Origin of the sequence: Rummeliibacillus suwonensis (assembly GCF_007896435.1) — a bacterium.
Classification (GTDB): Bacteria; Bacillota; Bacilli; order Bacillales_A; family Planococcaceae; genus Rummeliibacillus; species Rummeliibacillus suwonensis.
In genome coordinates, this window is the sequence record NZ_VCBL01000001.1 from 518351 (window position 1) to 576021 (window position 57671).

The 57671-nt window shown below is 36.2% G+C and carries 56 protein-coding genes (2 of these 56 running past the window's edge); 38 read left to right on the plus strand and 18 right to left on the minus strand.

Going from position 1 to position 57671, the window contains the following annotated elements; translation table 11 throughout:
* The 6 genes from FEU33_RS02410 to glpK form a co-directional block, all read left to right on the plus strand.
* Positions 1 to 750, plus strand: the 3' portion of a protein-coding gene (locus tag FEU33_RS02410; protein ID WP_146547857.1) for an MFS transporter. 462 nt of this gene lie to the left of the window's left edge; the window shows 750 of its 1212 coding nt (coding positions 463–1212); its start codon lies beyond the left edge, outside the window; its stop codon occupies positions 748 to 750.
* A gap of 555 nt (positions 751 to 1305) precedes the next feature.
* Positions 1306 to 2043, plus strand: coding sequence for a gluconate 2-dehydrogenase subunit 3 family protein (locus FEU33_RS02415; RefSeq protein WP_146547858.1), 738 nt, complete (start codon positions 1306 to 1308; stop codon positions 2041 to 2043).
* A 17-nt stretch (positions 2044 to 2060) separates the two neighbouring features.
* Positions 2061 to 3770 carry a GMC family oxidoreductase gene (locus tag FEU33_RS02420; protein WP_146547859.1) on the plus strand — a complete coding sequence of 570 codons (1710 nt, stop codon included), beginning with the start codon at positions 2061 to 2063 and terminating at the stop codon, positions 3768 to 3770.
* Between the two features lie 45 nt (positions 3771 to 3815).
* Positions 3816 to 4019: a twin-arginine translocase TatA/TatE family subunit gene (tatA, locus tag FEU33_RS02425; protein ID WP_146547860.1), complete on the plus strand. Its 204-nt coding sequence runs from the start codon at positions 3816 to 3818 to the stop codon at positions 4017 to 4019.
* A 15-nt stretch (positions 4020 to 4034) separates the two neighbouring features.
* Entirely contained in the window at positions 4035 to 4949 is a 915-nt protein-coding gene (gene tatC, locus FEU33_RS02430) for a twin-arginine translocase subunit TatC (protein WP_146547861.1), read from the plus strand.
* Positions 4950 to 5399: 450 nt separating this feature from the next.
* Positions 5400 to 6896: a glycerol kinase GlpK gene (gene glpK / locus FEU33_RS02435; protein ID WP_146547862.1), complete on the plus strand. Its 1497-nt coding sequence runs from the start codon at positions 5400 to 5402 to the stop codon at positions 6894 to 6896.
* Between the two features lie 106 nt (positions 6897 to 7002).
* Here glpK and FEU33_RS02440 read toward each other — a convergent pair whose 3' ends face one another.
* Positions 7003 to 7311, minus strand: coding sequence for a nucleotide pyrophosphohydrolase (locus FEU33_RS02440; RefSeq protein WP_146547863.1), 309 nt, complete (start codon positions 7309 to 7311; stop codon positions 7003 to 7005).
* A gap of 98 nt (positions 7312 to 7409) precedes the next feature.
* Between FEU33_RS02440 and FEU33_RS02445 the strand changes: the two genes are divergently transcribed.
* Positions 7410 to 8585, plus strand: a complete 1176-nt coding sequence (locus tag FEU33_RS02445; RefSeq protein ID WP_146547864.1) for a M20 peptidase aminoacylase family protein — start codon at positions 7410 to 7412, stop codon at positions 8583 to 8585.
* A gap of 223 nt (positions 8586 to 8808) precedes the next feature.
* On the opposite strand, the gene FEU33_RS02450 is transcribed toward FEU33_RS02445, so the two are convergent.
* Positions 8809 to 9615 (minus strand): GNAT family N-acetyltransferase, encoded by an 807-nt coding sequence (locus FEU33_RS02450; RefSeq protein WP_146547865.1) that lies wholly within the window; start codon positions 9613 to 9615, stop codon positions 8809 to 8811.
* Between the two features lie 230 nt (positions 9616 to 9845).
* Between FEU33_RS02450 and FEU33_RS02455 the strand changes: the two genes are divergently transcribed.
* Positions 9846 to 10772, plus strand: coding sequence for a manganese-dependent inorganic pyrophosphatase (locus FEU33_RS02455; protein WP_146547866.1), 927 nt, complete (start codon positions 9846 to 9848; stop codon positions 10770 to 10772).
* Between the two features lie 184 nt (positions 10773 to 10956).
* Here FEU33_RS02455 and FEU33_RS19070 read toward each other — a convergent pair whose 3' ends face one another.
* Positions 10957 to 12339 carry an FAD-dependent oxidoreductase gene (locus FEU33_RS19070; RefSeq protein ID WP_244950961.1) on the minus strand — a complete coding sequence of 461 codons (1383 nt, stop codon included), beginning with the start codon at positions 12337 to 12339 and terminating at the stop codon, positions 10957 to 10959.
* Positions 12340 to 12456: 117 nt separating this feature from the next.
* Between FEU33_RS19070 and FEU33_RS02465 the strand changes: the two genes are divergently transcribed.
* Together FEU33_RS02465 and FEU33_RS02470 are read left to right on the plus strand one after the other, a co-directional pair.
* A complete protein-coding gene (locus tag FEU33_RS02465; protein ID WP_146547867.1) occupies positions 12457 to 13164 on the plus strand; it encodes a DsbA family oxidoreductase in 708 nt (235 codons plus the stop codon).
* 118 nt (positions 13165 to 13282) lie between these two features.
* Positions 13283 to 13930 carry an FMN-dependent NADH-azoreductase gene (locus tag FEU33_RS02470; protein WP_280524822.1) on the plus strand — a complete coding sequence of 216 codons (648 nt, stop codon included), beginning with the start codon at positions 13283 to 13285 and terminating at the stop codon, positions 13928 to 13930.
* A gap of 664 nt (positions 13931 to 14594) precedes the next feature.
* Here the strand turns inward: FEU33_RS02470 and FEU33_RS02475 are convergent.
* Positions 14595 to 15122: a YceI family protein gene (locus tag FEU33_RS02475; RefSeq protein ID WP_146547868.1), complete on the minus strand. Its 528-nt coding sequence runs from the start codon at positions 15120 to 15122 to the stop codon at positions 14595 to 14597.
* Between the two features lie 102 nt (positions 15123 to 15224).
* Positions 15225 to 16091 carry a VOC family protein gene (locus FEU33_RS02480; RefSeq protein WP_244950962.1) on the minus strand — a complete coding sequence of 289 codons (867 nt, stop codon included), beginning with the start codon at positions 16089 to 16091 and terminating at the stop codon, positions 15225 to 15227.
* Between the two features lie 146 nt (positions 16092 to 16237).
* Here FEU33_RS02480 and FEU33_RS02485 point away from each other — a divergent pair, with 146 nt between their 5' ends.
* The 5 genes from FEU33_RS02485 to FEU33_RS02500 all read left to right on the plus strand — a co-directional run bounded on the left by FEU33_RS02485 (position 16238) and on the right by FEU33_RS02500 (position 21619).
* Positions 16238 to 16543: a winged helix-turn-helix transcriptional regulator gene (locus FEU33_RS02485; protein ID WP_146547869.1), complete on the plus strand. Its 306-nt coding sequence runs from the start codon at positions 16238 to 16240 to the stop codon at positions 16541 to 16543.
* Positions 16544 to 16622: 79 nt separating this feature from the next.
* Positions 16623 to 17552, plus strand: coding sequence for a UDP-N-acetylmuramate dehydrogenase (murB, locus tag FEU33_RS02490; protein ID WP_146547870.1), 930 nt, complete (start codon positions 16623 to 16625; stop codon positions 17550 to 17552).
* A gap of 373 nt (positions 17553 to 17925) precedes the next feature.
* Positions 17926 to 18678: an exodeoxyribonuclease III gene (locus tag FEU33_RS02495; RefSeq protein ID WP_146547871.1), complete on the plus strand. Its 753-nt coding sequence runs from the start codon at positions 17926 to 17928 to the stop codon at positions 18676 to 18678.
* A 379-nt stretch (positions 18679 to 19057) separates the two neighbouring features.
* Positions 19058 to 19216 (plus strand): hypothetical protein, encoded by a 159-nt coding sequence (locus FEU33_RS18620; protein ID WP_186731292.1) that lies wholly within the window; start codon positions 19058 to 19060, stop codon positions 19214 to 19216.
* A 42-nt stretch (positions 19217 to 19258) separates the two neighbouring features.
* Positions 19259 to 21619: a penicillin acylase family protein gene (locus tag FEU33_RS02500; protein WP_146547872.1), complete on the plus strand. Its 2361-nt coding sequence runs from the start codon at positions 19259 to 19261 to the stop codon at positions 21617 to 21619.
* A gap of 148 nt (positions 21620 to 21767) precedes the next feature.
* On the opposite strand, the gene FEU33_RS02505 is transcribed toward FEU33_RS02500, so the two are convergent.
* Entirely contained in the window at positions 21768 to 21947 is a 180-nt protein-coding gene (locus tag FEU33_RS02505; RefSeq protein ID WP_146547873.1) for a hypothetical protein, read from the minus strand.
* A gap of 32 nt (positions 21948 to 21979) precedes the next feature.
* Between FEU33_RS02505 and FEU33_RS02510 the strand changes: the two genes are divergently transcribed.
* Positions 21980 to 22357 (plus strand): fluoride efflux transporter FluC, encoded by a 378-nt coding sequence (locus tag FEU33_RS02510; protein WP_244950963.1) that lies wholly within the window; start codon positions 21980 to 21982, stop codon positions 22355 to 22357.
* Positions 22354 to 22701, plus strand: coding sequence for a fluoride efflux transporter CrcB (crcB, locus tag FEU33_RS02515; RefSeq protein WP_146547874.1), 348 nt, complete (start codon positions 22354 to 22356; stop codon positions 22699 to 22701). Before FEU33_RS02510 ends, crcB begins: the two co-directional genes overlap by 4 nt.
* A gap of 130 nt (positions 22702 to 22831) precedes the next feature.
* On the opposite strand, the gene FEU33_RS02520 is transcribed toward crcB, so the two are convergent.
* Positions 22832 to 23821 carry a P1 family peptidase gene (locus FEU33_RS02520; RefSeq protein WP_146547875.1) on the minus strand — a complete coding sequence of 330 codons (990 nt, stop codon included), beginning with the start codon at positions 23819 to 23821 and terminating at the stop codon, positions 22832 to 22834.
* A gap of 543 nt (positions 23822 to 24364) precedes the next feature.
* Between FEU33_RS02520 and FEU33_RS02525 the strand changes: the two genes are divergently transcribed.
* The 6 genes from FEU33_RS02525 to FEU33_RS02550 all read left to right on the plus strand — a co-directional run bounded on the left by FEU33_RS02525 (position 24365) and on the right by FEU33_RS02550 (position 29647).
* Positions 24365 to 25474 carry a GNAT family N-acetyltransferase gene (locus tag FEU33_RS02525; RefSeq protein ID WP_146547876.1) on the plus strand — a complete coding sequence of 370 codons (1110 nt, stop codon included), beginning with the start codon at positions 24365 to 24367 and terminating at the stop codon, positions 25472 to 25474.
* Positions 25475 to 25822: 348 nt separating this feature from the next.
* The gene (gene mntR, locus FEU33_RS02530) at positions 25823 to 26245 is read left to right on the plus strand and encodes a transcriptional regulator MntR (RefSeq protein WP_146547877.1); all 423 of its coding nucleotides are present in this window, start codon (positions 25823 to 25825) and stop codon (positions 26243 to 26245) included.
* 27 nt (positions 26246 to 26272) lie between these two features.
* Entirely contained in the window at positions 26273 to 27130 is an 858-nt protein-coding gene (locus FEU33_RS02535; protein ID WP_146547878.1) for a CvfB family protein, read from the plus strand.
* Positions 27131 to 27295: 165 nt separating this feature from the next.
* The gene (locus FEU33_RS02540) at positions 27296 to 28231 is read left to right on the plus strand and encodes a DUF1002 domain-containing protein (protein ID WP_146547879.1); all 936 of its coding nucleotides are present in this window, start codon (positions 27296 to 27298) and stop codon (positions 28229 to 28231) included.
* A 170-nt stretch (positions 28232 to 28401) separates the two neighbouring features.
* Positions 28402 to 28683 carry a GNAT family N-acetyltransferase gene (locus tag FEU33_RS02545; protein WP_146547880.1) on the plus strand — a complete coding sequence of 94 codons (282 nt, stop codon included), beginning with the start codon at positions 28402 to 28404 and terminating at the stop codon, positions 28681 to 28683.
* Positions 28684 to 29161: 478 nt separating this feature from the next.
* Positions 29162 to 29647 (plus strand): DUF4064 domain-containing protein, encoded by a 486-nt coding sequence (locus tag FEU33_RS02550; protein ID WP_186731293.1) that lies wholly within the window; start codon positions 29162 to 29164, stop codon positions 29645 to 29647.
* A gap of 201 nt (positions 29648 to 29848) precedes the next feature.
* On the opposite strand, the gene FEU33_RS02555 is transcribed toward FEU33_RS02550, so the two are convergent.
* Positions 29849 to 30451 carry a TetR/AcrR family transcriptional regulator gene (locus FEU33_RS02555; protein WP_146547882.1) on the minus strand — a complete coding sequence of 201 codons (603 nt, stop codon included), beginning with the start codon at positions 30449 to 30451 and terminating at the stop codon, positions 29849 to 29851.
* Between the two features lie 208 nt (positions 30452 to 30659).
* Between FEU33_RS02555 and FEU33_RS02560 the strand changes: the two genes are divergently transcribed.
* Both FEU33_RS02560 and FEU33_RS02565 read left to right on the plus strand, forming a co-directional pair.
* Positions 30660 to 31115 carry a GNAT family N-acetyltransferase gene (locus FEU33_RS02560; protein ID WP_146547883.1) on the plus strand — a complete coding sequence of 152 codons (456 nt, stop codon included), beginning with the start codon at positions 30660 to 30662 and terminating at the stop codon, positions 31113 to 31115.
* 84 nt (positions 31116 to 31199) lie between these two features.
* Positions 31200 to 31535, plus strand: a complete 336-nt coding sequence (locus FEU33_RS02565) for a hypothetical protein (protein ID WP_146547884.1) — start codon at positions 31200 to 31202, stop codon at positions 31533 to 31535.
* A gap of 350 nt (positions 31536 to 31885) precedes the next feature.
* On the opposite strand, the gene FEU33_RS02570 is transcribed toward FEU33_RS02565, so the two are convergent.
* Together FEU33_RS02570 and FEU33_RS02575 are read right to left on the minus strand one after the other, a co-directional pair.
* A complete protein-coding gene (locus FEU33_RS02570) occupies positions 31886 to 33397 on the minus strand; it encodes a succinyl-CoA:acetate CoA-transferase ScpC (RefSeq protein WP_280524823.1) in 1512 nt (503 codons plus the stop codon).
* A gap of 312 nt (positions 33398 to 33709) precedes the next feature.
* Entirely contained in the window at positions 33710 to 34360 is a 651-nt protein-coding gene (locus FEU33_RS02575) for a LytTR family DNA-binding domain-containing protein (protein ID WP_146547886.1), read from the minus strand.
* Between the two features lie 392 nt (positions 34361 to 34752).
* Between FEU33_RS02575 and FEU33_RS02580 the strand changes: the two genes are divergently transcribed.
* From FEU33_RS02580 to FEU33_RS02595, 4 genes are all read left to right on the plus strand, one after another.
* Entirely contained in the window at positions 34753 to 35541 is a 789-nt protein-coding gene (locus FEU33_RS02580; RefSeq protein ID WP_146547887.1) for a helix-turn-helix transcriptional regulator, read from the plus strand.
* 296 nt (positions 35542 to 35837) lie between these two features.
* Complete coding sequence (yidC, locus tag FEU33_RS02585; RefSeq protein ID WP_243881348.1) at positions 35838 to 36689, plus strand: membrane protein insertase YidC; 852 nt, start codon at positions 35838 to 35840, stop codon at positions 36687 to 36689.
* 71 nt (positions 36690 to 36760) lie between these two features.
* Complete coding sequence (locus FEU33_RS02590) at positions 36761 to 37006, plus strand: hypothetical protein (RefSeq protein WP_146547888.1); 246 nt, start codon at positions 36761 to 36763, stop codon at positions 37004 to 37006.
* Between the two features lie 102 nt (positions 37007 to 37108).
* A complete protein-coding gene (locus tag FEU33_RS02595) occupies positions 37109 to 37864 on the plus strand; it encodes a M15 family metallopeptidase (RefSeq protein ID WP_244950964.1) in 756 nt (251 codons plus the stop codon).
* Between the two features lie 363 nt (positions 37865 to 38227).
* On the opposite strand, the gene cls is transcribed toward FEU33_RS02595, so the two are convergent.
* Positions 38228 to 39703, minus strand: coding sequence for a cardiolipin synthase (cls, locus tag FEU33_RS02600; RefSeq protein ID WP_376752477.1), 1476 nt, complete (start codon positions 39701 to 39703; stop codon positions 38228 to 38230).
* Between the two features lie 241 nt (positions 39704 to 39944).
* Positions 39945 to 41186 carry a helix-turn-helix domain-containing protein gene (locus FEU33_RS02605; RefSeq protein ID WP_146547889.1) on the minus strand — a complete coding sequence of 414 codons (1242 nt, stop codon included), beginning with the start codon at positions 41184 to 41186 and terminating at the stop codon, positions 39945 to 39947.
* Between the two features lie 126 nt (positions 41187 to 41312).
* On the opposite strand from FEU33_RS02605, the gene FEU33_RS02610 reads away from it, so the two are divergent.
* Positions 41313 to 42608 carry an MFS transporter gene (locus tag FEU33_RS02610; protein WP_146547890.1) on the plus strand — a complete coding sequence of 432 codons (1296 nt, stop codon included), beginning with the start codon at positions 41313 to 41315 and terminating at the stop codon, positions 42606 to 42608.
* Between the two features lie 34 nt (positions 42609 to 42642).
* Here the strand turns inward: FEU33_RS02610 and FEU33_RS02615 are convergent, their stop codons facing one another.
* Positions 42643 to 43812, minus strand: coding sequence for an MFS transporter (locus FEU33_RS02615; protein WP_146547891.1), 1170 nt, complete (start codon positions 43810 to 43812; stop codon positions 42643 to 42645).
* A 311-nt stretch (positions 43813 to 44123) separates the two neighbouring features.
* Here FEU33_RS02615 and FEU33_RS02620 point away from each other — a divergent pair, with 311 nt between their 5' ends.
* Entirely contained in the window at positions 44124 to 44417 is a 294-nt protein-coding gene (locus FEU33_RS02620) for a hypothetical protein (RefSeq protein WP_146547892.1), read from the plus strand.
* 330 nt (positions 44418 to 44747) lie between these two features.
* Here FEU33_RS02620 and FEU33_RS02625 read toward each other — a convergent pair whose 3' ends face one another.
* From FEU33_RS02625 to FEU33_RS02635, 3 genes are all read right to left on the minus strand, one after another.
* A complete protein-coding gene (locus FEU33_RS02625; protein ID WP_280524824.1) occupies positions 44748 to 46952 on the minus strand; it encodes a heavy metal translocating P-type ATPase in 2205 nt (734 codons plus the stop codon).
* Positions 46953 to 47250: 298 nt separating this feature from the next.
* Positions 47251 to 47460 carry a copper chaperone CopZ gene (gene copZ / locus FEU33_RS02630; RefSeq protein ID WP_243881347.1) on the minus strand — a complete coding sequence of 70 codons (210 nt, stop codon included), beginning with the start codon at positions 47458 to 47460 and terminating at the stop codon, positions 47251 to 47253.
* A gap of 13 nt (positions 47461 to 47473) precedes the next feature.
* Complete coding sequence (locus tag FEU33_RS02635; protein ID WP_244950965.1) at positions 47474 to 47782, minus strand: metal-sensitive transcriptional regulator; 309 nt, start codon at positions 47780 to 47782, stop codon at positions 47474 to 47476.
* Positions 47783 to 48075: 293 nt separating this feature from the next.
* Here FEU33_RS02635 and FEU33_RS18625 point away from each other — a divergent pair, with 293 nt between their 5' ends.
* Positions 48076 to 48213 carry an Lmo0850 family protein gene (locus FEU33_RS18625; protein WP_164489537.1) on the plus strand — a complete coding sequence of 46 codons (138 nt, stop codon included), beginning with the start codon at positions 48076 to 48078 and terminating at the stop codon, positions 48211 to 48213.
* A gap of 160 nt (positions 48214 to 48373) precedes the next feature.
* Here FEU33_RS18625 and FEU33_RS02640 read toward each other — a convergent pair whose 3' ends face one another.
* Positions 48374 to 49561 (minus strand): FtsW/RodA/SpoVE family cell cycle protein, encoded by a 1188-nt coding sequence (locus FEU33_RS02640; RefSeq protein ID WP_146547895.1) that lies wholly within the window; start codon positions 49559 to 49561, stop codon positions 48374 to 48376.
* 259 nt (positions 49562 to 49820) lie between these two features.
* Between FEU33_RS02640 and FEU33_RS02645 the strand changes: the two genes are divergently transcribed.
* Positions 49821 to 50582, plus strand: coding sequence for a hypothetical protein (locus FEU33_RS02645; protein ID WP_312754959.1), 762 nt, complete (start codon positions 49821 to 49823; stop codon positions 50580 to 50582).
* 398 nt (positions 50583 to 50980) lie between these two features.
* Here the strand turns inward: FEU33_RS02645 and FEU33_RS02650 are convergent, their stop codons facing one another.
* Entirely contained in the window at positions 50981 to 51250 is a 270-nt protein-coding gene (locus FEU33_RS02650) for a hypothetical protein (RefSeq protein WP_146547896.1), read from the minus strand.
* 322 nt (positions 51251 to 51572) lie between these two features.
* On the opposite strand from FEU33_RS02650, the gene FEU33_RS02655 reads away from it, so the two are divergent.
* The 5 genes from FEU33_RS02655 to FEU33_RS02675 form a co-directional block, all read left to right on the plus strand.
* On the plus strand, positions 51573 to 52643 hold the full coding sequence (locus tag FEU33_RS02655) for a D-alanine--D-alanine ligase (protein WP_146547897.1): 1071 nt from the start codon (positions 51573 to 51575) through the stop codon (positions 52641 to 52643).
* A 22-nt stretch (positions 52644 to 52665) separates the two neighbouring features.
* Positions 52666 to 54036, plus strand: a complete 1371-nt coding sequence (locus FEU33_RS02660) for a UDP-N-acetylmuramoyl-tripeptide--D-alanyl-D-alanine ligase (protein WP_146547898.1) — start codon at positions 52666 to 52668, stop codon at positions 54034 to 54036.
* A gap of 461 nt (positions 54037 to 54497) precedes the next feature.
* Positions 54498 to 55196 (plus strand): alpha/beta hydrolase, encoded by a 699-nt coding sequence (locus tag FEU33_RS02665; RefSeq protein ID WP_146547899.1) that lies wholly within the window; start codon positions 54498 to 54500, stop codon positions 55194 to 55196.
* A gap of 336 nt (positions 55197 to 55532) precedes the next feature.
* A complete protein-coding gene (gene cshA / locus FEU33_RS02670; RefSeq protein WP_146547900.1) occupies positions 55533 to 57041 on the plus strand; it encodes a degradosome RNA helicase CshA in 1509 nt (502 codons plus the stop codon).
* Positions 57042 to 57346: 305 nt separating this feature from the next.
* On the plus strand, positions 57347 to 57671 hold the 5' portion of the coding sequence (locus FEU33_RS02675; protein WP_146547901.1) for a PH domain-containing protein. The gene runs 155 nt beyond the window's last position; only the first 325 of its 480 coding nucleotides appear in the window; it begins with the start codon at positions 57347 to 57349; its stop codon lies beyond the right edge, outside the window.

The window sequence follows — 57671 nt, forward strand, 5'->3', positions numbered from 1 at the left end:
GCGCTTATTTCTTACTTTGTGATTCCACAATTTGGTTGGCGAGTGGCATTAATTTTAACAGCTATTCCTGCCCTTTATGCTGTCTATTTACGTTTACATCTACCAGATTCACCACAATTTACTGCAAAGAAAAACTCTTCAAGAGGTATTTGGCAAAATTTAAAAAGTGTTTGGTCAAAACCATATGTAAAGCCTACGTTGATGCTATGGATTGTATGGTTTACTGTCGTATTTTCCTATTATGGTATGTTCTTATGGTTGCCAAGTGTTATGGTTTTAAAAGGATTTAGTTTGATCAAAAGTTTTGAATACGTATTAATCATGACATTAGCTCAGTTACCGGGGTATTTTACGGCAGCCTGGTTGATTGAAAAAATAGGCCGCAAATTTGTATTAGCTACCTATTTATTAGGTACAGCACTTAGTGCACTTGTCTTTGGAGTTGCAGATGCGACATGGATTTTGATCGTATCTGGTATGTTGTTATCATTTTTCAATTTAGGGGCATGGGGAGCACTCTATGCATATACGCCTGAACAATATCCTACGGTTATCCGAGGCACTGGTGTAGGGATGGCAGCTTCAGTTGGCCGACTTGGAGGGATTTTTGGTCCATTATTAGTGGGCACGTTAATGGCACAAGGATATACAATAGGCTGGATCTTTACAATCTTTTGTGGCTCTATTTTAGTAGGTATTTTAGCTATTTTATTCTTAGGTAAGGAAACCAAACAAACCATTTTAGAATGATGTAGAGAAAGTAAGCCGATGTAGATGATTGACCGTAATTTGTATTATGATAGCACATTCATAGTATAGTTTGTAAAAAAATGAAAAATACTCGTTCATACACAAATTACAAGGAATAATTCTCAATTTATTCTCATTTATATCGGTTAGTCATCCCATAAAAGTTTTTATGATATAGTAATAAGAAATAAGCATTTAATTTAGTAAAGTGTGAATATTTAGATATTATAACCTTTAAAACCAAATAATATGATAATATGTAAAATAATAGATGAAAATAGAGCTGACAAGCAATAATTGTTGGCTCTATTTTTTTACATTTATTGAAATAAAATAAAATTATGTATCATATATTAAACTTTATGATTACTATGACTTATTGTCCTTATAAATCTACATTACTAGAATAGATAAATGTGAAGTTTTTTAGAACTTTTATGTAATGATGAGACTAGAATAATGTTTCAACGGGAAATACTGAGAATTGAGAGTAAGTATTTTTTATTCAATTGGAGTAGAAAAACGATTTCTATTATTTAAAAGGAGGGTACTATTATGAGTAACAAAGATATTTCAAGACGTGACTTCCTGAAAACAACTGGTATTGCTACGGGAACGTTAATTGGTGGAGGATTAATCGGTGGATTAATTGGTTTTAATTCCAAAAAGACTACTGCACCAACAAAATCTTCAAATACAAATACAAACAAAACAGCTGAAACTAGTGAAGGTAAAATGTTCTTCACAACAGATAAAGACTTTAATATATTAGCTGCAGCTACTGAACGCATTTTTCCAAAAGATGATCTAGGCCCAGGTGCAATGGAATTAGGAGTGCCTTACTTTATCGATCGTCAATTAGCAGGTCAATATGGTAGTAATTCAAAAGAATATATGCAAGGACCATTTGGCAAAGGTGAACCTACACAAGGCTATCAATCCCGTTTAACCCGTGCAGAAATTTTTATACAAGGTGTTCAAACATTAGAATCTGAAGCTCAAAAACGTTACAAAAAAAGCTTTACAGATATTACAGATAAAGAACGTGATGTCATTCTAACGGCTTTACAAAAAGATGAAGTTAAGATGAAAGGTGTCACTGCAGGTTTCTTCTTCTCTTTGCTTCGCTCAGCTACAATTGAGGGCGCCTATTCTGATCCATTATATGGTGGGAATAGAAATATGGAAGGCTGGAGAATGAAAGGCTTCCCTGGTCACCAAATGTCATATATAAACGTAATTGAAAAAGAAGGATTCCAAAAAATTGAACCTAGATCACTAGGTATGCACTAATTTAGGGGGGAATAACAATGGTTAAAACTATGCCAAAAGTTGATGTTGTAACTGTCGGTGTTGGTTGGACAGGCGGGATCGTTGCTGCCGAATGTACGAAAGCCGGCTTAAAAGTTGTAGGACTTGAAAGAGGTAAAGATCGTGGTACAGCAAATTTTGCCAATGTACATGATGAGTACCGTTATGCAATTCGCTATGAGTTAATGCAAGATTTATCGAAAGAAACAGTTACTTTCCGTAATAATCGTAAACAGCAGGCTCTACCAATGCGTCAATTGGGATCGTTCTTACTGGGTGAAGGACTTGGTGGTGCTGGTACTCACTGGAATGGACAAACATACCGTTTCTTGCCATATGACTTTGAATTAAAGACAATGACCGAAAAAAAATATGGTAAAAACTTTTTGGGCAAAGATTATCAAATCCTTGACTGGGGTCTAACTTATGATGAAGTGGAACCATATTTTGATAAATTTGAGAAAACAGCTGGTATCAGTGGTGAAGAAAACCCACTAGGTCCTAAACGTTCGGACAACTATCCAAACAAACCGATGAAGAAGACACCTTTACTGAAAAAATTCGAAACGGCTTCTAAAAAATTGGGCTATCATCCATATATGATACCTTCAGCAAACTTGTCTGCACCATATAAAAATCCTTATGGTCAAACCATTAATGCGTGCCAATACTGTGGCTTCTGTGAACGTTTTGGTTGTGAGTATGGAGCAAAAGCGACTCCCGAAGTGGCTGTTATTCCAACAGCATTGAAATCGGGCAAATATGAAATTCGCTTTAATTCCAATGTTGTAAAAGTTTTAACAAAAGGTGATAAAGCAACTGGGGTCAAATATATCGATACCGTCACTGGTGAAGAATATATCCAACCAGCAGATATTGTGGTATTAACATCATACATGATGAACAACGCTAAATTATTAATGGTATCCAATATTGGCACTATGTATAACCCTGAAACAGGTAAGGGCACACTTGGAAGAAACTATTGTTATCAAATTATGCCAGGGGCAACAGGGTTCTTCGATGAACAATTTAATACATTTATGGGTGCAGGCGCACTCGGTAATTGCTTTGATGATTTCAATGGCGATAACTTTGATCACTCGAAGCTTGGTTTCATCCATGGCGCTAATATTGCATTGACCCAATTGGGTAATCGACCAATCGGAAATAACCCAACACATTCTGATACACCATTATGGGGAGCAGAATGGAAAAAAGATTCTATCATGAACTACACACGTTCGTTAAGTGTTGGCGGTCAAGGTGCTTCTATTCCTTATAAGGAAAACTTCTTGACATTAGATCCGAAATATAAAGATGCTTATGGTGTCCCATTATTGCAAGTAAACTATGATTTCACTGATCAAGATAAAAAATTGCACAAATTCATTTCTGCTAAATGTGGAGAAGTCCTAAAAGAAATGGGTGCTAAAAAAGTAGAGGTACGTGCTGAACTGACAAATTACAATATCGTACCATATCAATCAACTCACAATACTGGTGGTACAGTCATGAGTAAAACACCAGAAGAGGGTGTAGTAAATAACTACTTACAACACTGGGATTGTGAAAATCTATTTGCTGTAGGTGCGGGTGCATTTGCAAACAATTCTGGTTATAATCCAACTGATACAGTAGGTGCTCTAGCGTTCCGTTGTACGGAAGGTATTATTAAATACTCTAAAAAAGGCGGTTCATTAGTTTAATAGCATCTGCTATTAAGCTAATCGCTGTTAAAGGAGGAATGAGATATGGGTTTAAGTTCAATTGGTGTCCCTGGATTAATCGTTATTTTGATTATCGTTTTAATCGTTTTTGGTCCCAAAAAATTACCTGAGATCGGATCTGCTATAGGTAAAACTTTTACAGAATTCAAAAAGTCTACAAAAGGTTTAATGGAAGACGAAAATGAATCAAAAAAAGAAAAATCAACTGATGATAAAAAAGAAATTTAACTAGAGGGTGTTCGTATGGATCCATATGAAGAAAATGCAAAAAAAGTACTTAGCCCTTTGGATAAAATGAGCGAAAATGGTGTAGAAGAGACAGAGAAAGAGACTTTGGATGAGGCTTCTCATAAAGAGGAGATCTCAAAAATTGGCTCTACTGATCTTGAAAATGTTGATGAGAGGGAAGAAGAGTTAGACGATGATAACCCTTTAACAGATGCAAGTGAAGCTTTTGTAGAACATTTAGCTGATCTAAGAAAACAACTAATCAAAGGTGTTGCCGTTTTTGTTGTTTTTTTTATCATTGTATTTTCAACAGTGAACAAATGGCTTCCATACGTGACAAGGGGACATGAATTAGTCATTCTCGGCCCATTTGAAGTGGTTAAATTCTATATGTCTATCTCTACGACACTAGCCTTAGGTCTTTCATTGCCATTTTTAATGCATTTTATATGGATATTTATTAAACCAGGGCTTAAAGAAAATGAAAAAGGATTCTTAGGATTGTATTCTCCTGTTATGCTTCTCCTATTTTTGATTGGTGTGGCGTTTGGATATTTTGTTCTAAACCCATTAAGCTATGATTTTCTTATTGGTATAGGAGAGGCAAACTTTAATGTAATGATTTCGGCTAGTCAATATATGAGTTATCTTATTATGACAACTATTCCCGTTGGTTTAATGTTTGAATTGCCCATTATTGCCATGTTTTTATCGACAATAGGTGTTTTAACTTCTACTACGATCAAGAAAATTAGAAAATGGGCATATGTTATTATGGCTGTCATTTCTGCGCTCATTACGCCGTCTCCAGATTTTTTCAGTCAAATAATCGTGCTTATTCCAATGATCCTTTTATATGAAATCAGTATCTTATTAGTAAAGAGGATTGAACGCAAACAAACCTTAAAAGAGCAAAGTTCTAATGTATAAAGGGAGACTTAGATTTTAACTCCTTCATCGGATTTGCTGAACTGCTGATGATCAGTTAAAGTATTTGGATGTTGTCCTAAAAGTAGGAAGAGTACCATTCAATTTACTGACCTAAATAATAATCAAATTCATATTCTGTAGTTCCATTGAGAAATCCATATTTAAAGAGTCTGCTAATAGCAGTCCTTTAGATGTGGATTTTTTAATAGTTACAAGATACAGTTATATATACAACCACATTAATAAATGAAATGTAGGCTATCAGGTATGTTGATTAGGAATTAGGAAAAAATCAGGATAAGTATTGAGCGTGATCATGAAGAAATCCATGTTTTACCCTATTAGAAGTATTAGAGATTTTTTCTTAGAGCACTGTCTCTATGATATAGTAGTCATAAATAATGGAAGCTTTTATCGGTGGAATAAAATCACAAAAATAGGGGGCCGAATATGATGAAGGCAAAATACATTATGGCTTTAGATCAAGGCACAACTAGTTCTCGTGCCATTTTATTTGATCAATCTGGCAGCATTTTTCATACAGCGCAACAAGAGTTTCCACAATATTTTCCACAGTCAGGTTGGGTAGAACACAATGCAGAAGAAATCTGGGCTTCTATATTGTCCGTTATTGCAAGTGTGCTTTCCGAAAAAAATGTAAGCGCTGACCAAGTAGTGGGTATAGGTATTACAAATCAACGAGAAACAACAGTTGTATGGGACAAAAACACAGGTGTACCGATATACAATGCAATCGTGTGGCAATCACGTCAAACTGCAAAGATTTGTGAGGAGCTAAAAGCAAAAGGATATGATGCTTTAGTCAAAGAAAAAACAGGCCTACTAATCGATGCTTACTTTTCTGGAACGAAAGTGAAATGGATTTTGGATAATGTAGAGGGAGCTCGTGAAAAAGCCGACAAGGGTGATCTTCTATTCGGTACAATTGATACTTGGCTAATATGGAAGTTAACAAGTGGTCGAGTACATGTGACGGATTATACAAACGCTTCACGTACATTAATGTACAATATTCATGGGTTAAGATGGGATGAAGAATTACTTAAAATTCTTGATATTCCACTTTCAATGCTTCCAACAGTACGTCCTTCCTCGGAGATTTATGGTAAAACAGATGCTATTCAGTTCTTCGGTCAAGAGATACCAATTGCCGGTGTTGCAGGTGATCAACAAGCGGCATTGTTTGGCCAAGCATGTTTTGAAAAAGGAATGGTGAAAAATACTTACGGTACAGGGTGTTTCATGCTGATGAACACAGGGGAAAAAGCCGTTAAATCCGAAAAAGGTTTATTGACGACCATTGCTTGGGGAGTCGATGGCAAAGTAAGTTATGCACTTGAAGGTAGTATCTTCGTAGCGGGTTCAGCCATTCAATGGCTACGCGATGGTTTGCGTATGTTCCGTACGGCTGAAGAAAGCGAACATTATGCAAAAAAAGTAGATTCTACAGAGGGTGTTTATGTAGTCCCTGCATTTGTTGGATTAGGTACACCCTATTGGGATAGTGATGTACGAGGTGCAGTATTTGGCTTAACGCGTGGTACGCAGAAGGAACATTTCATTCGTGCAACTTTAGAATCCCTAGCCTATCAAACAAAAGATGTATTAGACGCAATGGAAGCGGATTCAGGTATTTCTTTAAAAACGTTGCGGGTAGACGGTGGGGCCGTAGCAAATAATTTCTTAATGCAATTTCAGTCTGACTTGCTCGGTGTTCCTGTAGAACGTCCATCTATCAACGAAACAACAGCATTAGGAGCAGCTTATCTTGCAGGTCTTGCAGTAGGTTTTTGGAGAGATACAGATACCATTGCAAAACAATGGCATTTGGAAAAACAATTTAATTCCGCAATGACTGAAGAGAAACGTAAAAAGCTATATGCAGGATGGCAAAAAGCTGTCCACGCAGCGCAAGCGTTTAAATAATTTAGCGAATAATAAATAGATAAATTGCTGAATTTTATATACAAGTTTTCAAACGATGAAACAGACAAAAGAAATGCCCAAATATAGTAATTGGACATTTCCTTTGTTATTTTGTTAACTTTTCAGGCAGTGGATATTTAATCGCATTTTTTATAAGCTTGTCTTTCACAGCTTTTTCTAAATCAACGTTCATGCAATCTGCCATTTGAATAAGATATATTAAGACGTCTGCCATCTCTTCAATGATCGCTTGTTTATCATTTGCAATGGATTCATCAGCTGTTGTCCATTGAAAACATTCAAGCAACTCATTTGCTTCAAGAGAAATGGAAATCGCTAAGTTTTTTATATCGTGATTGCCCTTCCAGCCTCGATCATCACGGAATTTTAAAATTTCTTCAGTAATTTCTTGCATATTGTCACCCACTTTCGATAAAGAATAATAATAATCTAATTATATAGAACTTTGCCCATTTTTGCAGTTCTATAAAAGGTTAAAGGATGGGATTATGGATGAAAACAGAATTAAAGGATATAGAGCCGAGGCTTAGAGAGATATTCGATTATTTACATGAAAACCCAGAGATTGCTTGGCAAGAATATCATACAACAGCATATATCATTAATCTCTTAGAGCAAGAAGGGTATAAAGTGCATACTTTTTCAAATAGCACTGGATTATATGTAGAAATTGGGCAGGGGAAGCCTGTTATTGGTTTACGTACAGATATGGATGCCTTATGGCAAGAAGTGGATGGAGAAATGCGTGCGAATCATTCTTGCGGGCATGATGGGCATATGACAATGATTATCGGGGTACTTTTGCTTATGAAAAAGCTCAATCCACAATTCAATGGTACATTACGTGTATTGTTTCAACCTGCTGAAGAAAAGGGGCAAGGTGCTCTTTCTTTTGTTGAAAAGGGATTGGTGGACGATATGGATTATTTATTTGGCGTACATTTAAGACCATTTCAAGAGTTGGAAGATGGAACGTATTCCCCGGCATTACATCATGGTGCATCCATGATGATCGCAGCAGAAATCTACGGTGTAGAAGCACATGCAGCCAGACCGCATTTAGGGAAAAATGCGATTGAGATCGGCAGTAGCTTGGTTGAGGCATTAAAATCAATTCATATTGATACGATGATTCCTTATTCTGTCAAAGTAACTAAATTTCATGCGGGTGGAGAGTCGGGCAATATCATTCCTGGAAAAGCTTTTATAAATTTGGATGTGAGAGCTCAAACGAATGATGGTATGGAAAAATTAGTACAAGATATTCACCGGATTACGAATGCGATCAGTACATTATACGATGCTCGCATTGTTTTAAAGGTTTTGGTGGATATAGCAGCTGCACAAGTTGATGAAGAGGCAAAAGAAATTCTAGAGCATGCAATTATTCAATCAGTTGGTCATGAAAAAGTACGTCCACCTTTGTTTACACCAGGTGGGGAGGATTTCCATTTTTACGCGAAACAACGCCCTAATATTAAAACAACAATGCTAGGAGTAGGTTGTCACTTAACTCCAGGACTGCATCATCCAAATATGACATTTAATAGAGAGCGATTAATTACAGGAGTAGAAATTTTAACAAGGACGGTATTATGTGCATTTGAATATGCGCGCTTGATGAACAACGTATCACAATCACAACAAAAAGCGGTATCCGAAGACTAACTGCACGACGACTAAAAATGTATGGAAATATTATCGTTCGTCTAATTAGTCAATATTCGAAGGTGCAGTTCAGATGGCTGCTGAATGGTACTGAATGAACAGTCTTTTGGTGGAGAAAAATGATTTGTAAAGGTTGGAATCAGCATTGATATCCAATCAACCATTGTATAAAAAATGATCATGCAAATGATGTAATTGCATGATCATTTTCTATATGAGCTAGTTAGTCAAAAACTTTTGCCATATAGAATTCATCCATATAGTTTGAACCGATTTTGACCGACTTTTTTCTTTCCCCTTCAATGACAAAACCAAATTTTTGATATAACGAAATCGCTTTTTGATTTGATTTCATAACAGACAATTCTAATCGTGTTATGTTTCTTGTACGTGCCCAATTTTCAGCTTCAGTCATCAGTGCAGTACCTATGCCATAGTTAGTAAATTTCTCTAGCACGCCCATTTTGATCGAAATACAATGCTTTTTACGTGGTATAGTGCTACCTATTATGGCAATAGCACCACCAATTTCCCCATTAATAATGGCTATTAGCATGGTGCCAGAGTTTTCGACTTTCCATTTAGAAATTAGCTTTCGAAAACTTTGAACAGAAACATTATTTTCATTTTGTCCATATAACATGTAGTCTGTTTCTGCAAACAATTGTTGATATAATTCAATGACATCACGTGCGTCATCCAATTCAATTGACCGGATAATATATGTAGGATGGTCGTTAGAATCTTGGTCAGGTGTTGATGAAGTTGAATTTGTTGTTGGTTTTTCAAAAGTTACATAATAACCTAATTTTATCTCTGTTACACTATAGCCAAACGTAGTCCAGGCGGTAAAATGTTTTAGTGGTGGCTTTGTTTTCTTCCACCAACTTACATTTAAGTAAGAGGCATTTGGAAGTGGCTGACCCATAATAGTTTCTATTTCGGAAAAGGTTAGTGTAATTTCATCTTTGGTGGCTGCTTCAAAATAAGCGGCCAATGGTATGTATTTCTTTTCGATACTTTTGTCCATGTGAACCCCTTCTTTATTTTTGATAAATAATATATAAAAATATTAACATAGGTTGAAAATGAATGACACTTCTTTTTCATAAAAATGGATTTGAGGGAAAATATATTTACTTCGCATGAATGGAGAGTCATATCTTACTTCAATTGATAGAAGGAACTTTCATTCTTTTTCATTACCATATATGATAAAATATAATCGGAATTCGTAGATAATTTTTAGGAGGAATTGGCATGAGTAAAATCCTTGTATTCGGACATAAAAACCCTGATACCGATACAATCACATCAGCATTAGTATATGCATACTTAAAACAACAAATCGGAATGGAAGCTGAAGCCGTTCGCTTAGGTGAGCCAAACAATGAAACAGCTTATGCTTTAGAAAAATTCGGATTTGAAGCACCACGCTTAGTGGAAAAAGTAGCTTCTGAAGCATCTAAAGTGATCCTAGTTGACCATAACGAACGTCAACAATCTGCAGATGATATCACAGAAGTACAAATTACAGAAGTCATCGATCATCACCGTATTGCGAACTTTGAAACAGCTGATCCACTATACTACCGCGCAGAACCTGTTGGCTGTACAGCGACGATCTTGAACAAAATTTTCAAAGAAAACGATGTTGAGATTCCTGCAAACTATGCTGGATTAATGCTTTCAGCTATCATTTCTGATACATTATTATTCAAATCTCCAACTTGCACAGATCAAGATGTAAAAGCTGCAAAAGAACTTGCTGAAAAAGCTGGCGTCAATGCAGAAGAATATGGTCTTGCTATGTTAAAAGCGGGAGCCGATTTAAGTGATAAATCATTAGAAGACTTATTATCACTTGATGCAAAAGAATTCTCTATGGGAGACAACAAAGTCGTCATTGCACAAGTTAATGCTGTAGATGTAAATGATGTTCTTGATCGTCAAGCAGAACTTGAAACTTTACTTCATAAGGAAGTGGAGGAAAAAGGTTTAGATTTATTCTTCTTCGTTGTGACGGATATTTTAAATAATGATTCAGTAGCAGTGCCAGTGGGGAAAGTAGCAGAAAAATGTGCTCCAGCATTCGGTGCCACTTTAGAAAACAATCGTGTGGTTTTGAAAGGCGTTGTGTCACGTAAAAAACAAATCGTACCAACACTAACAGACGCTTTAAAATAATTTTTCAAAAATAAAAAGAGTTCAATTCAGCAGCCATTTGTAATGGGTACTCAAAAGTTCGATTTTGGATCTAACTTTTGAGTGTACTATACTGAATTGTACTCTTTTGTTTTTTTAGGGTCGACCTTTGTATCAACAGATATTTTTCTATGGTATTTGCCTCGAAAAATTTTCTGCTTAAACACTAAGTCGATTTTTTGAGATCTAATGGTTTTACAGCAGGTCCTTCTAACACAGAGCCATCTTTTGCAAATCTTGACCCATGGCAAGAGCAATCCCATGTTTCATCTGCTTCATTCCATCTTGTTTTACAGCCTAAATGTGTGCATCTTGGATTTGAACTTCTTGTCACGTATCCGCCAACTAAATCGACCACTGTTTGCCCACCTATTTTCAAGGCTTGTAAGAATGCATCACCAAACTTCGTATGTTGTGGCGAATAGAGTTTGATCCCAGCATTAGAATGACCTAATAATCCATCACTAATGATTTGTCCGGCAACAAGAGAATTGGATATCCCCCACTTTCTAAAGCCTGTAGCAAGCCAAATATTCGGATAGCCTGCGCTGATTTGTCCTACATAGGGAAGTAAATCTGGTGTTTCTGGATCTTGAGCAGACCATTTATACGAGATATCACTTGCGGCAAACTTTTCATAAGCTTCTTTTTCAATGGCTTCGTAAAATATATTCGTATTCGAAGAAGAGCCAGCTCTTTGTGAAGAACCAGCAAGCAGGGTATAGTAATCATCCTCTATTTTTGCGGTACGGATAGAGCGGTTCGTTTGATCAATTGATAAATATTGCCCTGCAAGAGGCTCAGAACATTTGAAAGCAATTATATAGGAACGATTTACTCGGAGTTTGACTAACTGCAAACCAACCATAGCTTCCAAAGGATAATGAGAACAAATGATTAAATCATTACAATAAACCGTGTGCTTATTTTCTAATTCAACATAAGGTTTGGATAGATTAATATGTGTTGCTCGAGAATGTTCAAAAAAATTAGCGCCATTTTTAATCGCCATATCCATGATACTTTGACCAAATTGAACAGGATGGATCTGTGCTTGATCTAACATGGCAACAGAAGCTTTAGGCGAGTAAGGGATTTCACACTTTTCGCCAAATGTTCCAGGTATATTTAACAGCTTATAAGCATCCCATTCATCTTCAATCTTCTTTCTATTATTTTCTTCTAATGTATATAAAAACGAGGTTTTGGTTTGAATGATAGAGGAGTCTACTAAATCTAAAGCAGAGGAAATAGCCTTTTGGTTTAGTTCATAGTAAAGTAAAGCCGCATCCAATCCAAATTTTTCAATGATTGTTTGGTAGATCAATCCATGCTGTGCAGTTAATTTTCCTGTAGAATGACCTGTCGCCCCGCTTAGAAAAGAGTTACCTTCAAGTAATGTCACAGATTTTCCAGCTTTAGATAAATGATAGGCGGTCATAATGCCGCTAAGTCCACCGCCAATAATACAAACATCAGTCTGTATGGAGTCTTCGAGAGCTGGTTTTGATTTCAATAATTTATTTTGTAGCCAAATGGATGAGTTCATAGAATCTCCTACTTATTTTTTTATGTAGTATGTGTAAAGAATGAAATATCATACATAGGCAGAAAAATTGCATAATCTATAAAAGGCTCGATACAATAATTCGAGAGGTGAATGAACATGAAAATTGAAGTTTGGTCAGATTATGTATGTCCTTTTTGCTACATTGGAAAAAGGGAACTAGAAAATGCGATCGAAAAAACAGGCTTTCAAGATCAAGTGGATATAGAACTCAAAAGCTATCAACTGAGTCCCGACTCGCCTGCAACGTCAGAAGAAAGTATATATGAAGTGTTAGCTAAGAAATATGGTACAACAATTGAGCAAGTAAAAGCACAAACAGCAGGCATTATTGATCGTGCTGCAACACTGGGATTAAATTATCAGTATGAAAATATGAAACCAGCAAATACGTTTAAAGCCCATCGCCTAGCAAAATATGCTGAGTCTGTAGGAAAAGGTGCTGAGATGAGTGAACGATTGCTGCAAGCTTATTTTATCGAAAATCAAGAAATAGGTTTAACGGATATTTTAGTGGGATTGGGAGTAGAAATCGGTTTAGAGCGACAAGCAGTAGAAGATGTTTTAAATGATGGATCCTTTGCAGACGAAGTACTATCAGATATCCAAGAAGCATCGCAAATCGGAATACGTGGTGTACCGTTTTTTGTATTCAATGGAAAATATGCAATATCTGGTGCACAACCAGGAGAGGTTTTTGAAAATGCGGTTCGTCAGGTTGCTCAGGAGGACGGATTACGACCAAGCTTGAAAATGATGGGGCAAGAGGGTATAGGAACTTGTACAGATGGTAAGTGTGAATTGTAAATATCAGTCGAAAGTATGAGGGCATGTTCGTTGACTATGAATGTGTTTTCTTTTACAATGGTTTTATCTCGAATTAGAGATGTTCATTTTGCAAATAATAGAAAGCGAGAGATATACTTTGACAAATGTATTAGTAGTAAAAGCAAATAATCGCCCAGCTGATCAAGCTGTTTCAAGTAAAATGTATGAAACATTTATGGGAGAAATTAAAGGTTCTAACCTTAATGTTTCTGTATATGATGTATATGAAGAAGACACTCCATATTTTGGGCAGGATCTTCTTGAAGCATTCGGTAAAGTACAAAATGGTGAAGAATTATCTGATCTTCAAAAACGCACACTAGCTGCCAAACAAAAAGCAATGGATGCTATTTCAGCAGCTGATGTAGTTGTATTTGCATTCCCATTATGGAACTTAACCATCCCAGCTAAATTGCATACATTTATCGATTATGTATATGCTGCAGGATTTGCTTTTAAATATGACGCTAACGGTAATTTAGTGAGCTTAATGCCAGAGAAAAAAGCTATTTTCTTAAATGCTCGCGGTGGAGTTTATTCTATTCCAGAAACAGCATCAATGGAAATGTGTGTAAACTATATGCGTAATGTATTTGGTGGCATATTCGGCATGGAAATCATCGATGAAGTGATTATTGAAGGTCATAATGCAGCACCTGATAAAGCACAAGAAATCATTGAAAAAGGTTTAGAGGAAGTTAAAGCAGCAGCTAATCATTTAAAAAAGCTTGCTATTGAAGCCTAATGAAATCTCGATACGAATTCATGTGTTAAGTTGACCCCCTTAAGTTGGACTAGATTAATTGAAGTCTAACTTAAGGGGTTTTTTGTGAAGATTTATCATAGAAGGAAGGGAAGTAGTCGATGGAAGATATAAATTGTTTAAAGAGCGAATAAAATCTTTGAAAGGGCAAATAAAGTCTCCGAGAGAGCGAATAAATCCTTCGAAGGAGAAAATAAATGGTCTCAAAGAGCGAATAAACTATCAGAGAGCGAATAAAGTCTCCGAGAGAGCGAATAAATCCATCGAAGGAGCGAATAAATGGTCTCAAAGAGCGAATAAACTATCAAAGAGCGAATAAAGTCTCCGAAAGGGCGAATAAAGTCTTCAAGAGAGCGAATAAATCCATCGAAGGAGCGAATAAATAGTCTCGAAGAGCGAATAAACTATCAGAGGGCAAATAAATAGCGTATAAGGAAGATATAGATAGGATGCATTCTCGAGAAGTTGCCACTTACTTCAATCAACCAATCCTCCATAATTAAACAAGTAGCTATTCCTATTGATCTCCTTTCGTCACCTCATCGTTTCATCACAAAAAAATCTGCCCATTCTACATAATAGAATGAGCAGATTTTCGCTAACTAATTAGAACAATACTTTTTAGAAAGTTTTTCACAGTTTAGAATTATTGAGCTGGGTTAAGTTCTAATTCTACTTTGATTTTGATATCTTCACCAACAAGTACGCCACCAGTTTCAAGTGCTGCGTTCCAAGTTAAGCCGAAATCTTTTCGGTTGATTTTACCTGAAGCTTCGAATGCTACAACTTCTACACCCCATGGGTTAGTACCTTTACCACCATATTCAACATCAAAAGTAACTGGTTTTGTTACATCTTTAATAGTGAAATCGCCTGTTAGTTTGTATTCGCCATCGCCTTCTGATTTGATATCAGTTGAAACAAAAGTAATTTTAGGGAATTGTTCTGCATCAAAGAAGTCAGCTGATTTTAAGTGGTTATCACGATCAGCGTTGTTTGAATTGATGCTGTTTACATCGATTTCAAATTTGATAGAAGCATTTGTTAAATCTTCTGGGTTTCCTTCGATGTCTGCTGTGAATGAATCGAAACCACCTTTTACTTTTGAAATCATCATATGTTTTACTTCAAATCCTAGGTTAGAGTGTGCTACGTCAACATTAAATTTTGTCATTTTTAATTTCCTCCTAAAGTCTATTTGTTTTATTGTCATTATCATAATACATAATTATCTTGAAATCAAGAGATATTAATTAAAGATATTGTGAATTTTAAATTAAGCGTTTTTAACACTAAAAATCATTCCATTGTGATTCAGGTCTTGAACGATTACTTTTCCATCGACTTCTTCATAAGAAACGTGATGCTCTGTTAAGTTTTGTTTTAACTTATTTAGTTCATCAATAGAAGAAAGGTTTAATGAATAGTTGATCAAGCCGTTAGCAACAGATGGTGCTAACGGTGCGCCAATACCGCTCCAAACATTTGCAGCAATATGATGATGATAGCCACCTGCTGACATAAAGTAAGCTGAACCCATAAAGTTTGTTTTTAAATCTAGACCAAGTGCATCTAAATAGAAGTGGCTAAGTTCATCATTTAATTTAGATACGGTTAAATGCATGTGACCTAAAACTGTACCTTTAGGGAAGCCTGTCCATTCACGGTTAGGATCAAATAAAGCCATGATGCCATTAAAATCAACTGGTAGTGTATCCGTATCGATCCCACCATCATCTTTGATGGTCCATTCGCTACGTGGTCTATCACGGTATATTTCAATACCATTTCCCTCTGGATCTGTTAAATAGAATGCTTCAGAGTATAAATGGTCACCGGCACCACTGAATGGAGCCTTTATTTTCATCAAATTGCCCACCATATAGGCAAGATCCTCACGACTTGGGACTAGAATAGCAAAATGGTAAAGACCGGTAGTGCGAGGCGGTCTCGAAACTACATCCTCACTCGCTGTTAAGATAAGAATAGGTTCTGAACTTCCAGCGCCAAATATGACTTCTTTATCCTTTTCTTTTATAATATTAAATCCCAATGCTTGATAAAACTTTTTTTGAGCTGTTAATGATTTTACACGCAATTGTACATATCCCAATTGCATTTTAGGATCTAACTTGAAAGTCAAAGGTAATTCCTCCTTTCAATAATTCATAACTTACTTTTCGTAACTTACTATAAAACAGTAAATTGATTACGTCAAGTAATTAAGTTACGAAAAGTTTACTTTTTTTTGGATTATCGGTACAATGTAATTATCAGAGGTGAGAATATATGAAAGAAACAGCATTATGTCCACGATTGTCAAAAGCAATGGATTTGATTGGAAAACGTTGGGTTGGCTTAATCTTATATGAATTATTAGAAGGACCAAAACGATTTAACGAAATTGAATCTTCACTTCCTATTAGTGGTCGTTTACTGTCAGAACGTTTAAAAGAATTGGAAAAAGAGGGACTTGTGGAACGACAAGTGTATACAGAAGTTCCTGTTCGAGTTGAATATAGTCTTACAGAAATGGGATTAAGTCTAAAAGGTGCAATTGATGCAATTGAAATTTGGTCTAAAAGATGGCTTTAGGTTATTTTCACTTGTAAAAATGGCATTGTATCTTCATACTTAATGGTGGAAAAGAAAGTATGAAAGGAATGGACTTTCCATTATGAAAGAACAATGGTTTAATGATTTATCTACTATTGTAAATACTCAAGATGTTAAAATAGACGAACCACTTAAAAATTATACAATGACAAAACTTGGGGGCAATGCAGATGTATTTGTGATGCCCTCTACAGAAGAACAAGCCGCTGAAGTTGTAAAATATGCATATCTCCACCAAGTACCAATCTTTTTGCTAGGAAATGGTTCAAATATGGTTATTAGAGATGGTGGTATTAGAGGGATTGTTTTAAATCTTTCGAAGTTAAATCTAATTCATATTGAAGGCACAACGGTATATGCACAATCTGGTGCACTTATTAAAGATGTTTCAAAGGCGGCAGCTGCTAAATCACTAACGGGTCTTGAATTTTCATGTGGTATCCCTGGATCTATTGGTGGTGCAATGGCTATGAATGCCGGTGCTTACGGCGGGGAGATCAATGATGTCATCGTAAGTTGCAAAGTATTGACAAAAACGGGTGAAATATTAGATCTTTCAAAAGAGCAATTAGAGCTTGGCTACCGTAAAAGTATTATTGCAAAGAACGGTTATTATGCATTGTCATCTATTTTCGAATTGGAAAAGGGTGATCAAGCAATGATTGATGCCAAAATTGCAGATTTAACATTCAAACGACAATCAAAACAACCACTTGAATATCCTTCTGCGGGAAGTGTTTTCAAGCGTCCTCCAGGTTATTTTGCTGGAAAACTTATTCAAGATAGTGGCATGCAGGGAAAAGGTGTAGGTGGCGCTGAGGTCTCTACAAAACATGCGGGCTTTATCATTAACAAAGGTAATGCAACTGCCACCGACTATATTGAAACCATTCATATGGTGCAGAAAGCTGTAAAAGAAAAATTCAATGTAAATCTTGAAACAGAAGTTAAAATCGTTGGAGAAGATTTACCAATCGATCAAAAATAATAAAACTTTTATCTTGATTCAGCAATCTTTTATGGCGGTGAAAGCGCAGCAGCAGGAGCCCAATGTGTTATGCGACGAAAGCATAGTGATGGGAGCAAATCTTTTTTGTACCGAAAGCGCAACAACAGGTATAAAAGATGTTCATCTCTATAAGTGATGAGATGAATGTGATTTTATTTTCTATTCAGCGGATGTACAAACTGCCCGCTGAGTCAAGATGAAGTCTCCGGCGAAGATGCCACGGATTTTGAAGAGGAGCTTCTAGAGCAAGCTCGAAAAAAATTCGAATGCCATTACACTGGGGTGTAATGGATAGCGTCTTTCGCCGATCATTTGCGGAAGGCGTATTTTTACATATAGGGAGATTATGACATTGAAATTTGTATCATGGAATGTAAATGGTATTCGTGCTTGTCTAAAAAAAGGATTTATGGATTATTTTGATACCATGGATGCCGATTTTTTTAGCATTCAAGAAACAAAATGTCAGGATGGACAAGTAGAGTTAGAATTACCTAACTACCATCAATTTTGGAACTATGCTGAACGAAAAGGTTATTCAGGTACAGCTATTTTCACAAAACATGAACCCATATCAGTGAAATATGGCATTGGTGATGTTACGCAGGAAGAGGGGCGTATTATTACATTAGAATACGACAATTTTCATTTAGTAAATGTATATACACCCAATTCTAAACGTGATTTGACCCGCTTAGACTATCGCATCGTTTGGGAGGATGAATTACGAGCGTATTTAAAAGCATTAGATCAAGTCAAACCTGTTATCTATTGTGGGGATTTAAATGTAGCACATGAAGAAATTGATCTAAAAAATGCTAAAGCCAATATCGGAAACTCTGGTTTTACAGATGAAGAAAGAGGTAGAATGACTAGATTACTAAATTCAGGTTTTACAGACTCTTTTCGATATCTGTATCCAGGCTTAACAGATCATTACACATGGTGGTCTTATATGAATAAAGTGCGTGAACGGAATATTGGATGGCGTATCGATTACTTTATCCTGTCCGACCGTTTAAAGGAACAAATTACAAAGGCTGAGATTCATGATCATATCTTAGGGAGCGACCATTGCCCGATTATGCTAGAAGCTAAAGTGTGATAGAAGGATCTGTTATATGTCATCATTGACTTTTCCTTCCGCTTGGAAGTGATGGAAGAGAGTATTTAGCGAATAAGAAGTGCTCGCCTCAGAGGGTTCATATGTAGAGAAATCCCATCAAGTATCAACATATTGCTAAACAGATTTAAAAAGAAGATACACCTTAAATTCCTTTTAAAAAAAGATTCATAAAAGCATGGAAGCTGATCAAAACAGCCTTCGTGCTTTTATTTTTAGTTTAAAAATGTCCCTTTTCAATAACTCTATTTTTCTGTTTTAACTTTATCCCGCTTTAACGGGCAGTAAGACCCCCATCTCAAGATATAGAGAAACGAGAGAGATAGATGGGGGATTAACTGCCTGTAAAAGTCCGATTGGTTTGGGCCAACAAGATGTTGGTCCCTCAGGTGTTGCCACAGGACGTGGCGCTTTTAACCTGAGTTCTTCTAGTTCAGTGGGGATGAAGAAAGCCCCCACTGATGGAAGCTTCACTTTATCCAACTGTAAACTGTATTTTTTAATAAGGAATCAGGGATAAAGCGTAAACCTTTGGAATATAGAGAAAGTGGGAGGGATACGTATGAAGAAAAAACTGAGTCGATACGGGAAATGGATTGGAAGTATACTCGGTATTTTGGTCGTTATGGTGATAGCGTTTGCCCTTTACGTAAATTATTATATTGATAAATCATTACCACAAATTGAAGGAAAGATGAGTGTTAAGGGAATGGATCAGGATGTTACCGTAACAAGAGATGAAAAAGGCGTACCTCATATCCATGCAAAGTCTGATGCCGATCTTTATCGTGCACAGGGTTTTGTTCAAGCGCAAGATCGTTTATTCCAAATGGACCTATCACGTAGGCAAGCAAGTGGCACGTTATCAGAGATAATTGGTCCATCAACGGTCAAAACAGATAAGTTTTTTAGAACATTTAGTTTAAGGGATGCTGCCAAAAAGTCTTATGATGGCTACTCAAAGAAAGCTAAACAAGTACTTGCTTGGTATGCAGAAGGAGTTAATGCCTATATGGAGCAGGCAAAAGAAAAAGGAACGCTCCCATATGAATTCAAACTATTAGGATATGAACCAAAACGTTGGACAGAAATAGATTCCTTAACAATTGAAAAATATATGGCTTATGATTTAGGTGGAAATTGGAACATGTTGGCGTTTAGACATTGGGCTTTGACCAATTTGACCGCAGATGAAGTGCAAGAATTGATGATCCATTATCCAGACAACGCAAAGTCCATTATAGAAGAAAATATCGAAAATCCTGTGAAAGTTTCTGGACAATTCGATGCGTCTCTTATTCCAAACGAATTTAACGGTAGTAATAACTGGGTTTTATCTGGAGATAAAACGAAAAGTGGGAAACCATTATTGGCAGATGATCCACACCTGGGGCTGAGTACACCTTCTATATGGTATCAAATGCATCTTACATCATCTACTCAAAATGTGAGTGGAGTTATTTTTGCCGGTATTCCAGGAATTATTTTAGGTCATAACGATCAAATTGCTTGGGGTGTTACCAATGTGGGACCTGATGTACAAGATTTATATATTGAAATACCTAATCCAGATAATCCAACGCAATTTAAATATGAAAATAAATGGGAACAAGCGGAAGTTCGAAAGGAAAAGATTAAGGTAAAAAATCAGAAGACTATTGATTATGAGGTAATTGTTACAAGACATGGTCCTGTTGTTTCAGACTTAGCATTCAAAAAAGAAAAGCCAACAGCAGTTTTCTCGATGCAATGGACAGCATTACAATCTACGCAAGAACTACAGGCTGTGTTGAATATGGATAAAGCAAAAAATTGGGAGGAGTTTGAAACCGCACTAAATGATTTTAAGGTACCTGCCCAAAATTTTGTATTTGCATCCAAAGATGGAACAATCGCTTATAAAGCGAATGGATTAATCCCTATTCGTAAAAGAGGGGATGGTCAATTCCCTGTACCAGGTTATTCAGCGGATTATGGTTGGAAAGGTTATATTGATTTTAATCATTTACCGAAAGTGATTAATCCGGATAATGGATATATTGCAACCGCAAACAATAAGGTTGTAGGAAGTGGCTATCCATATCATATTACAGACTTTTGGGCACAACCCTACCGCTATGAACGGATCGTGGAAATGTTAGAAGAAAAAGACGACTTTACTGTAGAAGATATCAAAAATATGCAGCTAGATACAGAGAATTTATATGCAAAAGAATTTTTGCCTCATCTTATTGAATCAGTGAAAAAACAACATAAACTAAAGGATATTGTAAGGATGATGGAGGATTGGGATTATCAAGATTCTATATCTGAAGGTGCGCCGCTTGTGTTCCATCTATGGATGATTAAAATTCAAGATCAACTTTTTAAGAAATCAATGCCTGCAGATGTTTATCAAATGATGCCGGGAAAATATAATGTTGCTGATGAAATACTTCGACAAGCATATAGAGGAAAGCCGGGAGAATTTGTGGATAAAGCTGGCGGCATTGATGAACTGGTAACAAAAGCATTAGAGGAAACTGTGAAAGAGATCAAAAAAAATTATGGTGATGATGTATCAAAATGGCGTTGGGGAGATTATCACCAAGTTATTTTCAAACATCCTTTATCTTCAGCATCTTCTATTTTGGCTTATTTCTTAGATTCTAAGACAACGCCTGTACCAGGGTCAAAGGTGACTGTTCGCGCGGCTGCTTCCAATAAAACAGGCATTGTGGATCATGGTGCCTCTTGGCGTTTTATTGCCGATTTAAGTGACTTGTCAAAGGCTTATCATATCGTTGGTCCTGGGCAAAGTGAACATTTAAGATCAAAATGGTATCATGACCAAGTGGACGATTGGGTGTATGGAAAATACCATGAAACCGTGATAAATGGTAAAATTTTAAATGGTCATACATTGATATTGAAAGCTGAATAAAAAGATATTTCATACTAGGTGTGATTATTGGGAAAATAAGGATAATCAACATGTTTGGCTTCATACAAGAGAAATAGGATTTTCCCCCTATGTTGTAGCTGTTGGAGGAACGAATAATAAAGTGAAGCTTCCATCAGCGGGGGTTTTCTCAATCCCCCACTGAACTAGAAGAACTCAGGTTAAAAGCGCCACGTCCTGTGGCAACACCTGAGTGACCAACATCCTGCTCGTCCGAACCAATCGGGTTTTTTACGGGCAGTTGACCCCCACCTATCTTTCCTGTTTTCTCTCTAAACCTTGAGATGGGGATCTTACTGTCCGTTAACACGGGATAAAGTAAATAAATTGAAGGTGCATTAAATGATAAAAAATGTAGTAGGAGTAGTATTAGGTGGAATATTAGGCACCTTGGTGCGTTATGGTGTTATGATAACTGTCCCAACTGAATGTATGTTGTGGATCGTAAATGGTGTAGGAAGTTTTGCTATGGGCATATTGAATGGTTTATTCACACGTTTTCTACAACAGAATATGAGTTGGAAGTTATTTTTGACGACTGGCATGCTTGGCGGTTTCACGACATTTTCCACATTTTCAGCTAGTTGGTTAAAATTAATGCAAGAACATGTTGTGATGGCAGTTATATATGCAATCGTTATGACAATTTTATGTGTTGCATTGGCGTCGTTCGGTTATTTACTTGCCGTTCCTAACAAGAAAGCAGGTGAGCGTTTATGATTTGGCTTGTACTTGCTGTCGGTGGGGGTTTAGGTACGCTTGCACGTTATGGAATGATTGTTTGGATGGAACATCAAAAACAGCCATACTATGTAGCAACATTTATCGTCAATAGTGTTGGTTCGTTGTTGATGGGATTGGCCCTTCACATAACAGTTGATCAGCAGTTATGGACAGCATTCTTGGCTACAGGTTTTTTAGGAGCGTTTACAACGTTTTCTACATTTGCTTTTGATACAGTAAGATTATTGCGAGAACACGATAAACGTGTAGCATTTTTATATCCTGTTTTAACGTTATTTGCAGGGATTATCCTTGTTACTTTAGGATGGCAAATCGTATAAAGAGGCCGGGATAAAATCCGTTTAAAATGAATAAACCGCATGAAGTCAAAGCTTTTACATTTGCCTTCATGTGGTTTTATTTTCATTAAAATCAACTCGTTTTCAGCTTATGTCCCGGTCCCTTTTATTTTTATTTAAATTTGGCTTTCTCTACAACACGATTTTTCCGGCCAACCGTTGTCTCAGCATGCAGCAATGATTGATAGACCGATTCTTCTGTCGCTTCAATAGCCGCTTGGAAAAGGTCATTCATTATTTTGGAATCATCTCTCACAAATGCTACCGCTTCGCCAATGGATGAACTAAATTGATGCGGAATTGTGTAGGCAGTTGAAAAAGCGATCATAATATCACCACTGCCATTATGAATATGGGTACCTGTACGTCCAAGTCCAATAGCCGCCCTTTTAGCTAGTCTTTTTAGTTGGCGATCACTGAGTGGTGCATCAGTTGCTATAACAACGATTACAGAGCCATCGGGTTTTTCGATAGGAGGATTTTGTTGCCAACTTGTGAAACGACATTCACCAGCGTTACCGAAATTGGTGAGTGCTAGTACACCAACTGTAAAACTTTCACCATCCCGTTTAACGATTCTTGAGGATGACCCAATGCCACCCTTCCGCTCATAGCAGATCATTCCTTTGCCGGCACCGATAGCACCTTGTCCAAATGGTGCATGTTTGGCGTTACGTATAGCAGAAATAGCATGCTCTGGCTTCACAGCACGAAGCCTCATACTATTAAGAAAGCTATCATTACATTCGCCCACAACGATATTAAGTGAACTAGTAGAGTCGCCAATACTAGGATTTTGTTGAAGCATATAATCTAAAGTGCCATCTAAAACAGCTGCTACACTAAAGGTATTCGTTAACATTAATGGAGACTCTATTAATCCCAATTCTTCTACTTGAACAAGCCCTACTGACTTTCCAAATCCATTTAAGACAAAGCTTGCCGCAGGAATCTTCTGCTCAAATAGATTGCCTCCGTGTGGCAAAATAGCTGTTACGCCTGTACAAATTGTATCCTCTGCATCTAACTTCTCATATAATGTAACATGCCCAACATGAACATCTGCTACATCGGTAATCATATTCCATTGCCCTTTGTTCATAAACCCACCCCTTTAGGTATTATTTAGTCGTATTGATTAGAAAAAAATAAGGCTGAATGTTTGGTATAATTATAAAAAATTCTATGCTTTAGCTCCAATTATATGGATTAAAGCGAAAGCTTGCTTGAATTCTTGAAAATGCATATGCATTTCCTTCGTGCATTGCTCATGCAGAAAATAAATTCAAAGTCCCGCAGAAGTGAGCAAGCCGTAGCGAAAATCAGCTAGTTGAATGACTTCACAATATTAAAATTAGTTATTATTAAACGTTCGCATTTTTCAAGAAGAAAATGATTTATGGAATCGATTCAAATACATAAAAATAGTAAATGATTCTCAAATGCGAAATATTCATCCTTGATCGATTAAACGCTGTTATCCAATTAGTTTAATAGAAAAATATAGATAAAATGATTAACATAACTATTGATTATTCCGGTATGATAAAGATTGTAGAATCCTATCTAGGTATAGGTAAGATTAAGATATTGTTAGTCGAGTAAAAATAACATACAAAAGTTCATGCAATCGGAGGCGAATAATATGAAACTAATCGAATGGACAATGGAAGAACAAGAACAGTTGATAGAGTTTATAACGACCAATATATGGCCATATCATGTTAATTCACATCCTGCGAGAGATATTGTTGAAAAAACAATTGATGAAGGTGGCTACGAATCAGATGAAGCCAAAACATTTTGGTTAGTCGATGATGCTGATGTACAAGTAGGAATGGTAAAAATATATGATTTGCAAGATGATATACCATTGTTTGATTTACGCATAGCCGAGAAGTGGAGAGGATTAGGCTATGGGACCAAAGCATTAAAATTGATTAGTGAATATGTTTTTTCATTGCCAAACAATAAAATACGTTTAGAAGGTCATACTAGACAAGATAATATTGCTATGAGAAAGACATTTGAAAACGCTGGTTTTGTCAAAGAGGCTCATCTTCGTCAAGCATGGTATGTACCAAAAGAAGATGCTTATTATGATGCAGTTACGTATGGTATTACGCGTCAGGATTATTTGGAAGGGAAAACCACACCTGTTAGCTGGGATGATGAAGTAAAAATCGACCATTTCGATTATAAAGAAAATTGGGATTTCCCAAGCAGTTTTGAATCAGAGAGACTAATTATACGAATGCCTTTTATGGAAGATGTAGATGCTGTTTGGGAAGCTATCGTACATTCTGCCAAAAATTTAAAACCATTTATGCATTGGGCGCAGACTTTACCGAAGAAAGAAGAAACAAAGGAAAATCTTCGCCAAGCGATCGGTGATTTTATCGCAAGAAAAGATTTACGCTTGCATGTATTTTTAAAAGACAGTGGGGAATTTATCGGTTCTTCGGGCTTACATAATATTGATTGGACGATTCCTAAGTTTGAAATTGGTTATTGGTTAGATGCGAGATATGAAGGAAAAGGTTATATGACAGAGGCCGTGCAAAGGATTTCTCAATTTGCATTTGAAGAACTGAGCGCAAAGCGTCTGGAAATTCGTTGTGATAGCGATAATATAAGAAGCCGAGCTGTCGCAAGCAGAGCACGATTTGAACTAGAGGGAATATTAAAACAGGATCGTCGGTCAGCTGATGGAAAAACATTTCGTGATACATGTATTTATGCAAAGATCAAATAATAGCAATGTCGGCAATTGATGAACATTAGATTTATTCAGAGTGATGTTGTGCAAAGTAAAGGAAATTTTACGGAATAAGCGTGTACAGTGGCATTTTTCTGTGACAAGTAATGTAAGAAAAGAATAGTGTTTTTCCACGAGAAGCGATTACAAAAGTATGCATATGGTGAATAAAAGATATGCACAAAGTTGTTCGTTTAAAATGCTCAGCTATAATGAAATGGATAACGATCCATCATACTATTATGAAAACTGTGAATTAAATATAACGCTTTTATGCTATAGGTTACGTTTTACAGTTTCATGTAGTAAACTAAAGAGAAGGAAATCGAAAGAGAGGGAATTGAGATGCCGACACCGAGTATGGAAGATCACATCGAACAAATTTATTTACTAATTGACCAGAAAGGTTATGCACGTGTATCGGACATCGCAGAAGCATTGTCAGTTCTGCCTTCCTCAGTTACCAAAATGGTTCAAAAACTCGATAAAGATGGTTATTTAGTATATGAACGCTATCGGGGTCTTACTTTAACGCCCAAAGGCTTAAAGCTAGGGAAACGACTAGTAGAGAGACATAGCTTATTGGAGCAGTTTTTAAGACTTATTGGTGTAGATGAAGAACGAATTTATGATGATGTGGAAGGAATTGAGCATCATTTAAGCTGGAATTCTATTGAATGTATAGCAGATCTTATACAGGTATTAGAAGAGAATCCTAAATTTATTCATAAACTGGAAGCGTTAAAAGATGTTCATCCAGGCAAATAATGATGTCATATGAAAGGAGTTAATAATATGGCAGAGTTACAATCAGGTGAAGTTGTAAAATTAGTCGTGAAAGAAAAGCAAGAATCAAAATATATTTTAACAAATGATGATGTAGATATCCCATTAAATGCTTCTGAGGTAACAGAATCATTAAACGTCAATCAAAAAATAACCGTGTTTTTATATACGGATCGTAGAGGGAATCTAGCTGCAACAACAGCGCTGCCGCATATCTATAAAGGAGAGTATGGGTGGGCGCGTGTATTACATGTCAACGATCGCGAAGGAGTTTATGTGGATATTGGTACTTCCAGAGAAGTATTAGTACTATCTGAAGACTTGCCCAAGTTGAAATCACTGTGGCCTGAACCGGGAGATCACCTATATATCACCTTGCGAACAGATCGAGAAGGTAAACTATTTGGCCGTTTGATAACAGAAGAACACGTGCTTGAAACGTATGAGGACGCAGAACCCGAATTGTTCAATAAGGACATTTTGGCTCGTCCCTATCGATTGTTACCAGTAGGAACCTTTTTGCTTGGTGTTGACACTCCCTATCGCATTTTCGTTCATGAATCTGAACGTCCATCCGAACCGCGCCTAGGTTCGGATGTCAATGTACGTGTCATCGAAGTAAAAGAGGATGGTACGATTAATGCCTCTATGCTTCCGCGCGTATACGAGCGTCTTTCTGATGATGCGGAACAAATCTTTAAATATCTTAAAGAAGTTGGAGGCAAAATGCCGTTTGGAGATAAATCTTCACCAGAGGAGATCAAAGAAATGTTCCATATGAGCAAAGGGGCTTTTAAACGTGCTCTCGGCACACTGATGAAAGCAGATCGCATTATTCAAGAAGATGGTTGGACACTTATGAAATAAAAAACAAGAGCAAAAAGAGAAAGTTTATCCACTTTCAGAAACTTTTTGCTCTTTTTAGCGTATTATTATTGAAGATGCTTAAAGCATATTCTATATTATTTGTTACAAAACGACGTAAACGGATTACCCGAATATGTATGAAGGTTTTTAAGGAGGAATTTCATAATGAAAAAGCAAATCTTTGCTGTGGTAGCAGCTATGTGTTTGACAACTGCAATTGTTGCACCAACAACAAGCTATGCAAGTACTAATTCATCCCAATCGTCAGATGATGTTGTTAATGAAAAGCTAGGTGTTCCAATCGTTGTTTATGGTGGAAGTCTTTCTGCAAGTGAAAAAGAAACCGTTAAAAAAAGCTTAGGTGTAACAAGTAATTCTGATGTAGAAGAAATTACAATCACGGGTGCGGACATTGCTAAATATATTGAAAATGGAAACTCAAGTGCACGCCTTTACTCATCTGCTAAAATTACACCAAAAGATGCAGGTTCAGGCCTTGTCATCAGTATCGTAACTCCTGACAATATTACGGAAGTTACTTCAGATATGTATACCAATGCGATGCTAACAGCAGGGATTGAGGATGCAACAGTTGAAGTTGCTGCACCTAAAAAAGTAACAGGTCACTCTGCACTTGCAGGAATATACAAAGCTTATGAAGTGACAACAGGTAAAAAACTAGATAAAGATCGTACAGATGTAGCCAATCAAGAATTATCAGTTGCGACTGACCTCGCTCAAAATTCAGGTATCGATGAAGAAAAAGTAAGTCAACTATTAACCGATATTAAAAAGCAAATTGCTGAACAAAAGCCAGCTACAAAAGAAGATGTTGAAAAAATTGTTGATGAACAACTGAAAAAATTAGAAATCAATTTAAGTGATCAAGACCGACAATTATTGATCGATTTAATGGATAAAATCAGTAAGCTTGATATTGATTTCAGTAAATGGTCAACACAATTAGATGATTTAAGTGGTAACATTAAAGACCAGTTGAACAAAATCAACGACGATATTAAAAGTGATTCAGGTTTTTGGGCAAGTGTGAAAAACTTCTTCCAAAAAATCATGGATGGAATCAGTAGTATATTTAGCTAAATCAAAAAGTTTTTTGTGAAAGAGCGGAGTGCCCTAAAAGGTGTTATTGAATATCTTTTGGGGTATTTTTAGCTTTAGATGGGAAAACCAGAGCTTAAGAGATTCACTCTGCTATCCTAACACGGTTATGATATGTTAAACTATATTCTAAAATATGGGGGTGTGAATATATGGAATTTCAATTGAGTAATAGAGGTCATGAAGAATTTGCTTTTGAGTATGTAGAAGATCGTCGAGTACTAGCTGAAATCATATGGACGCAATTGGGTGATATTATGGTGATCAATCATACATTTGTGGATTATTCATTGCGTGGTCAAGGCATTGCAAAACAATTACTAGATCGAGCAGTAGAATATGCTCGAGAAAATGAATACAAAATCGAAGCGGTTTGCTCATATGTTGTGAAAATGTTTGAAACGTCACATGAATACGATGACGTAAAAGTGTAGAGTTCTATTTGAAATTGATAAATGAGATGATCTATATAGAGGAGAGTTCATAATAAGGAGTTTTTCATGTTTGAACGCTATCCTAACTTTCTCTAAGCAACTGTCTGATGATAAATTATCGTCTCTTTTTTTGTATACCTGAATCAATTTCATAAATCATTTTCTTCTTAAAAAATACGAACATTTAAGAATAACTAATTTTGATAGTTGTGGAGCGGAAGACGGCGACTCCTACGGGAAAAGCTTGAGCTGAAAGCCCCGCAGGAACGTAGTGACGAGGAGATTGAAGCCAAGCCCGTGGAAAGCGCCGTCTGGAGCGGAACAAAAATTTCTGAATATTAATGTTCATGTTGATTTAAAATGTTCGTGTTTTTTATCTGAATTTTACATTGTGAAATTGATTCACCTACAAAATTTTGAAACTTTTTAAAAGTATGAACGTATAGTAATTTATAACAAATAATATAGAGGTGATATAGTGAAAAGGACGGCAGAAATAGTATTAGGAATTATCGGCACATTTTTTAATGTCATTGGTATCGCATTTATAGGTGTTATGATAAGAGGGGTATCGGAAGTAAAAAATAATGAACAGTTCCAGGATGAAATTTTAAAAGAATTCAAATCCCAGCAATCAAACGATCCTCAGCTTCAAGATATAGATATACAAACCTTTACGGACGGTATGGGAACAATCATCAATTTCTTAGGAGTATTTGGTTGGTTGATCATTGCATCCTTTATTATCAGCCTGATAGTAGGTGTGGTGGCTACAGTAAAAGTCGTAAAGGTAAAAGATAAAAAAGCAAACTTTGCGGGGAGTATGTTCCTAATAGCAGGTGTACTTGCAGGGATTCTATCTTTAACATCTATTATTTATTACATTGCAGCCATTATTTGTTTTGTTCGAAAACCAAAAGAAGTATTCGATGATATCTCAAATCAGAATGCTTCGGCTCTATAAAACGTTTTTAAGTAAAATCTGAACTTTGTCCTAGTAAGTCCACTATTTCAATGCGAAGTAAAGAACAGAGGATAAGTGTGGAACAACTGCCTGTTAATGAATACTTGATTGGTTCAACTTCACCCAGTGGGAGGTCCAGAAAACTCTCACTGGGTGAAACTTTACTTATGGATGAGTTTAGCCGGGGACACTTTTAAAAATTTACTTGAAGAGTTTCCCTTCTACTAGATCAATAAGTGTTTGACGAATATTTGGAGGAACCGCGTTTAAACTTAAATCAGGATTATAAATTTGCATATGTGTAATCATGGCGAGCAAAGATCCAATAATACCAACTTGAAAGAGGATCAAATCGATTTTAGGCAATTTTCCTTCATCCATCCGATGGACAAGCTCTCGATCAGCATTTGTCATACTATATAAATTGGCAATATACTGTTCAGATAACTCTGGATGCTTTGTCGATTCGTTGAATATAATGGAATATTGCGGACGGTTATAAAAGACATTGTCTATTAGCTCTTCAATCCATACATGTAATAGCTCTTGATGGGTTAAACTTTGATAATAGGCCATTTCCATAAAAGTTAATCGTTGTGGTTTGACCGTTGCTAATAATAATGCCATTTTATTTTTGAAGTATTTGTATAAGGTTGCTTCAGATACACCCACTTTTTTGGCAATAATTGCTGTAGTCGTGGTATCATAGCCTTTTCTATAAAATAATTGACGAGCGGTTTTAATAATTTTTTCTTTTGTTAAAGCGCCCTTTGTTTTTTTTACTGACTGATGTCTTTCTGTCATCAAACATTACCACACTTCCATCTTTTACATTACGCCTTATTATGATAGCAAAAAAACATCATAAACCATAGCTCTAGGGGCGTTTGATATGTATGAACAAGCAGTAAACCTTCCTTTTAATTTTGGGCAGGATGCTTGAAAAAATTGAACTCCTATATTCGAAAAGAAACGCTGTTTGTGAAATAATAGTGCTATGGGGGTGATTTAATTGGCATGGAAAGAACAACGATTTGAAGAACTTACAACAGAAGAGCTGTATAAAATTATCCAATTAAGAATTAATGTATTTGTGGTTGAACAAGAAGCTTATTATGAAGATCTAGATGATCATGATCAAAATAGTCTTCATATAACTTACGAGGAAGATGGTAAAATCATTGCATATGCTAGAGCAGTTCCTCCAAATGAAAAATATGAGAATATGGCATCATTTGGTCGTGTAATAGTACGACCAGAAGCTCGAGGCACAGGATTGGCACAACAATTATTAAAAAGGATTATAGCAGTAACAAAAAGAGAATGGCCAGAGCACGACTTATTTATCCAAGCACAAGCTTATCTACAAAACTTTTATGGTAAATTTGGTTTTGAAGCTGTGTCGGAACCATATGAATTTGAGTGTTTACCACATATTGATATGGTATGTAAAAGTGATAAATCGTGACAAATTATTATAAAATCACAGGAAAACGTGTATTTTCTAAAAAATAGGGTATAGTTAATTTAGAATGATAAATGGGAGGAAATGATGAAAATGGCAAAAGGTAAATCTTTATTGATCGCTGGACTTGCAGCAGGTGCATATGCGTATTTTCGTAAAAAGGAAAATCGTGATAAAGCAGTAGAAGCATTTAATAGTACTAAGGACAAACTAAATGGCTTTATAGACAAACTATCTGATCCATCTGTTAAGGTAGCTGACGATGCTATTAATACAACAACCGCTGAGGGACATACGAACGAACATAAAACATATGACGATGATGATACTAAAATGATCTATGAAGGTTCTGGAACGGCGATTCAATATGAAAATGAAGAACAACATGAACACTTGAACGGTGTAAAGCCACCTCAATCATAGGTCATAGCGAGTTCTACAATAGAGTAGAATTTCTTTTGCTAGAGTTTTATCCCGCATTAAAGGGTGCAAAGTAAGGCCTAATTTTAAGACGCAGATAAAGACAGAGGATAGGTGTGAGGGATCAACGATTGATTCAACTAATACATAGTGTGGGAAAGTAAACTACCACTGTGTACTCACTTACTCTATCATCGTGATCAAAAATGCAAAATTAAAAAAACGCAGATGTTTATTAAAAAAACATCTGCGTTTTTTAATTTTCTATGTTATTTGTGGTAGAAATATTCCTTTTTGCTTTGAAAGTAGGATTCAGCTTTCCAAAACAAAAAGGCTTACTCAAAACTCACATTTTAGTTTTCTTCAGGAGAAAGCATTGTACCATATTTAGCAAAGTTTGTATGGAATGAGAATGCTTTTTCTAAGATGTGAGGAGTTTGTCCACCATGTGTTTTTGCTTCTTCAAAGTAGGCACGAAGAGCAGATTTATATTTAGGGTGCGCACAGTTTTCAATAATCAATTCCGCACGTTCACGAGGCGCTAAGCCACGTAAATCAGCAATACCTTGTTCAGTTACAACTACGTCTACATCGTGTTCTGAATGATCTACATGCGATACAAATGGAACGATCGATGAAATTTTGCCATCTTTAGCAGTAGATTTTGTAACGAAAATGGAAATGCGGCCAGCACGAGCAAAGTCACCAGAACCACCGATACCATTCATCATTTTAGTACCTAGTACATGAGTTGAGTTGACGTTACCGTAAATATCGAATTCAAGGGCTGTATTCATGCAAATCAATCCCATACGACGAATCACTTCAGGGTTATTTGAGATTTCTTGCGGACGTAATACCAATTTATCTGCATATTTATCTAAATGGTGGAAAACAGATTCCATTTTTTCTTTAGATAATGTAATGGAGCAGCAAGAAGCCGTTTTCACTTTGCCAGCATCGATTAAATCAAATACTGCATCTTGTAGAACTTCAGAGAATACTTCAAGGTCTTCAAATTCAGAATCAACCATACCCGCTAATACAGCATTTGCTACTGAACCAATTCCTGATTGAAGTGGTGCAAGCTTATTTGTCAAACGACCTGCTTTGACTTCATCGCGGAAGAAATCTAAAAGATAGTTTGCCATTTGTTGTGTTTCTTCGTCAGGAGGAACGATTAATGATGGAGAATCCTCTAGATCGGTAACGACAACAGCAATCACTTTATCCATATCCAATGGGATACCTTTTTGACCGATGCGATCTGCCGAATGAATAATAGGAATAGGTTGACGTTCTCCTTGAGGCTCTGGGATATAAATATCATGGATTCCTTCAAGTTCAGGATATGAAGCAAGGTTCAATTCAATAATCACTTTGTCTGCATCTTGAATGAAAATAGGTGAGTTACCTACTGAAGTCGTTGGAATCAATAATCCATCTTCTGTAATAGCAGTAGCTTCAACTATTGCAACGTCAACACCTTTTATAGAACCTTGTCGTAAATATTCAGCAGTTACTGATAGATGTTGATCAACGAAGTACAAATCACCTTTATTGATGTGGCTTCGCATCGTACGGTCTACTTGGAATGGTAAGCGTTTTCGAACAATACCTGCATCAGACATTAACGCATCTGTGTCAGAACCAAGTGATGCACCCGTATATACATCTACTTTAAAATTCTCAGTTTTAGCGCGTTCTACTAAAGCATGCGGTACAGCTTTTGCATCACCTGCACGTGTAAAGCCACTTAATCCTAAAGTCATACCGTCTTTGATAAATGAAGCTGCTTCAGCGGCTGTCATGATCTTATCAGCAAGTTGTGGATAACGAAGTCTTTCTTCTACTGTTACTGTCACGAAAATCTCTCCTTTAACAAAAAATTCCATCTCTGATTTATAAAAATCTTCTGTTTCGAACATTAGGTAATCGGGCGACTATCACGGATTTGAAAGAAAAACTTTTTGAGCAAGCTCAAAAAAATCCGGACGCAATTATGCCGAAGTGTAATTGATATAATTAATTTTATAATATCACCAAATTGTCACAATTTGCTTACAGTTTCATGAAAGGGATTAAAAATCGAATAAAGTAGAAAATTGACGAAAAAAAGAGTTGCCAGAGAATAGTCTTTGACAACTTTTTTAGATTATACATGGCATGGAAATTTTTTAGAACCCTAAAGAACGACGGAAATAGCTTGCATAACGTTGGCTAACTGGTATACGCGTACCATTCTTCATGATTAATAAGAATGTTGAATGTGAGTCGGGCTGAATTTCTTCAATAAAATTAATATTCACAATATATGAGCGATGACATCGAATAAATGTATCAGGTGATAAGAATAATTCAAGATCACTTAAATTTAAACGATGGTAGCCTTCTTTTTGCATGGTTTTGACAAATGTTTTACGAAGTTGAGTTTCTAGATAAATCACTTCATCATGCTTAACGGGATACCAACAGTCGTCAATTTTAATGGTAATGTAGTTAGTTAAGAAAGGAGAAGGCTTTTGAGGGAATACTGCAGTAATAGCACCCTTCGTTTCCCCTTCGTCCATTAATGGAATACTCATTCCATAATAAGGGACACCGAATATTTCAGGTTCAATAAATGAATTTACTTTTTGACCATAGTCAAGTGCCTTTTGAGTCGCAGAGCCTTCAGGTATTTCGTCACCGGGTTTTATCTTCAAATCAATTTTTTTACTCGGTTGATAATACAAATATTTTTTTGTATCTGAAATAACGATTGACGTATTATCAGGGAAGAACTCCTTAATAATCTGTATCAATTCCTCGATAGATCGTGGATCCATTAAATTTCTACCTCGTTTCTTTCCATTCTTAAAAATTTTTTTCGCATTCATACTACTATAGATCAATTATAAATTTAAGTATAGCTAATAAGTGTATGAGTTCATACACTCATGACACATAAACTTGCCTATATAAATACTATAATTTGATGGACGATAAAAATAAAGATAAATATTTTGTTAAGGTTCTATAAGGATTTATCTCTTATATTTATAGTCTTTGTAAAAGAAATTTGCCAATTGCTTGTTTAATAAGTATAATTTCCTATGAGAAAAATGAGTAAAATTTCTTCATACTTGGTTAATAAAACTATTTTCATATTACCATTTTCGTTATATAGTAAAAATAATGTAATAGAAAAATGTGTAATTTATAGAAAGATGGGGAGTCTATGCTACAATACGAATATTCCATTTCAGAATCTATTTCTAAAAAGTATTTTAAGGAAATTGAGACGATGAACCAACACGAAGAAATAGAAAATTTCTTCGACATTGAAGCTCAATTGTTACGTGAAATCTATCAATTAGAAGCGATAGCTGCAAAAGAATCATTGCGACAATTAATTGATATGTTATCAGTACGTTTTGGCAAGCATTTTTTTAGAGCAGTTCGATATTATTTTGTTATTCTATCTTCAGTAGTTACGAGAAAGCTAATTGATAATCAGGCGCCATCTAGGAAAGCGTTTGCTTTTAATGTTGCTTGTGTGGAAATGATCGACGAACACATGAATGATGCAGAATTTTTGCAATTTGCAGATGACTTAATCGAATTTTATATTTATGTTATATCCGAAAGAAAGCAACCATCTTATAAGCATCAAACTGTCAATAAAGTAATTATGTACATTGATGATGAGATTGAAACAGATTTATCAGTAGAAGATATAGCTGCATACTTTAAAATCAGTACAAGTCATCTATCACGTATATTTAAAGAGCATGTAGGAATAACATTAGTAGAATATTTGAATGTACGAAGAGTGGAAGAGTCTCAATATTATTTACGGCATACAAACAAAAGCATCTCTAATATTTCAGAACAATTCCATTTTTGCAATCAAAGCTATTATACTCGTATTTTTAAAAAATATGTTGGTGTTACACCAAAACATTTTAGAGATAAACCAGATCGAGAGTATTTCCGCTTCCAACTACCTGAAAAGCTTTTAAAATAAAGGTCCTGTTTAATAATAAATACTGTTGATAGACATCTTCCGATTTGCTACAGGCGGGTGCTTTTCCATAATGAATCTAAGGTTTCCCTGCGCGGGTTTTGATTCGTTTGTTTTGAACGCAGGAGCAGTTACCGCCTTTCGCTTCTTATAAGTTACTAAAACCAACAATATCCTGAAAAAAGAGCTAAAATAGAAAGAATTATATATATTATGTTCCCTTGTATGACTTTGATTTGATTAGTATCCACTATATAATGTATACTTCACTATAGCTTGAGAAATTGTAGGTGAAAATATTGAAGAAGAAACTTTGGCTAATCTCAATGCTTGGTTTAGCACCATTTGTGCTAGCTGGTTGTGATTCAGTTAAGAACCAAGAAGGCTTTTTTTATAATACTTTCGTAAAACCAATGGAAATCTTGCTAGATTTATTCGGCAATAATGTATTTAACGGTAGTTATGGTGCAGCGATCATCCTTATCACTGTTATTATCCGCTTAATATTAATGCCATTCATGCTGAAAAACTATAAAAATCAACAAGGCATGAAAGAAAAAATGGATAAATTGAAGCCAGAGATGGACGAAATCCAAAAGAAATTAAAAGCGGCAAAAACAAAAGAAGAGCAAATGGCACTACAGCAAGAAATGATGGGATTATACAAAAAGTATAACGTTAATCCTATGAACATGGGCTGTCTTCCCGTTATTATCCAAATGCCAATTATCATGGGCTTATACTACGCTATATTGTATTCTAGTGAAGTGCAATCCCATCCATTCTTATGGTATGAACTAGGTAAACCTGATATCATCATGACACTTATTGCTGGTGCAGTATACTTTGTACAAGCACAAGTATCATTGTGGACAATTCCAGAACAACAAAAGTCTCAAATGAAGATGATGATGTATATTTCACCAATTATGATCATGTTCATCTCATTTTCTAGTATGGCAGCATTACCACTTTATTGGTCAGTCAGTGGTGCTATCTTGATCTTCCAAACATATTTAGGACGTAAATTCTATTCAGAACATCCTGAAAAAGCGACGAAAGAAGTTGCAAAAGCATCTGAGGAAAAAAGAAGATTAACACCAGCAGAGAAACAAGCTGCAAGGTCTGCAAAGAAAAAAACAAAAAAATAAGGTAAACTAAATCGGGGTGAATCGATCGCTCCGATTTTTGTATGAAAAAGGGTAATATGAGGAGGGCTATCATGAATGTAAGATTAGTATCAGGTACACTTGTGGCGATCACGAGTTTACTTGCGGTGTTTTTTGTATTCAAGCAAAATTTCAATCTTGCTGTTTTGTTCATTACATTAATGTTTACTATTACTAATACATTTCGTGCAAAAGATATGGCGAAACAAGGCTATGTAAAAGAAGCAAAATGGATGAAAGGAATGGCCATATTTTTTGGAATCGCAACATTAGCTATCCTTTTTACTATCTTTTTTTAATGAAAAAAGTATGAATGTATCTTGTTGTTTGATCATGATTTTTTGTATAGTAAAGTAAAATATTTATGATGAGTTTAAAAGTTAAATAGAGGTGGTTCAATAGTGGGTAAAGGGAAGCATTATCAATTTCCAGTAGTTTTAGCGTTTATCATGGCTATTTCAGGGAGTTTACTTGCAGGGTGCAATGACTCAGAAAAGGAAAATTCGGCAACTAAAGCTGAGCAAACGACTGCTACACATAATACATCAGAAAAAAAGGAAACGACTGCTGCCACTACTAAAAAAGAGCAAGAGGTGGATGCAGGAGGCTATATTATAGGACAAAAGCTACCGAAAAAAGCAACATATATTCAAGGTGTCTTGGTAGCAAGCAAACAGTATCCGTTACCAACTGATTTTGCACCAGGTGAAAATGCAGATGCCCGTGCAGCTTTTGCAGAGTTAAATGCGGCGGCAGCATTAGATGGATTTAAATTCGATGCCTTCAGTACCTATCGTTCATATGATAGACAAGTAGAACTATATGATGCCTATGTGGAACGCGATGGAAAAAAAGCAGCCGATACTTATAGCGCAAGACCAGGTTATTCTGAGCATCAAACAGGCCTAGCGTTCGATATAGGAGAAGTAGGGAATACAGAGGCATATGCTGATAATAAATTTGCCGAAACAGAAGCAGGCAAGTGGATTGCCAAAAATGCACATAAATATGGCTTTATCATGCGTTATCCAAAGGGGAAAGAGGACGTGACAGGTTATATGTATGAATCATGGCATTTTCGTTATGTGGGCAAAAAAATTGCCACTGAGATTTACAATAAGCATGAAACACTTGAAGAGTATTTAGGGATCAGATAAAGTGAAACTTCTCAATGAGTTTTTCTTTACAGAAAGTGATTCTCCTGTCTTATACTGGAATACGTCTTCTGCTCGTTAATGCGGGATAAAATAAGAAGCATATAGTACAAGGAATGAATTGTACTATATGCTTTTTTTATGGATCAATTAATACTGACGGCTTCACCGCTATGCTGAAAGGCCTTACATAGGCTCCACAATTTTGTGTTATAAAAAGTTGCGGAGAACTTAGAAATACCTCACGTACTCGTTTCAATGCCCTTGAGCAGGTTTTAAGGTGTCAGCTGATGGCAAGGGATGGCTGGCGGAACACCGAAGTCCTTTCTACGTTCGTATGACGGGCAAAAGCTTCTAAATGCTCTATTATAAGATGGGCGCTAACAAACGAGAAATGGATTCTTTCATTTTAATAATACGTGACCGGCTATTGTATAATTCAGGTGTAAGTTCAGTTGAAAGTAGCATATCTTGCTCAAATAATTCTGCTAGCTGATGAGACGTATCACGATGATAGATAAATGCATTTACTTCAAAATTAAGCTTAAAGCTTCTAAAATCGATATTAGCTGTACCAACTGTAGAGGCCTCATCGTCAATAACAATCATTTTTGTATGCAAGAATCCATTTTCGTAAATATAAATTTTAGCTCCTGCCTTGATTAATTGCCCAACATAGGAATAGGTTGCCCAATATACAAACATATGGTCAGGCTTATTTGGGATCATAATACGAACATCGATCCCTGATAAGCAAGCAATGCGCACAGCATCCATAAAACTATCATCTGGGATAAAATATGGAGTTTGGATATAGATATACTTTTTAGCCATGCCTATTAATTTTAGATAACCATTTTTAATCTGTTCCCATTCAGAATCGGGTCCACTAGATACGATTTGAATACCAACTTCCCCTTTGCGAGAGATCGTTGGAAAGTAGTTGTCAGAGTACTGAATATCTTTTGTATCAGAGGCTTGATTCCAATCTAATAAAAATCTTGTCTGCATAGGATGAACCGAGCTACCTTCAATGCGCAAATGTGTATCTCGCCAATAGCCGAATCTTTTTTTCAAGCCAAGATACTCATCACCCACATTAAAACCACCAATATAACCGATACGGCCATCGATAATGACAAGTTTTCGGTGATTTCGGTAATTCATCCGTGGGTTAAAAAGAGGAAGTATGGAAGGAAAGAAAACTTCAACTTCTCCACCAGCTTCTATTAGTTCTTTGAAGTGTTTTTTATGTACGCCTCTAGAACCCATTTCATCATATAAAAGTCGAACTTTTACCCCCTGTTTTGCTTTTTTTAGGAGCAATTGATAAATGCGTGTTCCTAAGTTATCCAGTCTAAAGATGTAGTATTGAATATGAATATGGTGTTTAGCGGCTTCAATATCCTTTAATAGTTTTTTAAACTTTTCTTTCCCATCACTAAAAATTGTAACAGCATTATCTTGTGTTAGTACCGCATGATTTGTCGTTAAATGCATGTAAATGATGTCTTCGTAATGAGCTGCATCATCTAGCCGATATTCAAAAGAACCATCACGAATGGCTTCCATTTGATAATCAATTAGTTTATCGATACCGATTTTTTTGCGGCCTTCCCAGCGAAATAAGTGCTTTTTGCGTAGTTGCCTACCTAATAATAAATAGAGTATGAATCCTACAACAGGTAAAAAGAATAGGACAAGAATCCAGGCCCATGTGGAGCTAGGTTCTTTTCTTTCTAGGAAAATAATAATAGCTGCAAGAAATATGTTTAAAACCAAAATAGTGGAAACGATTAAAGATGTTAAACTGGCTGTATCCATTTTATCACCTTCTTCCATAATCTTTTCTCTTAAGTATAACTTATCCAACAATTATTAAGAAGCAATTACAAACAACATTATACACTAATAGAATTTTAAAATAATTGTAAGAGTGATTTGAAATGTGCAGTATTAGCAGAAGTAACTGTCAAAAAGGAAGATAGAAAAATGAAACACGCTAAAAACTAAGGATTGTAGGTGTTTAAACATAGAGAAGCATATCCCCCGTTTCTAGAAGTAGAAGAAACAGGGGGAAAGATTATAACGAATTTGCCTTTTGGCAAAGCATATCATATGTTTGATTGATAAATCTTTTATAAGGAGTATCAATAAATGGAGCAACGAATTCAACGCCTTTCTTTGCTTCCTCTAGTGCGCGAGAGAGCTTCCCTATTTTGTCATAGCATAAAGCTCTATAAGAGTAGCTTTCTGCAAGCATTGATAAATCGTAAGGATGCTGTAGATAGTGAGGAATTTCTTTGATTTTTTCTAATTCTTGTAATGCTTCATCAATATGAGATAAATAATATAAATTTTTGCCCTTTTCAACAATATAAAAAAAGGTATTTGTGAAATCTTCAACTTTGATACGATGATAACGTTCAAGTAATTCAGACGCCTTTTCATAGTCGTGTGCAAAAGAATTATAGTAATGTATCTGGATAAGGAACAGATAAGAATAGGACAGTTTGTCTTCAGCAAAAATGGCATATTGTTCTAACTTATTGAAATAATAAGTCCGTGCGGTATCATCACCATCCATGATTGCTTGGTAACAAGCCACTCGATAAATATCATCTATTTTATAGAATAGTCGATTTTTCTTTGACAATTCCAATCCCTTTTGTAAATAATCCCTGCCATTTTCTAAATCGTTTATGCCCAAATAAGTGACGGCAATATCGTAGAGTAGATCCAGAATAGTAATGGTATCCACCCTATAATTTTTATTTTTTATCTCAGTCTCAGTGGCCAAACCAACTTGTAATGCCTGTTCATAATGATGATTGGTAAAATAAGTCCAAAAATGGAGGATCTTCATTTTTACCCATTCATTCATCATGTTCATCTCTTTAAACATAGCTAGACCACGCTCTAAGTTTTGTTCCCAGTCATCCAATTTTAGCCTAGATTGAACTCTAACATAGTAAAATAAGAGTCTTCCAGATTCATAACATGTAGGAAGCTTTTCTATATATGGCCTAATTAAATGAACCATTTCAAGAAAGGGACCATCTTCAAAGTGTGTATTCGCATTATAAATGTCTTCAACTTTTTTTAATAGTTCACGCAATTCTATAATACTGACTTCAGCTAGTAAAGAACTGATGTCAACTTGTAATCGATCGGCTATATAATATAAAGTCTCCATCGAGGGATTAGCCTTATCATTTTCAATAAGGCTAAGCATGCCCTTTGTAATATGATGATCAGCAAGTGCTTCTAAGGTTAGTTTTTTTTGTTTGCGTAATGTACGGATTCTGCTACCAAGAGTCTCCATAGGTACACCTCACTTCTTTTGTTTAATTATATTAAACTTTCTCTTGTGAAGGAAGTAGAAAGTATGATATTGTTTGTTTAATAAAATTAAACTTTTTAACAAGATTAAACAAAAGGAGGAAAAGTAGTGGAAGAATCCTTAAAGGTGAAAAAAGCGACATATCAATTATGGACTTTTACAATCAGTAAAATCATTTCTACTTTAGGGGCTAATGTGTTAGCATTCGGTATCAGTCTCTATATTTTGAAAATGACGGGTTCTGCGACGAGCTTTGCGATGAATATGGTTTGTTCAATATTACCGAGAGTCCTCTTGGCATCGATTGTAGGTTTAATGGCGGATCGTTATTCAAAGAAAATGATTATATTACTATCACAGGGATGTACAGTGGTGTTAATGGCAGGCTTATTAGTATATGGCTATTTATCAGGAATTACTGTTACCTCTATTTATATTGTCACAGCACTTTATTCCATTACATCTACGTTTAATAGTGTAACGTTTACATCATCGATTGCATGCTTAGTAGACCGAACACGAATCCAAAAAGCAATGTCTTTTAATCAAATGGCTATGTCAATTGCAGCAATTGGTGGCCCAGCTATTGGGGGAATGATGTACGGATTTGTCTCCATAGAAGGTTTTCTAATTGTTCATATGGTAGCTTATTTGATTGCACTACTATTAGAAGCAACGATGAACTTTCATCTGTATAGTGAAGTGAAGAACGAAGCCAAAGATGAGGTGAGGATATGGCAAAGTTTAAAAGATGGTTTTCAATATGCCCAAACAAAAAAGGCTGTAGCAACCATACTATGGGTAGCTTTTTGGATCAATCTATTCTTCACAGCCATGAATGTAGGGGGGATATTTATCCTAGTGGAAGTATTAAAGATCAAATCACGGCATGTTGGTATCATTGAATCAGCGGGCGCTATAGGGATGTTAGTGGCATCTGTTTTTCTGTCAACTAGAAAACCTTCAACATATCCATTATTGCAATCAAAGCGATATATCCTATGGATGGCCACTGCATTGGGGTTGGCAACCATACCACTATGGGTAGAGTTTACTTATATGATGAATTTTCTGTTTTTTATCACGCTATTCTTTAGCTTTTCGGCATTTGCTGTGTTTATCAATACACCAGTTGGAGTAATGATTCAAACAGAAGTCGAAGAATCGTATAGAGGTAGAATATTTGGCATTTTAGAGGCGGTTTCAATGGCCATGATGCCTCTTGGAACAATGGTCTTTGGTTTGTTGTTTGATCGTGTAGATCCACAATGGGTTTTATTAGGATCAAGTATGATACTGATCGTGATTACTTCTTATATGATGCGTTCATCAGTTATTCAACAAATATATCCACAATTGACTTCCTCTAAATCTCATATAAAAGAAAAAGTCCAGCATTTATAGAACAAACAAAAGATGCTGAACTTTTGGTGGAACATTATGCTTCTTTTTGACTGCGTAATGTTCTTTTGCTTACATGGAATAGGACAAGAATGAGGATGCTGAACAAGGCTAATGTCCCCGAAATTTCATAGACGAGATCGGCTTGTTTTGTAAGAACCCATGTAAAGAACATGGGCCCGATGATACGCCCTATATTATCCATGGAATAGGAAATACCAGCTGCCGTTCCATACTTTCCACCGGCTTCCTTTGAAGAAAGTGACGTATTTAATGTACGAGCTAAAGCATTCCCAGCAGTAAATACACATAGTGCAAATCCTGCAAAGGCTAAACTTTTGGTAAAAGGAAACATAAATAAGCCTATTGCAGTGACTACTTGAGCTCCTATTAACCACTTCACTTCAGTACCATCTTTGATATGACGAACAAGTCCTCCCTGAACCATAAAATCTACAAATCCACTGAATAGAAAGAGCGAACCTAATTGTGCAGAAGTAATGTTGATCTTAGCCATTTGGAATAATTGAAGAGTAGATTCTAAGCCTGCCAATAAAAAGGTCACCATGAAAGAAAATACGAATAAGTAACGTATGCGATACTGGAAGAGTATAGAAGCTCCTTTTGGCACAATGGCACGTTTTTGTGATGTTATATGTCGTTCCGGTTCTTTCAAAATAATACTTGCATAGATGAATAACAAAAAGATTAGGATGGATGAAACGGTAAATGGTGTAGTTAAACTGATTTTTCCGAGTAAACCACCTAATGCTGGTCCAAAGATAAAACCAAGACCGATTGACATGCCCATAAAGCCCATATATTTATTGCGATTTTCCTCTGTCGATAAATCACCTACAAATCCTGTCACAGCAGTATAAAGCGCACCGGAGAATAAACCACCGATAATTCGGGAAATATAAAGTAATGTCAATGAATTCATAAATAATGAAATTAGTAAAAAGCTAGTACAGAACCCAAGTAGGCCTATTAAAATTAATCTTTTCCGCCCCATTTTATCACTGAGCATTCCCCAAAAAGGAGCTGTAAAGAAACTTGCGAGTGAGTAGATGGTTAATAAGCCACCCACATGTATTTTTGCAAATCCTTGTTGTACCACTACCTCAGGTAAAATAGGGATGATTAATCCAAACCCTAAGTACACAAAAAATTGCACGGACATTAGCAAGATAATGGATTTTTTCATGATAGCCCTGCCTTCTATTTTCAAATAGTCAAGAAATTAGGTTTACCTTCATTAGGTGTTAACATTTTGTCATCTAAAGGAGAGTAAACCTATAGAACGTAAGATAGTGTAATACGAAGGGTTTCAGTTTGGCAAATGGAAAGCGTGAAATAAGAATCTAAAAAGTAATGGACCTATTTTCGATTGCAACTTGCTTATGACGCAGTTTCGCTATGTAGCTGTGACATTTCTCTCACTATTGAGGCTTTTGTTCGGAAAATTTGTATAGTGCTATAATAAGAATGATTAAGATAAAGGAGGATTTCGTAACGATGGAAATTACAGCAATCGCTATTATTAAAACAAATGAAGGTACAAAATCCATTCTTGATTTAGATATTCCTTTACTAATTGATTTGGTACCTGCTCGTACATTCAAAGTAAAAACTGTACTACAATCACTTGGACATACAGATATAGAAGTTGAATCTGTCAATATGGAAGTTTTTAAAGCCAAAAGTACATTAAACGGCGCTCCACAAGAAACAACTGTTGAGTTTAGCTACGCTTTACGCGGCGGAGATCGTTTATTTGAATTGACGGAATTACATGGCGTTATTAAATAAGTAAAACTTCATCCCCTACTGAAATAGGGGAACTCAGGTTAAAGCGCCACGTCCTGTGGCACTACCTGAGTGACCAACATCATGTTGACCCGAACGAATCAGGCTTCTACAAATAGTTGATCCCATTTATTCTCCTGCTTTTTAGTGGGAAGTTATAAATGGGATCTGTTCATTCATATGAGGGATAAATGGAGTAGGAGTATTTGTTGCTGCAATGCACTGGAATGAAAAAATAATAAAGGTGATCTCAAAAGTTGTTAGTTGAACAATTCTGAGGTCACCTTTTATTTTTAAAATATATATCAGGTCTTCTGTTCAGAAAAACTATGTTTATAATTGAACTCTTTGCAATCGTAATGCATTTAGTACGACTGATACGGAGCTAAATGCCATTGCTGCGCCAGCGAGCCATGGTGCAAGCAAGCCAGAGGCAGCGATTGGAATGCCGATGGAGTTGTAGGCTAGTGCCCAGAACAAATTTTGCTTAATATTCCGTACAGTTAAGCGGCTCATTTTCACAGCATCTACTACTTTCAATAAATCTCCCTTCATAATCGTGATATCTGCTGCTTCAATAGCCACATCCGTTCCTGTGCCCATGGCTATGCCGATATCAGCTTTTGCAAGGGCAGGGGCATCATTTAATCCATCTCCGACCATGGCAACATGTCGCTTTTCTTTTAAAAGTTTTTCGATTTCTGCCGCTTTTTCAGTAGGCAAAACGCCTGCAATGACACGGTCGATGCCAACTTCCTTTGCAATCGTCTCAGCTGTTTTCGGTTGATCACCTGTAAGCATGATCGTATGAATCCCCATGCTTTGCAATTTGGAGATCGCCTCTTTAGAAGTTTCTTTTACTTCATCTGCTACAGCAATTGTTGCAACATGTTGTTGATCGATGGCTGCGTACATAACCGTTTTGCCTTCGTCTTCAAAATGACTGTTACAGTTGATCTCAATATGGCGATCTTTAAACAATTTTCGAGTTCCAATTATGATTTGTTTATTTTCAACAGTTGCTGCGATTCCTTGACCAGGGATCGCTTTAAATGTTTGAACAGCGGATAATTCACCATAATCTTTGCCGTATGTTGTAATCGCCGTTGCGACGGGATGTTCTGAATTACTTTCAGCTGCTGCAATAAGGGGAACTAACGTTTCTTTTTCATATTGATCTAGTACTAAAAAGTTTGTGACAGCAGGTGTCCCTTTTGTAATTGTTCCTGTTTTATCGAACACGATTGTATCGATCGTGTTTGTATACTCAAGTGCTTCAGCTGTTTTAAAAAGCACGCCCGCCTCAGCAGCACGCCCAGAACCGGCCATTATGGATGTTGGTGTGGCAAGCCCAAGTGCACATGGGCATGCTATTACGAGAACAGCGATCATTCGTTCAAGTGATTGTGTAAAGTCACCATCTGTCAAAAAGAAATAGCTAAGGATAAATGTGATGACAGCTAAAGTGACGACAATAGGTACAAAGATCGCTGAAATTTTATCGGCTAGTCGTTGAATAGGAGCTTTTGAACCTTGAGCTTCTTCCACAACACGGATAATGTTTGACAGAACTGTATCATGACCGATTTTTTTAGCCTTGATCCGTAATGTGCCGTTTTCGTTTAAAGTAGCAGCATAAACCATATCGCCCGTTGATTTATCAACAGGTAAGCTTTCACCTGTCAGCATCGATTCGTTTACCGCAGAATCTCCAGAAATAACAACCGCATCAACAGGTATAGATGCTCCAGGTTTTATGATGAGTATATCGCCTAGCTTTACTTCACGAATGGGTATTTCGAGAGGCTTTCCATTTCGTTCAACAAATGCCGTTTTCGGTTGCAATCGTATCAATTTTTTGATCGCATCGGATGAGTGACCTTTTGCACGTGCTTCAAATAATTTTCCAAGCAAAATAAGAGTGATTAAAATCGCACTTGTTTCAAAATATAAATCTAAATGATGCATGCCGATATGTTCGCGATTTTTAAGAACCATATAAACACTGTAAAAGTAAGCAGCGGATGTTCCCAATGCGACAAGTACATCCATATTGGCACTTTTATTGCGGAGTGCATAATAAGCGCCTTTATAAAACTGCCAGCCAATGCCAAATTGAACGACTGTGGCAAGAGCCCATTGTACATATGGATTCATCAGAAATTCAGGAACATAAATGCCTCTTGTGAATGAAAAATGTGCAAACATCGTCCACAAAAGAGGTAGAGAAAAAATGGCAGAGATGATAAATATACGCGTTTTCTTTTCAATCTCAATTTGACGATGATCTCTTTCTTCATTTTCTTTGTGAACGACTGCATCATAGCCAAGCTTTTGAATTTTTGCGATAAGTGCCTCTTCATTGAGTTTTGTACTATCAAAGGACACATGACCGGTTTCAAGAGCTAAGTTAACAGTTGCTTGATCAACCCCCTCTAACTTATTGAGTCCACGCTCAATACGAGCAGAGCAGGCAGCACAGGTCATTCCTTGAATATCAAGCGTTACTTCTTTATTACTAGTACTGGATGTTGTCACTGAAAATGCCTCCTTTTATCCCGCGTTAACGGGCAGTAAGACCCCCACCTCAAGGTTTAGAGAGAAACAAACGAAGAAAGATAGGTGGGGATCAACTGCCGCATGCGCCCGATTGGTTTGGGCCAACAAGATGTTGGTCCTTCAGGTGTTGCCACAGGACGTGGCGCTTTTAACCTGAATTCCTCTAGTTCAGTGGGGGATGAAGAAAACCCCCACTGATAGAAGCCACACTTTATATACCTGCAAGGGGTATAAAAATATGCTAAAAATAACTGCAAAGATTGCAGCTATTTCCAGATTATTTAACGATATAGCCTTCTTCTTCGATGGCTTCTTTAATGCTTTCAGTTGTTACTTTAGAATGATCAAAATCTACATCTACTAGACCTTTTTCTAGATTGACATTTACACTTTTTACGCCGTCTAAATCGCCAACACCTGTTTCTACTGCTTTTACACAATGCCCACAAGACATACCTTCTACTTTTAATTGGATTTTTTCCGTCATCATGAAACACTCCTTATTTTCTCATTAGTTTTTGAAAAGTTGTAACAAGTTCATCTAATACCGCGTCATCACCTTCAGCTAAACGATCCTTGACACAACCTTTTAAATGGCCTTCAAGTAATACTTTAGCTACACTATTGAGCGCAGATTGTGTAGCGGATAGTTGAGTAATAATATCATCGCAATAAACATCTTTCTCGACCATGCCTTTAATACCGCGGATTTGACCTTCAATACGATTTAAACGAGTGGTTAAATCCTTTTTTACATGTTCGGGATGGTGACTTTTGCGACAAGAATGGTTTGTACATTCTTCTGTCAAAAGTATTCACCTCCTATTGTTTATAAAATATCATACCTTATGGGGGTATGTAAAGAAGAATGATTGTGAAGAAAAATGATGTCAGTCAAAAGTATGATTGTAAGAAAATAGTGTATGTAGTATGATAATTACCCATACGATATGTAACAATATTGAAATTATTTATATGGATAAAAAATGTTATGATAATAAGGAATAAAAAGTATTTTATTTGTTTATGATTGAATAGTAGTAGCAACTTTTATAGAGGTGCTACGTCATATAAAATATAAGAAATAGAAGAGGTGGAAGGTATGTCAAGAAATGTAGATGTAACAAAAATAATTGCGAATTTATCAAAACTTGGCGTTAAGGCAACGACTACTAAGTCTCGCTTAGAATTATTAAAAGCATTAGCACCACCAAAATCATCTCCACAAACTCAAAACTAACTCGAACACAATTATTAACTTCGGTCGTAGCATAACCGGAGTTTTTTTATGCTCGCGTTTTTAACATACAGAAAAACAGTCCAGAGAGATGAAATAGGTTCTTGGACTGTTTTTAAGTTTGATGCCAATAAGGCTATTTCGAATTACTTTCAATTTTTAATTAAAAATCATCATCATCATGATTACCAAACATGTAGGTTTGATGGTGGAATTTCATACTAAACACTAAGCCTAATGCAAGTGCATTCCCCATCATCGAACTACCACCGTAACTAATGAATGGTAATGGAATCCCTGTAATTGGAAGTACTTGAGTGGTCATGCCGATATTTTCAAGTACATGGAAAGTTACCATGGCAATAATACCTGCACAAACATAAGTACAGAACGGATCTTTCATCCGCAAAGTAAGTTTTGTTAAATGAAAGATTAAGAAGAAAAACAAACAAATAACAATACTTGCTCCGATAAATCCATATTCTTCACCGATCACACTAAAGATAAAATCAGTATGGTTTTCGGGTACATATACTTCACGATGCTTGAAACCCTTACCGAATATTTCACCGGATCCAATCGCATTTAAAGAAGAAATCAAATGGTACCCATCTCCAGATGAATAAGAGTAAGGATCTAACCATGAATAAATACGTGCAAATTGGTATGAGCTAAACCCAAACTTTTCAGCAAGGAAATCTTGCATATAAAGTGCCATCCACAATAGGGAACCACCAAGTGCAACAGCAGATGCAGCAACTGGTAAAATGATTTTCCATGATATTCCTGCTACCAGTACAGTGGCTGCCGTAATAGCAAGGAATACTAATGAAGTACCAAGGTCAGGCTGTTTCACAATCAGTGCTAACGGAGGTAATAGTACTAAAAAAATTTTTCCTAAAAGAATAAAATCAGTTTTTATCGATCTCATCGGATGGATTTCATGGTGTTTACTGATTGTACGTGCGAGTGCAAGGATAAAAAATGTCTTCATAAACTCTGACGGTTGGATATCAGCAAACCCTAAATGGAACCAGCTTTTAGCACCATTTCTAGGTTCAGCAATTTGACCAACACCACCAGGAGCAATCATTAAGAGGATAAGAATAAATATCCCCGCACCATATAAGTACCAGGCCATTTTTTTGTATTGATCTGGCTCAAAATACATCATGGCCGCTATAATACAGGCACCTACGAAGTACCAAAAAAGCTGTTTTGGTATGAAGTTTATACCATATTGTCCTGAAGTTTGTGCGGAGGCAATAGCCAACACACTGATGATACAAAATAGTATCATTATAAAAGCGAGCGTCCAGTCAAAACGATCGGAAAAACTCTCTCTTTGAATTCATAATAGTCACCTAAATTAGTAGATTTAACACAAGGGTTGTCTAGTTCACACGCCACATCCTTGAAAATGCAATTCTTTAACAAGAGGCCAATTTCAAGTCTATCTACAGTGTTATTCAAATTTAAACAGCGTGTTTCACCTTTCAAATATTATAGTCTATATTATTGTATCACGCTCGTGTACAAAGTTGTGACGAAATCGAATCACAAATGTTTCAAATTTTGTATTTACATCTTATAATAGAAATGGAAATGAGGTGATCGGCTTGGCAAAAAAAATGCGAACTGCTGATGATTTTCTACATCATTTATATGTACATATGAACGAATTAAACCAATTTGTTATTTTTAGCGGTTTAACTTTCCGTGAATTTGTCTCTTCAGTCGGTCCGCTTCAAAATATTTTGCTACTAAAAAATGAATACGAAGATGGTTCATTCAACATGCATACACAGTTAGAGTTCGTAGAGGCGAAGGGAATACCAAAGTTTGTGAAAAGGGTAATGGATTCCAAAGGAGATTTGTGTTGGATCGATTTTTCAGATGAACGTAAGTTGAACTTGCTAACGCCGCAAGAGCAGGCAGAATTACTCTATATTGGTCATAAAAAAGAGCCTATCCGCTCGCCATTTTATCATCAATTACAAAATAAGTATGTATACCTATCAAGTGAAGAGGGAAGATTTTCAAAAATATACTTCCGCGATTTAGAAGATGTAGCGAAATTAGTAGCGCAATTATTTAATAACATTATTCAAGAGAAAGAACGTGCGACCACATTTTGGAGAAGAAAAGCGAGTAGCTTTACACCGATGTTTACAAAAGAAATGATGAGGAATTTTCGTGAGGATGCAAAAGATGGTGTGTTATTTTCTATGTACAAAATAGAAAAGCCCAAAATTGCTTATGTTATGGAATTACGTAGTATTTCAGATGATGATTTTCCAGATGAAATATGGGATGATTTAAATAGCATTTTGAAGAAAAAGCCTGATAAGATTTTAGAAACCCATAAGTAATCGCACTTATATATTTTCTTAATAATGGATTTTACCCCATATTAATAGATAGTGCCCCACTTTTATGTTTCGATAGTTCCACAAAAAATTTAAAACAACTTCCATTGATAATGAATCAGAGGGGATGAGAGATCCCCATTGATGGAGGCTTCGCTTTATTTATTGTCGGAATTTGTACTAAACTGTAAACGCTTGCTTCCATGTATCGTTTCTTTATGGTTCTTTTACTGTTGGTTCTATTCCAAGTTTCTTAGCTGTACAATCTATCTAGTAAACGTTTTTTATCAATCTGTAAAATTTTTTTGTTCAAATGACAACATAAAAACCGTTGATAAAGTTAAAATTTTGACTTTGTCGACAATTTGAGATTCCCACATATGATAAGTAGGAATCTTTTTTTATCTTGATTTAGCAATGTTTTTTGTACCGAAAGCGTATCGGCAGGCACCACCCTCAATAGTGGTGAGATGAATGCTTTTTTCCTCATTCAGCGGGTGTATAAACGCCTGTTGAATCAAGATAAAGTGAAACTCCATCAGTGGGGTTTTTTTCATCCCCACTAAAATAGAGGAACGGAAGTGAAAAGCGCCACGTCCTGTGCAACATCTGAGGGACCAACATCTTGTCCGTCCGAACCAATCGGAAACAAACGACAGTTGATTCCCCATCTATCTTTCTCATTTCTCTCTAAATCTTGAGATGAGGTTTACTGACTGTTAAAGCGGGATAAAGTCCTCGGCGGATGTCACGGATTTTGAAAGGGGATTTCCTTCTCAAGCTCAAAAAAATCCGGTTGCTAGTTAGCTGGAGGTATAATTAATTTTTGATGCAATATTTTTTCAGAGTGCTATTATATAAATGTTATTTTTTAGAGGTAAAACGATCATCATTTCGATTAGTGATCTGCATTTTTAGAAAATGAAATCACTTCATGAATTGGTATAGTCATGCTAAACTATGAATAGAAAAAATCTGGAGGAATTTGAACCTATGAAGAAAAAATTAGGCTTATTATACGGTGGTAAATCAGCAGAACATGAAGTTTCTTTATCGACTGCGAAGGCCGTAATACAAGCATTACATTTTGATAAATATGATGTGTTCCCTATTTTCATCACACGTGAAGGCGAATGGAGAAGAGGAGCTCAACTTACAGCACCTGTAGAAAAAGTTTCAGACTTACAATTTGGCAAAGATTCAAAAGAATCTAAACCTAATGATATTTCAAGCTTCTTATTAGATGAGGATGAAAAACCATTTGATATCATTTTCCCATTACTTCATGGTACGAATGGCGAAGATGGTACGGTTCAAGGATTACTAGAAGCGTTGAACTTGCCATATGTCGGTAATGGGGTACTAGCATCTGCCGTTGGTATGGATAAAGTCGTGATGAAGCAGCTATTCGAAATTGCAGGATTAAAGCAAGTTCCTTATGTCTATTTCATTCGTAAGGAATGGAAGAAACATCAAGATGCATTAATAGCTAAAATGGAAGAAACATTAGCTTGGCCAATGTTTGTGAAACCAGCTAATCTAGGTTCAAGTGTTGGTATTAGTAAAGCTACCAATCGCGAAGAACTAGTTCAAGCTGTTGGGCTTGCTCTAAAATATGATCGTAAAATTGTCGTTGAAGAAGGCATTGTTGCTCGGGAAATTGAAATGGGGGTTCTTGGTAATGATGAGCCGAAAGTTTCTGTACCAGGAGAAATCAAACCCGTAACAGAATTCTACGATTACGATTCAAAATATAATGATAACAAAACAGCGTTATTGATTCCAGCACCTGTAACAGATCAAGTAATCGAAACGATGTCTGATATGGCTATTCGTGCATTTAAAATTTTAGATTGCTCAGGACTTGTACGTTCAGATTTCTTCGTAACTGCTGAAGATGAAGTATATATCAACGAAGTTAATACAATGCCTGGTTTCACACCTGTAAGTATGTATCCAATTTTATGGCAAAACACTGGTTTGGCTTATAGCGATTTAATCGAAGAACTAATTACATTAGCGATCGAACGTTATGAAGAAAAACAACAGCTTCAATACCAATAAAAGAGATTGAGTGTGATCTATTGTGAAAAAGACATTGCGACAAATAGCAAGATGGTTAAAAAGTGATCAAGATTTTCAGGAAGATGTTGTTGTAACAGGTGTTTCCATCAATACGCGCACATTACAAAAAGGTGATTTGTTCATCCCGTTTCATGGAGAAAAAACAAATGGACACAAGTTTGTTACACAAGCATTTGAAAATGGTGCAGTAGCTGCTCTTTGGCAAAAAGGGGAGCCTAATCCTCCCAAAGATATACCGCTTATTTTTGTAGATGACTCTGAAGCGGCATTGCAACAAATGGCCAATGCGTATCGTGCAGAACATCAAGCGACATTTATTGGTGTCACGGGATCAAATGGTAAAACATCAACAAAAGATCTTATAGCAGGAACGCTTTCTCCCTATTTTAAAGTGCAAAAAACGGAAGGTAATCATAACAACCAACTAGGCTTACCACTAACTATTTTATCTTTAGATGAAGATACTGAATTTGCCATTCTAGAAATGGGTATGGATGGTTTTGGTCAAATAGAATGTTTAACAAAAATAGCAAAACCTAAATATGCTATTATCACGAATATTGGTGAAGCACATATGTTGGCACTTGGCTCACGTGAAGGCATTGCCAAGGCGAAATTTGAGATTGTTCAAGGATTGAAACAAGATGGCAAGTTTTTCTATGATGGTGATGAGCCACTATTAAAATCTTTAGTGGCGGATGCGCAGCATTTAGAGGCTACATCGTTTGGTTTAGACCCTTCAGATGATTTAATGGCTTTTAATATTGAATCTACTGAAAATGGTAGTACTTTTAAGGTTAAAGGAATTGTGAATGGTGATTTCTTTATCCCTGTATTAGGTCGTCATCAAGTGAAAAACGCGCTAGTCGCGATTTTAATTGCACATGAAGCAGGTCTAACAGATGAACAAATTCGTGCAGCTTTGAAAAAAGTTTCATTAACCAATATGCGTATGCAGCTGGTGAATGGAGATCAAGGGATTTTATTTATAAATGATGCGTATAACGCTGCACCATCTTCTGTACGGGCTGCATTGCAATTCATGCAGTCAACCAATATGCGTCAAGATAAATGGGTAGTGCTTGGGGATATGTTGGAACTTGGCGAATTAGAGCAACAATTCCATGAAGATTTAGCCGATGCTATTGATCCAGTGAATATACACCAAGTTTGCTTATTTGGTCCACGTATGAAATGGCTATATGATCGGTTAAAAGCGAAAGTACCAGAAGAAAATTTATTGTGGACGGATGATAATTATGACGCGATTATCGAAAAAATTCGTCATAGTGCTGATGAAAACGCTATTATTTTATTAAAAGGTTCACGCGGAATGGAATTAGAACGTGTATTGCAAGCATTTACACATTAATGTTAGATTAAAACAAGAGTGCCTAGGGAAAACTATTTCTTCTGGACACTCTTTTTTCTGTGTATAAAAATTTTTATGTACAGATTACGAGCCATTGCTTATGAAAATTTATCACGCGTGTTGATTTCACAAAAATTAGGAGTACCTGCTGGGTGTAATTTTTGAAAAAACCTGTATTTTTAGGAATATTTATATAGATCTTCGCTGCGGCTTGCTCGACTCCCGCGGGAAAAGCGAATAGATGAGACCCCACAGCGTAGCGATTAAGGAGCGGAGTCTAAGGGCGCCACGTCCTGTGGCAACGACTCCGTGACCAACATCCTGTTGCCCCCAGCATTCGCCCGCAGGAAAGCGAGTAAGCCTTCGCTGCAATCAACGAATCTCCCTATTTTTATGGATTATATTGGATAATCAACATACCTGAAAATTTATTTTTAATTTAATGGAAAGGAGAGAAATGTGTGAAAATTGGGGTATTGTGCTTACATGGATTTACTGGGGGAGCTTATGAAATCAAATCATTCTCGGATTATCTTGACCAACATACTGAATGGACCATATATGTGCCGATATTATCAGGACATGGTGAAAAGCTTAACTTAGATCTATTTACAGCAGAACACTGGTTGATGGATGCAGAAATTGCCTATAAACGACTATTGAGAGAAGTCGATGAAATCTTTATCGTAGGATTTTCAATGGGCGGTGTTATTGCTATGTATCTAGCTTTACGCTATAAAGTGAAAGCTTTAGTATTGCTAAGTCCGGCAGCAAGATATATTAGAACAAAACAATTTGCTATTGATTTAAATGAATTATTGATCGATGTGATACAAGGAGAGTATAAAGAAAATGAATTTTTTAAACGCTATGAAAGAAAGCTAGTAGATGTTCCAGTGGCATCTTTTAAAGAGTTCACACGTTTGGTACATAAAGTATCTCCTTATTACGAAAAGATAAAAGTACCTATTTGTATCGTTCAAGGTGATAAAGATGAACTTGTACCATATACTACAGCATCCTACTTATATCATAAAGTGGCAAGCACTAAAAAATTATTGATCACATCCCCAGGGGGAAAGCATTTAATTTGTTATTGCGAAGATGCAGAAAAGTGGTTTCAACAAGTGTTAGATTTTCTAAACAGTTGCATAAAATAGTCAGAACATTTCGAATGATAGTTAATAATTGCATGAACGAATTCCCCATGTTAGAATATTGAAAGCAATGGATACATTTTGTGTAGACTCTCCAAAACGGTGGAGAGTACTTTTTTTTGAACATTACGGTTTATTCTAAATTTATGTGTATATCACTTCAGAATTGAACCGCTCGGCAAAGACCGGGCTTTCCCTTTTTATATAAAATTCCTCTGCGCTTTGCAGAGATATAATAAGTAACGGAAACGTTCCTAACATAAGGCTCGATTTGCCCTATTTTCATCTGAAAATGTAACCATTTGTCAAATGCATAAGCAAAGAAGGAGAATGAGAAGTTTGACAAATTTTTCAGAACTAAATATTAGTGCTTCAACCCAAAAATCTCTTAAACGTATGGGGTTTGAAGAAGCAACACCCATCCAAGAAGGTACAATCCCATATGCACTAGAAGGCCGCGATATTATCGGTCAAGCGCAAACTGGTACAGGGAAAACTGCCGCTTTTGGTATCCCGTTGATTGAAAAAGTGGATCCTAAAAAACCTGTAGTACAAGCTCTTATTATTGCCCCTACTCGCGAATTAGCGATTCAAAGCTCAGAAGAACTTCATAAAATTGGTTATGATAAACGAGTGCGTATTCTTTCTGTATATGGTGGTCAAGATATCAGCCGTCAAATTCGTGCGCTTAAAAATAAGCCACAAATTATTGTAGGTACTCCAGGACGTATTCTGGATCATATTAAACGCCGTACATTAAAACTTGAAAATGTTGAAACACTTGTCCTTGATGAAGCAGATGAAATGCTAAATATGGGTTTCATCGATGATATCAATGCCATTTTAGAAAATGTACCTGCAGAACGCCAAACATTGTTGTTCTCAGCAACTATGCCAGCACCTATTCGCAAAATTGCTGAAACTTTTATGAAAAATCCTGAAATGGTTAAAATCAAATCAAAAGAAATGACAGTTGAAAATATCGATCAGTATTTCGTAAAAGCTCAAGAACGTGAAAAATTCGATGTTCTTTCACGACTTTTAAATGTTCATCAACCAGAACTAGCCATTGTTTTTGGTCGTACAAAACGTCGTGTCGATGAATTATCACATGCTTTGAATATTCGTGGCTATCTAGCAGAAGGAATCCATGGTGATTTAAGCCAAGCAAAACGTCTTTCTGTCTTACGTCAATTCAAAGAAAATAAAATTGATATTTTAGTGGCTACAGACGTTGCAGCACGTGGTTTGGATATTTCAGGTGTCACACATGTATACAACTTTGATATTCCACAAGATCCAGAGTCTTATGTGCATCGTATTGGACGTACAGGACGTGCAGGAAAATCAGGCCTTGCAGTAACATTTGTAACACCTCGTGAAATGGGTTATTTACGTATTGTTGAAGAAACAACGAAAAAACGCATGACGCCATTAAAGCCACCTACTGCAGATGAAGCTTTAGTCGGTCAACAAACACTTGCAGTTGGGCAGTTAAAAGAACTGGTTGAAAAAAATCATTTAAGCGATTATCGAGGAATGGCTGAAGAATTATTAGCGAACCATGATGCAGTTGACTTAGTGGCTGCAGCTATTAAATCATTAACAAAAGAGCCAGATGATACACCAGTTAAAATCACCGAAGAACGTCCATTACCATCGCGCCGTTCTGGCGGACATGTTCATCATGGACGTGTTAACAACCGTGGAGGGCGTAGAAGCAATAGCCACAATGAACGCGGTGGACGTCGTGGAGACCGCAACAACAACAATCGTCGAGATAGCGGACGCCGTGATGGAGGACGTCGCGATAGTGGTCGTCGTCAACCTCGCCGCAGTGAAGATTAAGCCTCAATATTTGGCAGTATCTACCTTCAAATCGAGAGATCGATTTGAAGGTATTTTTTATTACTTGAAAAAATCCGGACGCAATTGTGCAGGGTGTATTGATTATGTATTCATCTTATTTAGATAATATCGAATTCGATCTTGTAATTTACTGGTTCAATTCTTTTTCAAAGTCTATGCATGGCAATCATTTTCCTCATTTTAAAACTGAAACTTATTCACAAATCCATACGTATACATAGATAATAGGTATTAAATACAGTAGACTAGAATTATGTCAATATACATATAAAAGGAGATTGGGAATGATATCACAACCAAAATATCATATTTCTAAAAAAGGATTGAAAGTTTGGCGTATTCATGCGGTATTTGAGTTTTTTATTTTGTTGTTATTTGCAGCGGCAGTAAGCGTTTTGACTTTTTTCTTTGATTGGCCCGAATGGATATACGCTATTTGCTTAGGTGTCCTGATTGCTGACGTTTTTTTCGGAATTTATTTATTTCCAAAAATTCGTTGGAATCATTGGCGTTACGAAGTACGAGAGCAAGAGATTGAAATACAGCAAGGATTATTTATCATCAAGCGTACACTGGTCCCAATGGTACGTGTTCAGCATGTAGATACAT

Excerpts from the sequence above, each read along its gene's own strand:
- FEU33_RS02465 (WP_146547867.1), top strand. The coding sequence starts at position 12,457 with ATGAAAATTGAAGTTTGGTCAGATTATGTATGTCCTTTTTGCTACATT.
- FEU33_RS02420 (WP_146547859.1), top strand. The coding sequence starts at position 2,061 with ATGGTTAAAACTATGCCAAAAGTTGATGTTGTAACTGTCGGTGTTGGT.
- cls (WP_376752477.1), bottom strand. The coding sequence starts at position 39,703 with ATGGAAGAAGGTGATAAAATGGATACAGCCAGTTTAACATCTTTAATC.
- FEU33_RS02475 (WP_146547868.1), bottom strand. The coding sequence starts at position 15,122 with ATGACAAAATTTAATGTTGACGTAGCACACTCTAACCTAGGATTTGAA.
- FEU33_RS02580 (WP_146547887.1), top strand. The coding sequence starts at position 34,753 with ATGCTACAATACGAATATTCCATTTCAGAATCTATTTCTAAAAAGTAT.
- FEU33_RS02565 (WP_146547884.1), top strand. The coding sequence starts at position 31,200 with ATGAAAATGGCAAAAGGTAAATCTTTATTGATCGCTGGACTTGCAGCA.
- FEU33_RS02520 (WP_146547875.1), bottom strand. The coding sequence starts at position 23,821 with ATGAACAAAGGGCAATGGAATATGATTACCGATGTAGCAGATGTTCAT.
- tatC (WP_146547861.1), top strand. The coding sequence starts at position 4,035 with ATGGATCCATATGAAGAAAATGCAAAAAAAGTACTTAGCCCTTTGGAT.
- FEU33_RS02525 (WP_146547876.1), top strand. The coding sequence starts at position 24,365 with ATGAAACTAATCGAATGGACAATGGAAGAACAAGAACAGTTGATAGAG.
- FEU33_RS19070 (WP_244950961.1), bottom strand. The coding sequence starts at position 12,339 with ATGAACTCATCCATTTGGCTACAAAATAAATTATTGAAATCAAAACCA.
- copZ (WP_243881347.1), bottom strand. The coding sequence starts at position 47,460 with ATGACGGAAAAAATCCAATTAAAAGTAGAAGGTATGTCTTGTGGGCAT.
- FEU33_RS02455 (WP_146547866.1), top strand. The coding sequence starts at position 9,846 with ATGAGTAAAATCCTTGTATTCGGACATAAAAACCCTGATACCGATACA.
- FEU33_RS02620 (WP_146547892.1), top strand. The coding sequence starts at position 44,124 with ATGGAAATTACAGCAATCGCTATTATTAAAACAAATGAAGGTACAAAA.
- FEU33_RS02500 (WP_146547872.1), top strand. The coding sequence starts at position 19,259 with ATGAAGAAAAAACTGAGTCGATACGGGAAATGGATTGGAAGTATACTC.
- FEU33_RS02590 (WP_146547888.1), top strand. The coding sequence starts at position 36,761 with ATGAATGTAAGATTAGTATCAGGTACACTTGTGGCGATCACGAGTTTA.
- FEU33_RS02555 (WP_146547882.1), bottom strand. The coding sequence starts at position 30,451 with ATGACAGAAAGACATCAGTCAGTAAAAAAAACAAAGGGCGCTTTAACA.
- FEU33_RS18625 (WP_164489537.1), top strand. The coding sequence starts at position 48,076 with ATGTCAAGAAATGTAGATGTAACAAAAATAATTGCGAATTTATCAAAA.
- FEU33_RS02485 (WP_146547869.1), top strand. The coding sequence starts at position 16,238 with ATGAAAGAAACAGCATTATGTCCACGATTGTCAAAAGCAATGGATTTG.
- crcB (WP_146547874.1), top strand. The coding sequence starts at position 22,354 with ATGATTTGGCTTGTACTTGCTGTCGGTGGGGGTTTAGGTACGCTTGCA.
- FEU33_RS02510 (WP_244950963.1), top strand. The coding sequence starts at position 21,980 with ATGATAAAAAATGTAGTAGGAGTAGTATTAGGTGGAATATTAGGCACC.
- FEU33_RS02655 (WP_146547897.1), top strand. The coding sequence starts at position 51,573 with ATGAAGAAAAAATTAGGCTTATTATACGGTGGTAAATCAGCAGAACAT.
- FEU33_RS02415 (WP_146547858.1), top strand. The coding sequence starts at position 1,306 with ATGAGTAACAAAGATATTTCAAGACGTGACTTCCTGAAAACAACTGGT.
- FEU33_RS02535 (WP_146547878.1), top strand. The coding sequence starts at position 26,273 with ATGGCAGAGTTACAATCAGGTGAAGTTGTAAAATTAGTCGTGAAAGAA.
- FEU33_RS02440 (WP_146547863.1), bottom strand. The coding sequence starts at position 7,311 with ATGCAAGAAATTACTGAAGAAATTTTAAAATTCCGTGATGATCGAGGC.
- FEU33_RS02540 (WP_146547879.1), top strand. The coding sequence starts at position 27,296 with ATGAAAAAGCAAATCTTTGCTGTGGTAGCAGCTATGTGTTTGACAACT.
- FEU33_RS02575 (WP_146547886.1), bottom strand. The coding sequence starts at position 34,360 with ATGGATCCACGATCTATCGAGGAATTGATACAGATTATTAAGGAGTTC.
- FEU33_RS02545 (WP_146547880.1), top strand. The coding sequence starts at position 28,402 with ATGGAATTTCAATTGAGTAATAGAGGTCATGAAGAATTTGCTTTTGAG.
- FEU33_RS02605 (WP_146547889.1), bottom strand. The coding sequence starts at position 41,186 with ATGGAGACTCTTGGTAGCAGAATCCGTACATTACGCAAACAAAAAAAA.
- FEU33_RS02450 (WP_146547865.1), bottom strand. The coding sequence starts at position 9,615 with ATGGACAAAAGTATCGAAAAGAAATACATACCATTGGCCGCTTATTTT.
- FEU33_RS02650 (WP_146547896.1), bottom strand. The coding sequence starts at position 51,250 with ATGGGGAATCAACTGTCGTTTGTTTCCGATTGGTTCGGACGGACAAGA.
- FEU33_RS02445 (WP_146547864.1), top strand. The coding sequence starts at position 7,410 with ATGAAAACAGAATTAAAGGATATAGAGCCGAGGCTTAGAGAGATATTC.
- mntR (WP_146547877.1), top strand. The coding sequence starts at position 25,823 with ATGCCGACACCGAGTATGGAAGATCACATCGAACAAATTTATTTACTA.
- glpK (WP_146547862.1), top strand. The coding sequence starts at position 5,400 with ATGATGAAGGCAAAATACATTATGGCTTTAGATCAAGGCACAACTAGT.
- tatA (WP_146547860.1), top strand. The coding sequence starts at position 3,816 with ATGGGTTTAAGTTCAATTGGTGTCCCTGGATTAATCGTTATTTTGATT.
- FEU33_RS02615 (WP_146547891.1), bottom strand. The coding sequence starts at position 43,812 with ATGAAAAAATCCATTATCTTGCTAATGTCCGTGCAATTTTTTGTGTAC.